This window comes from Pacificoceanicola niger (assembly GCF_048553275.1).
Taxonomy (GTDB): domain Bacteria; phylum Pseudomonadota; class Alphaproteobacteria; order Rhodobacterales; family Rhodobacteraceae; genus Pacificoceanicola.
Genome location: NZ_JBLZMW010000002.1, coordinates 31,085 through 87,523 on the forward strand (window position 1 = coordinate 31,085; position 56,439 = coordinate 87,523).

51 protein-coding genes (1 of these 51 running past the window's edge) are annotated in these 56,439 nt (G+C 63.5%); 29 read left to right on the forward strand and 22 right to left on the reverse strand.

What is annotated here, in order from left to right; genetic code table 11:
• Together ACN2XU_RS02775 and ACN2XU_RS02780 are read left to right on the forward strand one after the other, a co-directional pair.
• A partial coding sequence (locus tag ACN2XU_RS02775) for a hypothetical protein (RefSeq protein ID WP_419408873.1) occupies positions 1-643 on the forward strand: 643 nt, incomplete at its 5' end.
• A gap of 110 nt (positions 644-753) precedes the next feature.
• Positions 754-1,314, forward strand: a complete 561-nt coding sequence (locus ACN2XU_RS02780) for a WcaF family extracellular polysaccharide biosynthesis acetyltransferase (RefSeq protein ID WP_419408874.1) — start codon at positions 754-756, stop codon at positions 1,312-1,314.
• Between the two features lies 1 nt (position 1,315).
• On the opposite strand, the gene ACN2XU_RS02785 is transcribed toward ACN2XU_RS02780, so the two are convergent.
• The 10 genes from ACN2XU_RS02785 to ACN2XU_RS02830 all read right to left on the reverse strand — a co-directional run bounded on the left by ACN2XU_RS02785 (position 1,316) and on the right by ACN2XU_RS02830 (position 14,393).
• Entirely contained in the window at positions 1,316-2,488 is a 1,173-nt protein-coding gene (locus ACN2XU_RS02785; RefSeq protein ID WP_419408875.1) for a glycosyltransferase family 4 protein, read from the reverse strand.
• Positions 2,485-3,975 carry an oligosaccharide flippase family protein gene (locus ACN2XU_RS02790; RefSeq protein WP_419408876.1) on the reverse strand — a complete coding sequence of 497 codons (1,491 nt, stop codon included), beginning with the start codon at positions 3,973-3,975 and terminating at the stop codon, positions 2,485-2,487. Before ACN2XU_RS02790 ends, ACN2XU_RS02785 begins: the two co-directional genes overlap by 4 nt.
• 5 nt (positions 3,976-3,980) lie before the next feature.
• Positions 3,981-5,189 carry a polysaccharide pyruvyl transferase family protein gene (locus ACN2XU_RS02795; RefSeq protein WP_419408877.1) on the reverse strand — a complete coding sequence of 403 codons (1,209 nt, stop codon included), beginning with the start codon at positions 5,187-5,189 and terminating at the stop codon, positions 3,981-3,983.
• A 16-nt stretch (positions 5,190-5,205) separates the two neighbouring features.
• On the reverse strand, positions 5,206-6,600 hold the full coding sequence (locus ACN2XU_RS02800; protein ID WP_419408878.1) for a Coenzyme F420 hydrogenase/dehydrogenase, beta subunit C-terminal domain: 1,395 nt from the start codon (positions 6,598-6,600) through the stop codon (positions 5,206-5,208).
• 144 nt (positions 6,601-6,744) lie between these two features.
• Positions 6,745-8,151, reverse strand: coding sequence for a hypothetical protein (locus ACN2XU_RS02805; RefSeq protein ID WP_419408879.1), 1,407 nt, complete (start codon positions 8,149-8,151; stop codon positions 6,745-6,747).
• Positions 8,152-8,212: 61 nt separating this feature from the next.
• Complete coding sequence (gene fcl / locus ACN2XU_RS02810) at positions 8,213-9,208, reverse strand: GDP-L-fucose synthase (protein ID WP_419408880.1); 996 nt, start codon at positions 9,206-9,208, stop codon at positions 8,213-8,215.
• A complete protein-coding gene (locus tag ACN2XU_RS02815) occupies positions 9,205-10,146 on the reverse strand; it encodes a hypothetical protein (RefSeq protein ID WP_419408881.1) in 942 nt (313 codons plus the stop codon). Before ACN2XU_RS02815 ends, fcl begins: the two co-directional genes overlap by 4 nt.
• A 34-nt stretch (positions 10,147-10,180) precedes the next feature.
• Positions 10,181-11,299, reverse strand: coding sequence for a GDP-mannose 4,6-dehydratase (gene gmd, locus ACN2XU_RS02820; protein ID WP_419408882.1), 1,119 nt, complete (start codon positions 11,297-11,299; stop codon positions 10,181-10,183).
• A gap of 1,187 nt (positions 11,300-12,486) precedes the next feature.
• Positions 12,487-13,104, reverse strand: a complete 618-nt coding sequence (locus tag ACN2XU_RS02825) for a hypothetical protein (protein WP_419408883.1) — start codon at positions 13,102-13,104, stop codon at positions 12,487-12,489.
• Positions 13,105-13,136: 32 nt separating this feature from the next.
• Complete coding sequence (locus ACN2XU_RS02830) at positions 13,137-14,393, reverse strand: WcaI family glycosyltransferase (RefSeq protein WP_419408884.1); 1,257 nt, start codon at positions 14,391-14,393, stop codon at positions 13,137-13,139.
• Positions 14,394-14,681: 288 nt separating this feature from the next.
• On the opposite strand from ACN2XU_RS02830, the gene ACN2XU_RS02835 reads away from it, so the two are divergent.
• From ACN2XU_RS02835 to ACN2XU_RS02870, 8 genes are all read left to right on the forward strand, one after another.
• Positions 14,682-15,695, forward strand: coding sequence for a glycosyltransferase family 2 protein (locus ACN2XU_RS02835; RefSeq protein WP_419408885.1), 1,014 nt, complete (start codon positions 14,682-14,684; stop codon positions 15,693-15,695).
• Positions 15,692-16,288: an acyltransferase gene (locus ACN2XU_RS02840; RefSeq protein ID WP_419408886.1), complete on the forward strand. Its 597-nt coding sequence runs from the start codon at positions 15,692-15,694 to the stop codon at positions 16,286-16,288. The genes ACN2XU_RS02835 and ACN2XU_RS02840 overlap by 4 nt, the downstream gene beginning before the upstream one ends.
• Positions 16,289-16,380: 92 nt before the next feature.
• Entirely contained in the window at positions 16,381-17,688 is a 1,308-nt protein-coding gene (locus tag ACN2XU_RS02845; protein ID WP_419408887.1) for a right-handed parallel beta-helix repeat-containing protein, read from the forward strand.
• A gap of 7 nt (positions 17,689-17,695) precedes the next feature.
• A complete protein-coding gene (locus ACN2XU_RS02850; RefSeq protein ID WP_419408888.1) occupies positions 17,696-19,180 on the forward strand; it encodes an O-antigen ligase family protein in 1,485 nt (494 codons plus the stop codon).
• 181 nt (positions 19,181-19,361) lie between these two features.
• On the forward strand, positions 19,362-20,447 hold the full coding sequence (locus tag ACN2XU_RS02855; protein WP_419408889.1) for a glycosyltransferase family 2 protein: 1,086 nt from the start codon (positions 19,362-19,364) through the stop codon (positions 20,445-20,447).
• A gap of 21 nt (positions 20,448-20,468) precedes the next feature.
• The gene (locus tag ACN2XU_RS02860) at positions 20,469-21,428 is read left to right on the forward strand and encodes a NodZ family protein (protein WP_419408890.1); all 960 of its coding nucleotides are present in this window, start codon (positions 20,469-20,471) and stop codon (positions 21,426-21,428) included.
• Positions 21,429-21,483: 55 nt separating this feature from the next.
• Positions 21,484-22,362: a glycosyltransferase family 2 protein gene (locus tag ACN2XU_RS02865; protein WP_419408891.1), complete on the forward strand. Its 879-nt coding sequence runs from the start codon at positions 21,484-21,486 to the stop codon at positions 22,360-22,362.
• 206 nt (positions 22,363-22,568) lie between these two features.
• Positions 22,569-23,186 carry a VPLPA-CTERM sorting domain-containing protein gene (locus tag ACN2XU_RS02870; RefSeq protein WP_419408892.1) on the forward strand — a complete coding sequence of 206 codons (618 nt, stop codon included), beginning with the start codon at positions 22,569-22,571 and terminating at the stop codon, positions 23,184-23,186.
• Positions 23,187-23,283: 97 nt separating this feature from the next.
• Here the strand turns inward: ACN2XU_RS02870 and ACN2XU_RS02875 are convergent, their stop codons facing one another.
• The 3 genes from ACN2XU_RS02875 to ACN2XU_RS02885 are packed head-to-tail and all read right to left on the reverse strand — an operon-like array spanning position 23,284 to position 26,597.
• A complete protein-coding gene (locus ACN2XU_RS02875; protein ID WP_419408893.1) occupies positions 23,284-24,099 on the reverse strand; it encodes a CpsD/CapB family tyrosine-protein kinase in 816 nt (271 codons plus the stop codon).
• Between the two features lie 30 nt (positions 24,100-24,129).
• A complete protein-coding gene (locus tag ACN2XU_RS02880; RefSeq protein WP_419408894.1) occupies positions 24,130-25,704 on the reverse strand; it encodes a GumC family protein in 1,575 nt (524 codons plus the stop codon).
• Positions 25,704-26,597, reverse strand: coding sequence for an ExeA family protein (locus ACN2XU_RS02885; protein ID WP_419408895.1), 894 nt, complete (start codon positions 26,595-26,597; stop codon positions 25,704-25,706). The genes ACN2XU_RS02880 and ACN2XU_RS02885 overlap by 1 nt, the downstream gene beginning before the upstream one ends.
• A 376-nt stretch (positions 26,598-26,973) precedes the next feature.
• Here ACN2XU_RS02885 and ACN2XU_RS02890 point away from each other — a divergent pair, with 376 nt between their 5' ends.
• From ACN2XU_RS02890 to ACN2XU_RS02920, 7 genes are all read left to right on the forward strand, one after another.
• A complete protein-coding gene (locus ACN2XU_RS02890) occupies positions 26,974-29,400 on the forward strand; it encodes a tetratricopeptide repeat protein (protein ID WP_419408896.1) in 2,427 nt (808 codons plus the stop codon).
• 120 nt (positions 29,401-29,520) lie between these two features.
• Positions 29,521-30,129 carry a polysaccharide biosynthesis/export family protein gene (locus ACN2XU_RS02895; protein ID WP_419408897.1) on the forward strand — a complete coding sequence of 203 codons (609 nt, stop codon included), beginning with the start codon at positions 29,521-29,523 and terminating at the stop codon, positions 30,127-30,129.
• Positions 30,130-30,144: 15 nt separating this feature from the next.
• The gene (locus ACN2XU_RS02900; protein ID WP_419408898.1) at positions 30,145-31,449 is read left to right on the forward strand and encodes a hypothetical protein; all 1,305 of its coding nucleotides are present in this window, start codon (positions 30,145-30,147) and stop codon (positions 31,447-31,449) included.
• A gap of 213 nt (positions 31,450-31,662) precedes the next feature.
• A complete protein-coding gene (locus ACN2XU_RS02905; RefSeq protein WP_419408899.1) occupies positions 31,663-32,970 on the forward strand; it encodes a hypothetical protein in 1,308 nt (435 codons plus the stop codon).
• Positions 32,971-33,100: 130 nt separating this feature from the next.
• Positions 33,101-34,141 carry a hypothetical protein gene (locus ACN2XU_RS02910; protein ID WP_419408900.1) on the forward strand — a complete coding sequence of 347 codons (1,041 nt, stop codon included), beginning with the start codon at positions 33,101-33,103 and terminating at the stop codon, positions 34,139-34,141.
• A gap of 158 nt (positions 34,142-34,299) precedes the next feature.
• Positions 34,300-35,904 (forward strand): VPLPA-CTERM-specific exosortase XrtD, encoded by a 1,605-nt coding sequence (xrtD, locus tag ACN2XU_RS02915; protein ID WP_419408901.1) that lies wholly within the window; start codon positions 34,300-34,302, stop codon positions 35,902-35,904.
• A 41-nt stretch (positions 35,905-35,945) separates the two neighbouring features.
• Positions 35,946-36,611 (forward strand): rhomboid family intramembrane serine protease, encoded by a 666-nt coding sequence (locus tag ACN2XU_RS02920; protein WP_419408902.1) that lies wholly within the window; start codon positions 35,946-35,948, stop codon positions 36,609-36,611.
• Positions 36,612-36,623: 12 nt separating this feature from the next.
• Here the strand turns inward: ACN2XU_RS02920 and ACN2XU_RS02925 are convergent, their stop codons facing one another.
• From ACN2XU_RS02925 to ACN2XU_RS02945, 5 genes are all read right to left on the reverse strand, one after another.
• A complete protein-coding gene (locus tag ACN2XU_RS02925; RefSeq protein ID WP_419408903.1) occupies positions 36,624-37,322 on the reverse strand; it encodes a sugar transferase in 699 nt (232 codons plus the stop codon).
• A gap of 227 nt (positions 37,323-37,549) precedes the next feature.
• Entirely contained in the window at positions 37,550-37,765 is a 216-nt protein-coding gene (locus ACN2XU_RS02930) for a hypothetical protein (RefSeq protein ID WP_419408904.1), read from the reverse strand.
• Positions 37,766-37,920: 155 nt separating this feature from the next.
• Positions 37,921-38,949, reverse strand: a complete 1,029-nt coding sequence (locus tag ACN2XU_RS02935) for a replication initiator protein A (protein ID WP_419408905.1) — start codon at positions 38,947-38,949, stop codon at positions 37,921-37,923.
• A gap of 406 nt (positions 38,950-39,355) precedes the next feature.
• Positions 39,356-39,742, reverse strand: coding sequence for a hypothetical protein (locus ACN2XU_RS02940; RefSeq protein WP_419408906.1), 387 nt, complete (start codon positions 39,740-39,742; stop codon positions 39,356-39,358).
• Positions 39,742-40,425, reverse strand: a complete 684-nt coding sequence (locus tag ACN2XU_RS02945; RefSeq protein ID WP_419408907.1) for a ParA family protein — start codon at positions 40,423-40,425, stop codon at positions 39,742-39,744. Before ACN2XU_RS02945 ends, ACN2XU_RS02940 begins: the two co-directional genes overlap by 1 nt.
• Positions 40,426-40,781: 356 nt before the next feature.
• Here ACN2XU_RS02945 and ACN2XU_RS02950 point away from each other — a divergent pair, with 356 nt between their 5' ends.
• Complete coding sequence (locus tag ACN2XU_RS02950; RefSeq protein WP_419408908.1) at positions 40,782-41,579, forward strand: sulfotransferase family protein; 798 nt, start codon at positions 40,782-40,784, stop codon at positions 41,577-41,579.
• A gap of 9 nt (positions 41,580-41,588) precedes the next feature.
• Here ACN2XU_RS02950 and ACN2XU_RS02955 read toward each other — a convergent pair whose 3' ends face one another.
• Complete coding sequence (locus ACN2XU_RS02955) at positions 41,589-42,458, reverse strand: capsular polysaccharide synthesis protein (RefSeq protein WP_419408909.1); 870 nt, start codon at positions 42,456-42,458, stop codon at positions 41,589-41,591.
• Positions 42,459-42,754: 296 nt separating this feature from the next.
• On the opposite strand from ACN2XU_RS02955, the gene ACN2XU_RS02960 reads away from it, so the two are divergent.
• The 3 genes from ACN2XU_RS02960 to ACN2XU_RS02970 are packed head-to-tail and all read left to right on the forward strand — an operon-like array spanning position 42,755 to position 45,345.
• On the forward strand, positions 42,755-43,921 hold the full coding sequence (locus ACN2XU_RS02960) for a nucleotide sugar dehydrogenase (RefSeq protein ID WP_419408910.1): 1,167 nt from the start codon (positions 42,755-42,757) through the stop codon (positions 43,919-43,921).
• Positions 43,921-44,937: an NAD-dependent epimerase/dehydratase family protein gene (locus tag ACN2XU_RS02965; RefSeq protein WP_419408911.1), complete on the forward strand. Its 1,017-nt coding sequence runs from the start codon at positions 43,921-43,923 to the stop codon at positions 44,935-44,937. The genes ACN2XU_RS02960 and ACN2XU_RS02965 overlap by 1 nt, the downstream gene beginning before the upstream one ends.
• 54 nt (positions 44,938-44,991) lie before the next feature.
• Entirely contained in the window at positions 44,992-45,345 is a 354-nt protein-coding gene (locus ACN2XU_RS02970) for a hypothetical protein (RefSeq protein ID WP_419408912.1), read from the forward strand.
• A 52-nt stretch (positions 45,346-45,397) separates the two neighbouring features.
• Here ACN2XU_RS02970 and ACN2XU_RS02975 read toward each other — a convergent pair whose 3' ends face one another.
• Positions 45,398-46,654 (reverse strand): glycosyltransferase family 4 protein, encoded by a 1,257-nt coding sequence (locus ACN2XU_RS02975; protein WP_419408913.1) that lies wholly within the window; start codon positions 46,652-46,654, stop codon positions 45,398-45,400.
• A gap of 470 nt (positions 46,655-47,124) precedes the next feature.
• Here ACN2XU_RS02975 and ACN2XU_RS02980 point away from each other — a divergent pair, with 470 nt between their 5' ends.
• Positions 47,125-49,281: a polysaccharide biosynthesis tyrosine autokinase gene (locus ACN2XU_RS02980; protein ID WP_419408914.1), complete on the forward strand. Its 2,157-nt coding sequence runs from the start codon at positions 47,125-47,127 to the stop codon at positions 49,279-49,281.
• Positions 49,282-49,287: 6 nt separating this feature from the next.
• On the opposite strand, the gene ACN2XU_RS02985 is transcribed toward ACN2XU_RS02980, so the two are convergent.
• Together ACN2XU_RS02985 and ACN2XU_RS02990 are read right to left on the reverse strand one after the other, a co-directional pair.
• The gene (locus ACN2XU_RS02985) at positions 49,288-50,457 is read right to left on the reverse strand and encodes a glycosyltransferase (RefSeq protein ID WP_419408915.1); all 1,170 of its coding nucleotides are present in this window, start codon (positions 50,455-50,457) and stop codon (positions 49,288-49,290) included.
• Complete coding sequence (locus ACN2XU_RS02990) at positions 50,454-51,578, reverse strand: glycosyltransferase (protein WP_419408916.1); 1,125 nt, start codon at positions 51,576-51,578, stop codon at positions 50,454-50,456. Before ACN2XU_RS02990 ends, ACN2XU_RS02985 begins: the two co-directional genes overlap by 4 nt.
• A gap of 228 nt (positions 51,579-51,806) precedes the next feature.
• On the opposite strand from ACN2XU_RS02990, the gene ACN2XU_RS02995 reads away from it, so the two are divergent.
• From ACN2XU_RS02995 to ACN2XU_RS03025, 7 genes are all read left to right on the forward strand, one after another.
• Positions 51,807-52,067 carry a spike base protein, RCAP_Rcc01079 family gene (locus ACN2XU_RS02995; protein ID WP_419408917.1) on the forward strand — a complete coding sequence of 87 codons (261 nt, stop codon included), beginning with the start codon at positions 51,807-51,809 and terminating at the stop codon, positions 52,065-52,067.
• Positions 52,067-52,195, forward strand: a complete 129-nt coding sequence (locus ACN2XU_RS03000) for a hypothetical protein (RefSeq protein ID WP_419408918.1) — start codon at positions 52,067-52,069, stop codon at positions 52,193-52,195. Before ACN2XU_RS02995 ends, ACN2XU_RS03000 begins: the two co-directional genes overlap by 1 nt.
• 120 nt (positions 52,196-52,315) lie before the next feature.
• Entirely contained in the window at positions 52,316-54,289 is a 1,974-nt protein-coding gene (locus ACN2XU_RS03005) for a glycosyl hydrolase family 28-related protein (RefSeq protein ID WP_419408919.1), read from the forward strand.
• Between the two features lie 337 nt (positions 54,290-54,626).
• The gene (locus tag ACN2XU_RS03010) at positions 54,627-55,496 is read left to right on the forward strand and encodes a hypothetical protein (RefSeq protein ID WP_419408920.1); all 870 of its coding nucleotides are present in this window, start codon (positions 54,627-54,629) and stop codon (positions 55,494-55,496) included.
• Positions 55,489-55,812: a hypothetical protein gene (locus ACN2XU_RS03015; protein ID WP_419408921.1), complete on the forward strand. Its 324-nt coding sequence runs from the start codon at positions 55,489-55,491 to the stop codon at positions 55,810-55,812. Before ACN2XU_RS03010 ends, ACN2XU_RS03015 begins: the two co-directional genes overlap by 8 nt.
• Before the next feature lie 14 nt (positions 55,813-55,826).
• Positions 55,827-56,087 carry a hypothetical protein gene (locus tag ACN2XU_RS03020; protein WP_419408922.1) on the forward strand — a complete coding sequence of 87 codons (261 nt, stop codon included), beginning with the start codon at positions 55,827-55,829 and terminating at the stop codon, positions 56,085-56,087.
• A 62-nt stretch (positions 56,088-56,149) separates the two neighbouring features.
• On the forward strand, positions 56,150-56,439 hold the beginning of the coding sequence (locus ACN2XU_RS03025) for a glycoside hydrolase family 108 protein (RefSeq protein WP_419408923.1). 475 nt of this gene lie beyond the right edge of the window; 290 of the gene's 765 nt are visible here — the first part of the coding sequence; the start codon lies at positions 56,150-56,152; the stop codon falls past the right edge of the window.

Consider the following 56,439-nt stretch of genomic DNA (forward strand, 5'->3'; position numbering starts at 1 on the left):
GGGAATGGCGGGGCCGATGGTTCTGTTCGACAACTGCTTCGTGATCGGCCAGCATAAATATTTCAACGCCAGCGGCTCGCAGGATTACGAACACAATGCACGCTATGCCCAATGTCAGATGGATCATGCGGCGCCGGATGATTTCCTGATCTTCGATCGTGCGAGTGGCGTTCTGGGCGGCACATGGCTGGTGGAGCTGGATCGCTGCCGCTCGACCGGTGCGAACAGCAACAATGGCGAGATTGTCGTTTGGGACGCGGTCTTTGGCGCGCGCTATGCGATGAACAGCCATTTCGGCAAGCGCTCGTTTGTCTTCCGCGATACCGGGGGGCGGGGCACGCCGCTGGCGACCGGCACCTTCGCCGCGACGCTGCCTGCGGGCGCGCTGGTGACGCGTGTCACCTTCCGAAACGCCGGTCTGCTGTCTTCGACACAAAGCGCCGACTTTGTCGTGGAGGACGGGGCCGGAACGGTGATCGCCGGAACCAGCGGCGTGCCGCCGCTCAACGTGGCCTGGTCGATCGATTTGCCGACCTGCTATGTGGTCCCGGCGGGCAACGAGCGCCTGGTGTTGCGCAACAGGCAGGGGGATGTGGTCCAGCAGGGCTCCACGCTCTTCGTCGAGGTTGAATTCATCGCCTGACGCTGGCCCCGGTTCGGGAATGTGCTAAGAGAAGCACGGGTTGCCCGATGCCAGGAATTGTTAAGGTTGCGAGGCCGCCCAAAGCTTGGAAAAAGCGGGGCGGCTTCGTCATGGCAAAGTATCAGGATCTGTCCCGATTTCGTGTGCCCGCAGGGTTTCGCGGGCGATCGGGGCTGTATGTGCAGCTGTGGTGGATCGTGCAGGCGGTGCTGATCGGCCTGTCGCCACAGCCGCTGCATGGCTGGCGGGTCTGGCTGTGGCGGCGGTTCGGCGCGACGGTGGGGCAGGGGGTGAAGATCCGCCCTTCGGCCCGTGTCACCTATCCGTGGAAGGTGACGGTGGGCGACAATGTGTGGATCGGCGACCGGGCCGAACTCTATTCGCTCGAAACCATCGAGATCGGCGCAAACGCCTGTGTCTCGCAGGATTGCTACCTCTGCACCGGATCGCACGATCACAGTCAGCTTGATTTTCGCTACGCATGCGCGCCTGTGCGGATCGGGGCCGAGGCCTGGATCGCGGCGGGCTGTTTCGTTGGACCGGGGGTGACGGTCGGTGAGGGCACGGTGGTCGGGGCGCGGTCCCTGGTGCTGAAGGATGTGGGGCCCGGGCGGCTGTGTGCGGGCAATCCGCTGCGGGATCTCGGCGCGCGGGAGCCGTGCGAGGACTGACTCAGGGGCGGTCTTCGAGGATCGCCATCAGCCCGTCCAGCATGGCGTCTTCGGAGAAATGCGCGCGGACATGCGCGGTGGCGGCGCGGCCCATAGTGGGCCAGCGGGCCCGGTCGTCCAGCGCCCGGCGCAGCCCGGCGGCGAAGGCCTCCACGGTCGGCGCCTGCATCAGCCAGCCGGTTTCGCCATCCAGGATGGTTTCCGACGGGCCGCCCGCGCCATGCGCCAGAACCGGCTTGCCCATGGCCAGGGCTTCGATCACCGACAGGCCGAAAGGCTCCGGGTCCAGCCGGGTGTTCAGCGCCACATCGCACAGCGCCAGCCAGGGGATGACATCGGATTGCGGGCCGGGCAGGTGGACACGGTCCGACAGGTTCAGTTCGGCGATGCGCGCCTGAACCTGCTGGCCAAAGTCGCCGTCCAGCGGGCCGCCGCAGATCAGTAGATGCGCGCCCGGCACCAGCGCCAGCGCGTCGATCAGCACCATCTGCCCCTTGTTCGGGGTCATCCGGGCGAACAGGCCAAAAAGCGGTGCGCCAGGGGGGATGCCGAGGGCGGCGCGGTCCAATGTCCCGGTGCCTTGCCCCGGCGCGAAGGTGGCAGTGTCGATGCCGAGATGCAGCACGTGGCGGGGGTAGGTTCCGGGGCCGAGCGAGCCATCGGTGTGATGCGAATTGGCCACCGGGATCAGCGGGCCGAGGTGAAAGAGCGCGCGATAGATGCGCCGGTTCAGATCGAGCGGATAGCCGCTGCCGATGGTGTTGGGCATCATCCAGAAGGCCCGGGTGCCGGACCGCCGTGCCGCCATTGCGGCGAGCAGCGTGGCCAGTGGGCTTTGCAGAATGATCCCGGAGATGCCGCGCGCCCGGATCTCGCGGGCGAGACGCCGGGCGAGGCGCAGTTGCGAGGCGCCCCGCGCCGCCAGCGCCCGCGCCTTGCCCAGGGCGCCATCGCCGGGCACCGGTGTCGGGGCGGGCAGCGCGAAGACGGTAATCCCGCGCGCCTCCCAGCGGCGGCACAGCGCGGGGTTGTCGCTCAGCAGCACGACGCTCAGCCGGTAGCCGTGCGGGGGCAGGCCGCGCACCAGCGCCTCCCAGACGCGCATCACGCCATAGCCCTCGCCGCCCTCGACCAGCAGCAGCAGGTGTTTGGGATCAGGGGCGGCGGCGCTCATGCGGGTTTGCGCCGCCGGATCAGAGAGATCATGGCGGTGACCAGTTCGCGGTTGATCATCCAGTTCGCGGCAAGGAAGACGAGAGCCGCCACGATAGTCTCTGTCAGGGATAGCAGGATCGCGGCGTCCTCGTGCATGGTGACATGCCGCCACGGGTCGATCATCAGCAGGACCGCGACGATGGCGAGATAGATGGTGAAGCAGCGGGCAAAGAAGCCGCCGACCCGGGGCATGGAGAGGCCGATCAGCCGCGCCGCCAGCGGGAAGGCCAGCAGGCCGCTGAACAGCCGCTGTCCGGCGACCGCCGCGGCGGCGCCGTTCATGCCGCCGAGGGTCGCCCCGATCCAGGCGCAGAACACGACAAAGCTGGCATCCCAGAGCAGCACCGTCAGGCGCCAGCCCCACGCCCCCTGGGATTCGAAGACAACCCCGGCAAGGTTCGACATGAGCCGGATCGGCAACGCCACGGCGACGGTGACGATGACCATGATGCTGGGGTCCCATTTGCCGCCCCAGACGAGGTGGATCATCGTGGGCCCGAAGCCGATCACGGCAATGCACAGCAGGCTCATCAGCAACGTGGTCGCACCACCGATGCGCAGGTACTGACGGCGCAGCTGTGGCATGTCATGCTTGAGCTTGGAGAACAGCGGCAGCAGGGTCTGGTTGAGCCCGACCGAGATCATCGTGGTCAGGTTCACCAGAACGACAAAGCCGAAATAGTAATAGCCCAGTTCCTCGGGGCTCAGCATGTCGCCGAGCACCAGGTAGTCGCCGTTCATGCCGAGCGCCATGAGGAAGGCGGAGATCAGCACCCAGCGCAGCTCGACCAGCATCCGCAGGAAGGTGCGCGGCGCGAGGCGCCAGCTGATCTTGGTTTTCGGCGCGCTGCGTTTCATGAGCCAGACGGCAAAGCCCCCCGCAGCCGCCATCGCCACCGCCATGGTGTAGCCTTCGCTGCCGAGGGCCGCGGCCCCGACGAGCACCGCGTAGTAGAAGAACGAGCGTTTGACCTCGATGAGGCTGATGTCGCGGAAGCGGTAGTCGATGCTCATCGTGGCGATGTAGATCGTCGAAATCGCCTTGAGCGGCAGGCTGAGACCGGCCAGCGCGATCATCCAGAACAGTGGCCGGATCTCGTAGATCTGCTCGAACACCAGCCCCACCACGAGGAAGATCGCCATGCCGATCAGCCCGAGCCAGAGCGCAAAGGCGGAATAGGTCGGCAGCAGCTCTTCGAGTTCGTCGTGTTTCGAGATCAACACCTTGCCGACCCCGGAGTTCTGGAAGCCGTTGACGAAGATCAGTGCCGTGGTGAGCAGGGCAAAGACCGCGTAGGTCTCCACCGCCAGCAGATAGCCAAGCGCGATCTGGCTGACGAAGGACAGCCCCTTGGAGATGATCAGGGACAGCGCGGTCCAGGCCATGCCATGCGCGGCGGTGCGTCCCGAGCTTTGCGCCTGGGGTTTTTGGGGTTCTTCGGTCATGGTGCTCAGAGGTCCACCGCGCGCGCCACGTGGTTCCAGACCGGCAGGCCCTGCAGGTATCCGTCGGTGTCGATCTCCACCGGGGTCTGCGACGCTCCGGCCCAGGCGTCATGCGCTGTGATCAGCTGTTGCACGCTGGCCATGTCGGTCTTGTCGCCGTCCACGACGCAGAAGCTTTGTTCGACGTCGGCAAAGGGGGTTTCGGCCTTGAGCCAGTTCACCATGGTGTGGGCCTTGCGGCTGTAGGCGACGAAATACACCGCCTTGCCCAGCGTCAGCGCATTGAGGCAGCCATGCATGCGCGCCCCGACGAAGAGGTCGACCTTGTCGATGACGTCGGCAATCCGGGCAAAGGACATCTCGCCCCGGTAGACGCTGACCTTTGCGGCGACCTCCGGCGGCAGCGCCGCGTAAAGCGCCTCCAGCGCGGCCGGATCGTCCTGTGTCGAGACCCCGGCCTGCGAGCGCACATGCGGGATGAAATCCACGGCATAGCCCGCGGCGACCAGATCGGCGGTCAGCGTGGCAAAGCGGCTGACCATCGCCTCGCCGAATTCCTTGACCAGGAAGGGGGTGAAGTTGATGCCGACGCGTTTGATCGTCTGCCGCCGGGTGGTGGTGTGCGGACGCAGGGAGAAGATCGGATCGGGGAAGACTTCGGTGTTCTCCTCGATGCCATGACCGGCGATGTAGTCGGCGGTGCCCTTGTCGCGCACCACCAGCAGTTTGAAGCGCTTCAGATGATCCAGCAGGGTCTTGCGATCGGCCTCCGAAAGCACCTCGAAGCGCTCCATGTTGGCACCAAACATCATGATCGGGATGCCGCGCCGCGTGGCGTAGCTCTCGAAGCCGAGCCAATCCTCGGGCAGGGCATCGCCGAACATGGTGTAGATATCGCCGCCGACCGAAACGAACAGATCCGCATCGCGGGCGTGTTTCGAGGCAAAGCGCGGCGTCCAGTGCGAGATGAACAGCCCGGTCTTGCGCAGCACCCCGCGCAGGTAGCGTTTGCGCTCCAGCATCGGCACCACCGTCACATTCGTCAGGTCCGACAGCAGCGCGCGGTCGTCCTCCGGATGATAGCTGGAGACGACAAAGCGCAGATCGTGCCGGGGGAAGGCGCGGGTCAGGAAGGCGATGGAGCCGCGGATGATGATCTCGCAGCCGATGTTGCTGAGCAGTTGGTAGGAGAAGACGATTTTCTTGGAAGCCATGGGCGGGGAAATTCTCTCAGGACTTTGATTTCGGGGGGAATATCCGGCTGATGCGCTGTTCGGCCATGCCAAGCAGGACCTGAAACTTGTGCCAGGCGGTCATCTCGATCCGGTAGGGGGCAATGGTGCCGAGCGCCTTGCTCAGGCGCAGGCTGGCAAAGCTGCGCTGGCGCACGATCTGCCGGACCCGGTACATGAGCCGCCGCATGCCGCCGATATGCGCCACGCCGGGTTTGACGCGCTTGTCCGGGTACCACTGCCCGGTTTTCTCCGCGCGCCAGAGCCGGTAGGCCAGCGCGTCGCGTCGGTCGCGAAAACCGCCCGATTGCGAGGCGGCGGCGGTGTCATTGGTCAGATCGTCCAGCGCAAGGCGGCCCTCGGCGCGGGCCTGCTCGATCAGGCGCTCGACGCGGGCATCGCGCACCATGACCACGTTGGTGCCGCCGGGGTCGCTGTCGTATTGCGGCAGCCAGGCATCGCCGCATGAGACATCCGCAGTCTCGCCGACCACGTCATCACAAAAATCACAGGCCTTGAGCCGGAAATACCCGCCGTCCCAGCGCCGCCCGGCAAGCTGGCCCATGGGTTTCATGTGGGTCTCGCCGCTGGCCTTCGAGGTGGCGGAAAAGCCGTAGAGCTTGGCCGAATGGCCCGGGCGCTTGACCCGGAAATCCACTGCCGCGATGTCATCGGGTTCTACCCCGACCTGCCAGGCAAGGCTTTGCGCGAACCCGGTGCTTTTCATGTGGCCACAGATGATGGCCAACGTCAGGGCGATCTTTTTGGCAATCGCCGGATCACGGGCGGCGAGGCTGCGCACCGCCTTGACGAAGCAGGGCACGCCGACAAAGGCGATCTTTTCGCTGGTCTGCAGCGCCTCGCGCAGGGCGGTATCGAAGCTGACCGAGTAATAGCGTGTCTTGGCGCCGCCCCGGACCTCGGCCGCGCTGCGGGCGATGGCAAACTCAAAGAGATCCTCGCCGGAGCCGGGGTGCACATGCACCACCGCATCGATCATCCCCTGCCGCAGCGCTTCGGTGGCCAGCCAGGTCGCCATGCCGCCGGAGCTGCCCTTGTCGCGAAAATCCCCTTCGGCGGCAAAGCCGGCATAGTTGCGCCGGACCCGCCCGAGCCGGGGATCGGCAGGGGTCTCGGTGCCGAAAACCTGCGCTCCGAGGGTGTCTTCGTCGGGGGCGGCGCCGGAGAAGGGGCATATCCCGCCGGGGATTTCCCTCAGCCGGTCCGCGTCGGTGATCACGGCCTGCATCACGCCATGGTTGTCGCGGCGCATGGTGATGGCATCCGGGGCCCGGACGGCACAGCCGCCACAGCCGACGCAAAGGCCCGCGCCAAGGACGCGGTGGATCTCGCTGTTCAGGGGTTCTGGCGCTGGCGCCGTTGCAGGGACCAATGGCTTTTCCGGGGACGGTTGGCGTCGTGAATGAATGTCTGTCCTATGCCCTAGTGTGGCCCGGACGGCTTGCGCAAGGGAAAAGGTGCTGCACCTGCGAAGAAGACGGAAGAGGCTGCGGCGTGGTCAGGGAACAGGCGGATTTCATCGCAACGGGCGGTGTTCTGACAGGGCGCTGCGCGACCGCGCGTGCCGGTGTCCGAAGCGCAGCCGGGAGAGCCCGTACCACAGCCCGAGCAGGAACAGCGCCGAGGCGGGGGCGGCGATGATGCCAAGCAGCGGCCCGCGCCCGATGATCGGAGCAAAGCCCGCGATGAGGATGGCCGTCATGGCGATCAGCGGCATCCGCGCCTCTTCGTAGATGTCATCGAGCGCCCGGACCGCCCAGCCGACGAGACCCATGCCGAGGATCGCGCCGGGGTAGTGGAAATCGGCGAAGAACTCGGTCGGCAACGGGGCGCTGATGTTGAGAAAGCTGAAACCGGCGACATCGGCGGCATCGGAGCCGGTGGGCGGGTATTTCCCGCTCCAGATCGAGCGTGGCACGAAGAAAAGAATGGAGGAGAGCAGCCGCCCGCCGAAGCTCAGCCCGCTTTCTCCGATCATGCCGACGACGTTCACTGTCGCCTGCACCCCGTCGTAATCGCCGTGCAGCATGGTCTCCAGCGGCGAGTTCAGCGAGAACTCGAAGTTCAGTGTTTCGGATCTGCGGTTGTAGCTCTGCATGAGTGGAAAGAAGAAGAAGAGCAGCACGGGGGCGATGGCAAAGAGCAGGGTCTTCCAGCGCAGGAACCAGCCGGACGCGGCACTCATCAGCACCGCCAATACCGTCGCGATCAGCCAGTAGCGCGCCAGCGCGGGCGGGAAGTTGGCGATGGCGATGGTCATGCAGGCCAGACCGAAAGCGGCATAGGTCCAGCGATTGCGGATGTGCATGTGGAACAGCACGAAGCCGGAGATCACGATCGAGGCGATGGCAAGCCCGCGGGTCAGGGTGAAGGCGAGGCCGATGCCCGAAATGCTCCCGGCGCTCATACGCTGGGCGAGGCTGGTGGTGTAGCGCGTGCCGATGAAGGCAAAGAGGCCGTAGCCGCGCACGTTGAGAGCCAGGTAAAGCGCGGCGATGAGGCAGACCGCAAAGGTCGCCGCAGCGATGCGCCGCGCCTGGGCAGGGCTCGGTCCGGACAGCTCTTTTGCGGTTGCGGGCCGGTGGCTTGCGGCCTGGACGAAATAGCCGATGGCGAAGGCCAGGGTGGTCACGAAGACCACCAACGCGGCATCGGGGATCAACTCGCGCCGGACGGAGTTGTTGATCCAGTAGAAGCGGTCGCTGCGCACCTGCATCAGCCCGGCCAGGATAAAGCCATAGGTCGTATAGAGCAGGTAGGTGAAACTGGCCGCCGAGAGACTGCGGGCAAAGACCGCGTGGCAGAAACAGGCCAGCGAGACGAGGAAGCTGATTGCCAGCAGAATGGACGCAAACGTGTGCGCGCCTCCGGAGGTGTAGACCACCACGAGGCCCAGGCAGTTGAGCAGGTAGAAGGGGATCATAGTCGCACCTTGCGTCCGCGCGGTGCGCGGCGTCCGGGTCGGCCTCGTGATCCCGCTTCTCTCATTTCTGCCGCAACTCTGCCAGATCGCGGGCGAGGAACCAGTCGTAGGTTTCCGCGATGCCGTCCTCGAGACCGATGCGCGCCTGCCAGCCCATGGCCTTGAGGCGGCTCACATCCATGAGTTTGCGCGGGGTGCCGTCGGGTTTGGACGGGTCTGTCGCGATCCGGCCTTCGTATCCCACCACGCGCGCCACGGTCCGGGCGAGGTCGAGGATCGTCACATCCGTGCCGCTGCCGACGTTGATGTGCGAGAGCATTTCCTCGGTGTTGGCGTCGTACTCCGGTTTCGGCAGGTCGAGGACAAAGAGCGAGGCCTCGGCCATGTCATCGACGTGCAGGAACTCGCGCATCGGCGTGCCGGTGCCCCAGATCACCACCTCGTCCAGACCGGCCTCTTTCGCCTCGTGGAAGCGGCGGATCATCGCGGGCAGAACGTGGCTGTTCTCCGGGTGGAAGTTGTCGCCGGGGCCATAGAGGTTCGTCGGCATCACGGAGCGGTAATCGCGGCCATACTGGCGGTTGTAGCTTTCGCAAATCTTGATCCCGGCGATCTTGGCGACGGCATAGGGCTCGTTCGTCGGCTCCAGCGTGCCGGTCAGCAGCGCATCCTCGCGCATCGGCTGCTCGGCGAATTTGGGGTAGATGCAGGAGGAGCCGAGCTGCAGCAGGCGCTGCACGCCGTTCGCATGGGCTTGGTGGATCACGTTGCACTCGATCATCAGGTTTTCATAGATGAACTGGCCCGGATAGCTGTTGTTGGCGATGATCCCGCCGACCTTCGCGGCGGCGAGGATCACCACGTCCGGTTTCTCGGTCGCCATGAAATCGGCCACCTGCGCCTGACTGGTCAGATCCAGCTCCGCATGGGTGCGGGTGATCAGGGTCAGGTTTTCGCCCGCGTCCCGGCGCGCCTCCAGCTGCCGCAGGATCGCGCCGCCCACCATGCCGCGATGGCCTGCGATGTAGATGCGGGTGCTGCTCGGGTCTTGTGTCATGGCGATCTGTCCAAAGGTTGGGCCGTTCCGGGCCGGGGTGGGGGGCCTTCGCGGGTTTCCGCTTCGAGGATTTCAAGCTCCGGATAGGGGGTGTTCCGGGTCAGGGATTTGTTGACGGTCAGCGTCCGGTGCGCGGGGTTCAGGATACGCGACAGGGACGACATGTAAGAGGAGGTGCGCAGGCACAGGGGCGTGCGGGCAATGCAGACCATGTTGACCAACGCTTCCTGCGCCTTGAGCTCTGCTGGCAGGTCGGAGAAATGGCGGGGCACCCCTGCGGCCACCTCGCCGAGGTCGTAGGAGACAAAACGCACCCCCGGCCAGTCGGCGCGAATGCGGGCCGCGAAAGGCGCATCATCGGTGGCGAGAAAGACGCTTTGCGCGCCTTCGAGATAGGGGGCGGCGGCGGTCAGAAGCTCTTCGAACGGGGCGACGCCGGTCTCCAGCACCTTGTCGGTGCCGCGATAGTGGATCGCCATGTCGAAATCCTGCCCGCCGCGCGCTTCGGAAATGGCGGCCTCCAGCCGCGCGTTCGGGCGCAGAAGGTCGGCGGCAATGGCAATGCTTTGATCCAGCGGGATGTGCCGGGGCATTTCGTTGCGCAGGACCCAGCGCGAGGCCTGCGGCCCGAGCGGCGGCGCGTCCGGCGCGCCCTGCTGCGGGGCAAAGAACTGTTCGAAGAGATCGGCGCCATCACTGTAGAGCGGACAGGTCGAGCGGATGCGCAGCCCGTAGCCGCGGGTCTCGGCCCAGGCCCGCAGGCGGATGGCATGGGCAAGGATCGCGCCCATGCCCATGGGGACGGCGATATCGACCGAGAGCGCCCGCTTGTCGGCCAGCCGGTACGGCACCAATCCGGGCAAGGTCTTGGCGCGTTGCACGGCCGGTTGGCTGTGCAGCCGCGTCGCGAGCTGTCTCAGTTTCGATGCCTTGAACATCAAGCGGCCCCTCGTCGCGCGTGTCCCTCCGGCGTCACCCTTCGAGGCTGACCGGCAGCTCATAGCCGTGCTCTTTGAGCAGGGCGTGGCGCTTGGCCGTCCGCAGATCGTCCGCGACCATCTCGGCGCACATCTCGCGCGCGGTGATCTCCGGTTCCCAGCCGAGCACGGTCTTGGCCTTGGCCGGATCGCCCAGAAGCGTCTCGACTTCGGCGGGACGGAAATAGCGCGGGTCGATGCGCAGGACGACATCGCCGGGTTTGATCGCCGGAGCCTTGTCGCCGGTCACGGCGGTGACGGTGGCGATCTCGTCCACACCCTCCCCGCTGAATTCCAGTTCCAGGCCCAGATCGCTCGCGGACCAGGTGATGAACTCGCGCACGCTGTACTGCTGGCCGGTGGCGATGACGAAATCCTCGGGGTTGTCCTGCTGCAGCATCATCCACTGCATGCGCACGTAATCCTTGGCGTGGCCCCAGTCGCGCAGCGCGTCGATGTTGCCCATGTAGAGGCACTGTTCCAGCCCCTGCGCGATATTGGCCAGGCCCCGGGTGATCTTGCGCGTGACGAAGGTCTCGCCCCGGCGCGGGCTCTCGTGGTTGAACAGCACGCCGTTGCAGGCATACATGCCATAGCTCTCGCGGTAGTTCACCGTGATCCAGTAGGCATAGAGCTTGGCCACCGCATAGGGGCTGCGCGGGTGGAAGGGCGTGGTTTCGCGCTGCGGGATCTCCTGCACGAGACCATACAGCTCGGACGTGGAGGCCTGATAGAAGCGCGTGGTCTTCTCCAGCCCCAGAAAGCGGATCGCCTCCAGCAGGCGCAGCGCCCCGAGGCCATCGACATCGGCGGTATATTCGGGCGCCTCGAAGCTGACGGCCACATGGCTCTGCGCGCCAAGGTTGTAGACCTCGTCCGGCTTTACCTCGGAAATGATGCGGGTGAGGTTGGATGTGTCGGTCAGATCGCCGTAATGCAGCTGGAAATTCTGGTTGGTGGTGTGCGGGTCCTGATAGATGTGATCGACCCGCTGGGTGTTGAACAGCGAGGCGCGGCGCTTGATGCCGTGCACCTCATAACCCTTTTCGAGGAGGAATTCCGCAAGGTAGGAGCCATCTTGCCCGGTGATACCTGTAATCAAAGCCTTTTTCATCAAGTCGTCCTGTCTCTCTGGGCTGTCCGCGGCCGCACGACCCGGCCTTGCGTTCAAATGAAATCAGAACGCTTGTACGAAGCGCGGCGGGGCAGGGGCAAGGGGGCGTGTGCAGATGCAGCGTAAGGCCGGGGAGGCTTGGTTAAAGGCTGGGCGGTTTTGCGGGGCGGGTGAGCCGCCGGAGGCCCGGTCGCGATGATCTGCAAGGGGCATCATGCCGACTTGAGACAGCCGCAAACGGTGGTTTGCTCCGATGGCAGAAACATACGAGTTTTGGCCACAGAGGAAGTGCCGTGTGCGGTTTGTGGCATCAGCAGACCCTGCTCTCCGAACAAAAACGAAATTACGTTTCGCGGCGCTATTCCGGGTTGCCAGTTCTCATGCGCCCCGGCCGCCCGGGGAGTGCCCCTTTATGGGCCTGCGAGAAATAGTCGTTGGTCAGGCCATCGGTCGATACAGTTATGTGAAAGACGACATCGTCATACGCAACTCCGGACCGACCTGAACCTATGTCATTCACAATCGACCCAGGTTGGGCAATGACCACCGCGATGTAATCCTCGACTTCTGATGTGCCCCTGATCCAGGCATCGTAAACCTCGCCCTCCTCCGCAGGGTAGCCGCCAGCGATATGATCAGCCCAGTAACACCCAACAGATCCAGTCGCGATCGATGGCAGTGTCAGTTGAAAGAGGGTTCTGTTGCCTGGCCGATCATTTCCCGGAATGGGCGAATACCATTCACCTCGTAGATCAAATGTGTCCGTCGGGCAGCTATCCATTGCCAGCCCTGGTTGCGTACCAAGTACAAGCAGAACGCCTGCGCCCAGTTGCTTTGCTAGGTTTATGCCCATCGGAATACCTCTTGGCGCGAATACATGTCATCCAACCACAGTCTATGAACTGTTTACAGTTGGTTCTCGTCGCGTTGTTCATCAGATGCTATCGACGGGCAGAAGCCACCTGTCAGAACAAGTGTGCCAAAAACACTGTCCTGGACCGCGATTACAGCGGTTTGAAGAGGCGTGCCACCACCCAAGACACAACATGTAGCAGGTCGCGTTTTTCACCTGAATCGGTCGTCTTGTCCCTGCGCTTCACGCCAAACAAAACCAAGGGCTTGTAGAGGTCAAAAGCCCGTAGCGAAATGCGTGTGCGGTTTTGGCGCTTTTGCCCGGAGGGACAGGCTTAGCCCCGGCGCAGCAGCCTCATGATCCAGCTCCCTTGTTTTCTTGGCGGGGGCGATGGCTTGGCCATCCGTTCAGAAGTGACCGCCAGTTCCGCGAAGTAGCGGTCCATGAAGGCCGTATCGCGCACCAGCCCGCCCATGTTCATCCAGTAATCCGCAAGCACCAGTGGGGTTGCTGCGTCCAGGCGTTCGAGACCCGCCCGCAGGGCGCAGCGCTCGTCCTTGGTGGTGCGCGTTACATCGAACCAGATCGCGTCGAGTGCGCCCTCCGTTACCTCCAGCTTGATGTATAGGTGCGCCCCGAAGCCATAACACTGCGCGTCTGGCGCGCTCGCAAGGGAGAGGTCCCCGCCATAGCCGCTGCTGAAGGTCCGGATACGCGGCAGCAGGCAGAGTGCCCTGCTCGCGTCCTTCAGGGTCAGGCCGCTGTTCCGGAAGGATTCTTCCGGTTCCTTGATGCTATGGACGTCGGACCAGAACCCGGAGGGCAGGCGGTTTGCTTCCGCCTCGGCCTGTGCCTGCGCCAGATCGTTCAGAACAGCGGGCGCTGCGGCGGCGGGGTAGAGGACCCGCATGCCCACGTCGTCTTCGTGAATTTGAATGTGGGTCTGAGCCATGGGGCCATGCCGGCACGGTTGAGGCTGCGTAGCTACCCCCGCCGCAGCCCTTCCAACTGCTCTTTTACCCGTCCCAGGATCGCTTCCATGTCCCAGCGTTCGAGCGCGCGGGCGCGGGCTGTCTGGCCAAGGGTCTGCCGCTGTTCGGGATCGTCCAGCAGGGCCTCGACCGCGCGGGCCATGGCCTCGGCATCGCCCGGCGGGGTCATGTGGCCGCAGCCTTCGGCCTCGCGGGCGAGGGCCGTCTCCGGCTCTGCCGTGGCCACCACCGGCCGCCCCGACGCCAGCATGTTGGTCAGTTTCGACGGCAGCACCACATCCGCCACGCCGGCGATCTGCGGCAGAAGGTGCACGTCCGCCATGCCCAGAAGATCGCCCAGCCGGTCGATCGGCTGCAGCGGGAAGAAGCGCATCATCGGCAGGTCCGCCGCCATCTCTTGCAGCTGCGCGCGCATCGGGCCGTCGCCGCAGATGGCAATGGTCAGATCGGTGCGGTGGCTCAGGTGGCGGGCCATTTCGGGCAGGATCGACAGGCCCTGCTTGTTGGCGAGGTTGCCGGAGTAGAGCGCCACATAGGGCGTTTCGATCCCCAGTTCGGCCTTCAGCGGCGAGGGGCCCTCCAGCGGGCGCACACGGCCCAGATCGGCCCAGTTGCGGAATTCGGTGATGCGCGCGTCGGGCAGGCCCTTTTCGCGCAGCTTGGCCAGCATCCGCCCGGAAATCGAGCTGACCCGGTCAAAGCGGCGCAGCATGTTGGCCTCGAAGCGCTGCGCGATGCGCCCGGCGCGGCTGTCGGGTTCCAGAAGACCGGTGGCAAATGCCGCCTCGACCTCGAAATCCTGCACGTGCAGCCAGGAAGAGGACCCGCCGAGCTTGGCGGCGGTCAGCACGCCGGGGGCGGAGATCAGCGTGGGCGCGACCATCAGCATCACGTCCGGGCGGCGGGTCAGCGCCTTCCACAGCAGGATCGGCAGGGCGCTGGCAGCGAAGCTGATGTAATGCAGGCTGCGGCGGGCCCCAGTCGGATTTTTGGGCACATAGATCGGACAGTGCACAATTTTCACGCCGCTGTCCGAGGTGCGGGCCTTCCACCACGGGCTGCGCCACCCGTCGAAGGTGCGCCATGCGGGGTAATAGGGCCGTGCCGTGATCACATGTGTCTCGATCCCGTGCCGGGCCATGTATTCGGCCATGCCGGTGCTGTAGAGGCCGGTCGAAATGATCTCGGGAGCATAGTTGAGACTGAGGATAACAAGGCGCATTTTCGGGGTAATTCCCGAATTTGTCATGGCTCGCTCTCCTGCATTGGTCCTTGGGCCTTGAAGATGCCCCTTTGCCTGCGGTTTAGGCGGTTTCGCCGAAGACCACCAGATAGCGCGTTGGCGGTTTGGGTGATCCATAAGCGTATGTGACTGTTTTTTGGGCAGGACTGAAGAGGGTGCGGATCGGATGTGCCGCCCTGAGGCCTTTGTCAGGATCGTATTACCATAATTCTCATTATGCCGGTTTTCCGCAGGTCTTGACCTCACGCGGCTCAGATGCGTTGAAGGCATGACTCTTTCTGGACGGATCCTGTTTTGCCCCAATCCTTTTGCGATAAAACCGCTCCCCCGCCCGCGCTGACCGGCACGCCCGGGGCGCCGGCGGATCTGACCGTGATCATCGTCAGCTACAACACCCGCGATCTGACGCTGAGATGTCTCGAAACCTTGTTCGAAAACACCCATGTGGCGCGGGCCCATGTGGTGGTTCTGGACAACGCCTCCAAGGATGGCTCGGCGCAGGCCGTGGCCGAACAGTTTCCCCAGGTCGAGCTGATCGCCAGCACCGACAACCACGGCTTTGCCAAGGCCAACAACATCGTGGCGGCACAGGCGCGGACCGACTGGCTGCTTTTGCTGAACCCCGATACCGAGGTGCACGCGGATGCAATCGACAATCTCCTGGCCTTTGCCCGGGCCAACCCGCAGGCCGGGATCACCGGGGGGCGCACGGTCTTTCCCGATGGGTCTTTGAATGCGGCGTCCTGCTGGATGCGCATCACGCCGTGGTCGATCTTCTGCATCGCCACCGGGCTGACGGCGGCGTTTCGCGACACCACCCTGTTCAACCCCGAAGGCATGGGCGGCTGGAAGCGCGACACGGTGCGCGAGGTCGACATCGTCGTGGGCTGCTTCCTGATGATCCCGCGCGCGCTTTGGGAGGAACTCGGGGGCTTTGATCTGAAGTATTTCATGTACGGTGAAGAGGCGGACCTGTGCCTGCGGGCGAAGGCGAAAGGCTATCGTCCGACGATCACGCCGGACGCGGAGATCATGCATCTGGTGGGCGCGGCCTCGGGCAAGGTGGCGCGCAAGGTGCTCATGGTGGCCAAGGCCCGGGCAACGCTGATCCGCGATCACTGGCCTGCCGCGCTGGTGCCTTTCGGGTTGGCAATGCTCTGGCTCTGGGCCGGGTTGCGGCGCTTGGCGAGCGGGATTCGGGCCCGTTCGGGCAAGGCGCGGCACTGCGAAAGCGCCGCGAAATGGCGCGAGATCTGGGCCACGCGGTGGGATTGGCTGGCGGGTTATAAAGGAGGCACAGCGCAATGAATGAGGTGCAGGACGCCCCGGCGCATAAATTGCGCCTGACCCGGCGGCAAAGGCTCTGGCGGCTGATCAAGGGGCTCCTCGATCCGCGAGCCTGGGCGCATCTGGTCAAGTTGGTGAACTACTATAACCACACCCACGTAACGCCGCTGCGCAAGGTGCGCTTTGGTCCGAACCCGTCGATCAGCCCGACGGCGGGGTTCTCCTATCCAGAACGTATCGAAATCGGCGCCCGCGTACGCATTGGGACGCGCTGCATCATCTGGGCAGGGCCGGGAACCGGGCGCGTCGTGATCGGAGACGACGTGCTGTTTGGTCCCGAGGTGATGATCACGGCAGCCGGGTATCGCTACAACGACGGCCAGCCGGTGACCGATCAGGCCAGCGATGAGGCCGACGTGGTGATCGGCAACGACGTCTGGCTCGGTACGCGGGTGACGGTATTGCCGGGTGCGCGCATCGGAGACGGCGCGATCATCGGGGCGCATTCCGTGGTGCGCGGTGAAATCCCGGCGATGGCCGTGGCGGTGGGATCGCCGGCGCGGGTGGTCTCGCAGCGCGAGATTTCGCTGATCCCGGGTGGCGGCGCCGCCTGAATGCAGCCCGGTCCGGCAAGCCCATTCTGGCGGTTGTGCGCGAAATCCCGTAGGCTTCGGGCATGATTTTCCGAACCGGACGCTTGGGCGCAATGTATTCCTTTGATTCCCTTCCCCACCGCATGACACCGACACGGCGGGCTTTCCTTGGCCTCGGGGCGGCTTTTGTCTGCCTGCCTCCGACCGGGCCATGGGCCGATACCCCGGCCCGCACGGTGATTGACGTCGACGGTGCCGATGCGCTGAAGAGCGCCTTGCAGAGGGCTGCAGTAGGCGTGACCCTGCGCCTTGCCCCGGGGCGCTATCCCCGTGTTGCAATGCGCGGCCGGCACGGCGCACCGGGCGCGCCGATCCTCCTGACCTCGGCAGACCCGGAAAAACCGGCCCGAATCGGGCGCTTGCGGGTGCGGAACTGCGCCCATGTCGCGTTCGAGAAACTCGTCTTCGATTATAGCTACGACAAGACGCATGATTACAATTTCAAGGCCTTCAGCCTGTTCGACACGTCGGACGCGGTGATCTCCGACTGCCTGTTCGAGGGAGATTTCACACGCGGCACCGGCAAGCCGGCGGACGGTTACGGCTGGGGCTTTGCGCTGGGACTCACCCGCTGTCACAGGGCGGTGCTGCATCGCAACCTGTTCCACACTTTCGGTACCGGCCTGATTTGCGTCGATTGCCGACAGCTACAGGTTCTGGCCAACCGCATGCATTCCCTGCGCATCGACGGGATGAATTTTGCCCAAGTTCAGGACCTGCGCGTCGAGGGCAACCATATCTCCGACTTCCGGCGCAACCCGGAGGACCGGGGACATCCGGACATGATCCAGTTCTGGACGACGCGCACCAAGCGCCCCACCGAGCGCGTGGTGATCCGCAACAACCTCCTGAACTCCGGTCGCGGCCCCTTTACCCAGTCCATCTTCATACGCAACGAAGAGGTGGACACCGGTCGCGCCGGGCGGGAGCTGTTCTATCGCGAGATGCTCATCGAGGAGAATGTCATCATCAACGCCCACCTGCACGGAATCTCGGTGGGCGAGACCCTTGGCCTGACAATCCGGAACAACACCCTGATCCGCAATCCGCGCTCGGAAGGACCACTGGACAATCCACCGTTGTACAACCCGCAGATCACCGTGAATGAGCGATCCGAGAACGTCGAGATCCTGCGCAATGTCGCGCCCAAGGTGCCGGGTGCGCGCCGGCTCGGCGGTTGGGACGTGCGCGACAATGCCCTGATCCAGGACAAGCGGCGCGGGGTGTCGAACTACTACGATGCGCTGTTCGTGAACGCCCTGAAGGGCGATCCGGACGATCTCGACAATTTCCGCTATATCAAGGGCGGCGCCCTCGATGGCGCGGGCCTTGGCGCCAGCTGGCTGCAGCCAAAGGGATGAGTCAGGCATGGCAGTGACCGAAATCCGATCGAGGACGGCTTTTGCGCCGGGTGAGGCGGTGCACCACAACCCCCTGTCGCTCGTTGTGGTGGCCTATCTGATGTGCATCCTGCTGCCGCTGTATTTCCGGCTGGGTCCTCTTGCCATGGGCAATCTCAAGCTTCTGGCCTTGATCATGACGGTGCCGTTGCTGATCCGGACGTACATGGGGCATTTCGGACGGATCCGTCTGCCCGATATCCTGTTTCCGGGGTTTATCTTCTGGAGCATGCTGGCGTTGGTCAAGAACAACCCCTCCATGGCGGTCGAGAACACGGGATCGACTGCCTTGGAAATGCTGGGCGGCTATTTGATCGGGCGGGCGTATATCCGCACGCCTGAGCAGTTCCTGCAACTGTGCCGCTACCTGATGTTCATGGTCTTTTTCCTGATGCCCTTTGCCTTCATCGAGGCCCTGACCGGACGGCTGCTGCTCGGTGATATCCTGTCGGCGGTGCCCGGCATGAATTCGATCACAACGAACGTCAGCAATGCGCGCATGGGGCTGGACCGGGTGCAGGCCGTTTTTGCTCACCCGATCCACTTCGGCCTTTTTTGTTCGGTTGCGCTATCCATGTCCTTCGTGGCTCTGAAAGGGCATATGCCGACGGGTCGGCGATATATCATTTCGGTCCTGATGCTGATCACGGGCTGCCTTGCCCTGTCGAGCGGGGCGCTGCTGGCCATGCTGCTGCTGCTTGGCTTGATTATGTGGCGCACGGTGCTGAACCAGGTGCCGCAGCGATGGTGGGTCCTGCTGGGGCTGATGGTGCTGGCCTATATCGCGATCGATCTTTTGTCCAACCGTACTCCGATCCGCGTATTTATGAGCTATGCGACCTTCTCCGCGAACACCGCGTACTGGCGCGGCCTGATCTTCGAGCACGGTCTGAACAACGTCTGGGCGAACCCACTGTTCGGACTTGGCTTCAACGACTGGGTGCGTCCGGAGTTCATGTACAGCGCCAGCGTCGACAACTTCTGGCTTCTGATGGCCATGCGCTACGGCATTCCGGCCTTTCTCATGCTGACGGCGGGGATCTTCATCCCGCTCCTGCGGATCATGTTCCGTGATTTCAACGGCGATGCGCGGCTCACCAACATCCGACTGGCCTGGGTGTTCACCTTCGTCGGCCTCAGCTTCACGCTGGCCACGGTGCACGTCTGGGGCAACATCTTCTCGCTTGTCTTCTTCATGTTCGGGGCCGGGATCTGGCTGATCTCGGTCGAGGCCAAGCCGTCGGAGCAGGCGTCAAGCGCGGCGGAGCGGCGGCGGGGGGCTGGCCCCCTGCCCTCCGATCGCCAGCAGGTCGCGGCCGAGGAGACCGCCATGGACAGGCCGCGCGCAGGTGGCACACGGTTTTCCCGGTTCGCGCCGGAGCCGGGGCGGAACGGGCCCGCCGCTCGCGGTTCTGACCGGAATGACAGCACTCCCGGTCGCAAGCGGCGCTGATCGGCCCCTTTGGAGGGATTCCGGGTTGAGCCGGAGAGGGCCGCGCGCTATCGACCTTTCCAAGGGCCGCTGGCCACGGTCGGCGCTTTGCATTGAATGACGTAATGGAGACTTTCTCCGGCGCGTGGACGCGAGAGGGCATGCGCCCTCTCTTCCCGGACCGCGCCCCGGATTTCCGAGCATGACCAGCACCAAAGCCCCCGACCGCCTGACCTTCGACGTCGTGATCGCGACCCGAAACCGCCCCGATGCGCTGGCCCTGACCATTCCGCTCTTGCTGGAACAGTCGCGGCGGCCTGAACAGTTGATCGTGATCGACAGCTCCGACGATCACGCCCCGGTGGCGCAGGTCGTTGCCGAGACGACCGCCGGCCATTCCGATGTCGCGGTGACCGTGGTGCATTCGGAAAAGGGTCTGACCCGGCAGCGCAATATCGGGCTGACCCATGTCACCGCCGATATCGTCTTCCTGCCCGATGACGACACGCTGTTCTTTCCCGGCACCAGCGCCGCCATCATGGAGGTCTACGAACGCGACACCGAGGGCAAGGTCGCCGCAGTCAATCCCGCCATTTCGCTGACCCCGCCGGACGGTGCCTTGCAGGGGGCGGCCTACGAGATGTCACAGGCCCATGTCCGCGAGGCCAGGACGGTGCCGTGGCGCACGCAGATCGGCCGCCTCATGCCGGACATCAATCCGCGCATGGTGATCGGCAAGGCGCTGGTCGATCGCGCCCCGGCGTTGCCGTGGATGGAAGAGATCGATGCCATCCACGTCGAGTGGATGACGGGTTTTCGCATGACCTTCCGCACCGCGGCGATCAAGGCAGAGGGCTTTGAGCCGGTGTTTGGCGGCTATTCGCTGTTTGAGGATACCGATGCCTCCTGGGCGGTGACCGATCACGGCTGTGTCGTGGGCGCGCGCAAGGGAAAGGTGTATCACCACCGGTTTCCCGGCGGGCGCGCCGACCGTTATGGGCTCGGCGCCATGGGAGTGGCCAATCTCGCCTATCTCATGGCCAAGCATGTCACCGACCGCAAGTTGACGGATGCGCAGCGCGCCGAGGCGATCCGCAAGACCAAGAGCTATACCCGCCTGCGCATGCTGACGGCCTGGGTGAAGTCCCTGCGCGGCGACACGGGCGCGGCGGAGGATCTGCGCGGGATGCGGGCGGCACGGCCCGCCATCGACCGGCTGTTCGGGGCCCCGCGCGAGGCCCTGGCCGAGACCTACCTCGACATCAAGCGCAGCCTTGGCATCGACTGAGGCAGAGGGATGAGCGAGAGCATGGACAAGACACTGATCATCAAGGCCAAGGGCGGCCTTGGCAACCGGATGCTCTCGGCGGTTTGCGGGCTGATCTTCGCCGATCTGACCGGCCGCGCACCCATCATCGACTGGCGCGACGGCAGCTATGCGCCGGAAGGTGTCAACGCCTACCCTCTGCTGTTCGACACCCCCATCGACACACCAATCGAAGCGTTTGACGACCATCCAGGGCCGGTCAATCCGCCGGTCTGGCAAGGCGATCTGGACAAAAGCCCGACCGATCTGATCGACCGCCTCGATCCGGCGCTGCATTCCGGCGCCCGGGTCTATCGCCGCTTCTGCACCGATTTGACGCGGCTCCACGCGCCGGAGGATCTCGCGGTCTTCTGGTGCTACCTGCCCAAGTTCGGCCGTCTCGCCTCACACCTGCGCCGCGACGCGCGCTTTCGCGGGCGTTCCGAAGACAGCCTGTTGCAGGAGTATCTCGCACGCTACTTCACCCCCAATCGGCGTGTGCGCGAGGCGGTCGAGGCGTATCGGGCGCGTTTCGGGAGGCCGCTGATCGGTGTGCACGTGCGCTATACCGACCGCAAGATCCCGGTGGAGCCGCTTGAGGCGGCGCTCGATAAGGCGCTTGCGAAGAAGCCGGGCGCGCGGATTTTCCTGGCCACCGACAATATCGAGATCCAGAAACGCTTTGCCGAGCGCTATGGCGACATCCATTTCACCGACAAGTACCTGCCGGAAGACGGGGCCCGCCTGCACTTGCCGCAGGCGGAGATCGAGAAACAGCGCGAGGCGGAGAATGCCCTGATCGACATTCACCTTCTCGCGGGCTGCGATCATCTGATCTGTTCGCGTCATTCGACCTTTGCCGAAACCGCGATTCTGATCGGCAGCCTGCGGGACCGGATGCAGGACGTGGACCGCTTCAATCCGGCGGTGGTCTCCAAGCGCATCGTGCAGAGATATATATGATGTCCCGGGTGGAGCGCCGCACGGAGACCGGGGCCGCGCGAAGGAGCCTGCTGCCGTGACCCCCACCACAGCCGTCATCATTCCGCATTACAACGACCAGACGCGGCTGGCGCGCTGTCTCGATGCGTTGGTCCCACAGCTGGATGATGCGCAGGTGGCGGTTGAGGTCGTGGTGGTCGACAATATGTCCGATCCCGCCCTGTCCCCGCAGTTCATCGCCCGCTGGCCGCAGGTGCGTTTTGTGACCGAAGCCGACAAGGGCGCCGCCCCGGCGCGCAATCGCGGGGTCGCGGAAACCCGGGCGGACAGGCTGTTTTTCCTGGATTGCGATTGCCTGCCGGAGGCGGACTGGCTGGAGTGCGCCTTCGCCGCCTGCGATCGCGCGGCACTGGTCGGCGGATGCCTGACCGTCTTTGACGAAACCCCGCCCCCGCGCTCCGGAGCGGAGGCCTTCGAGGCGGTCTTTGCCTTCGACAACCGGCGCTACATCGAGGAAAAGGGCTTTTCCGTCACTGCCAACCTGCTGACCCGCCGCGCGGTGTTCGATGAGATCGGCGGGTTCCGTGCCGGCCTGTCGGAAGATCTCGACTGGTGCCAGCGCGCCACCGCCGCCGGATTCGCGCTGGTCTATGCGGAAGATCTGCGCGTCTCGCATCCGTCGCGGTCGGATTGGGCGGCGCTGCGACGCAAATGGCTGCGCCTGACCGAAGAAAGCTGGGGTCTGCAAGGCGATGATCCGGCCGGGCGGCTGCGCTGGGGCGTGCGGGCGCTGGCCATGCCGCTGTCGGCCCTGGCACATGCACCAAAGATCCTGCGCTCGGATCGGCTGGGTTCGGGGCGGGAACGGCTGGCGGGATTCGGCACGTTGCTCCGGCTGCGGTTTTTGCGCGGCGTATGGATGCTGCAACAGGCCGCCAGGGGGCGGCGGTCTTGAACAAGACGACCAAACAACGGCCTTTAACGCCCCTTTTGCAAAAAAATGCAGCACCCAGGGCACATCTCGATGCGGAACCTCCCAAAAAGTATCGGAAAATCAAAAAAACCGGGTGCGCATCCCGTGGGGAAATGCTATCAATTTATTAATGTTTGTCCCGTCGCCCTCTGCGGCGGGCCGTCTGCCCGTTAGAAGGGATTGAGAAAATGACTGTTGGTTTTACTAAATTTCTTGGGGTTTTGGCCCTTTCCGCGTTTGCCGCAGGAAGCGCTCAGGCCCTGACCACGATTGATTCGGCCGCAGCTAATGGCGGTGGAACAGTCACCGCGACGAGCTATGGCACATTCTCCAATGTTGAGTTTGACTGGTCTTCGGCTCCGAGCTCGGCCTACGCGAAATTCACCGTCGACACGACGTCGAATGTTTTCATCACCGCATATTCGGGCCCCACGGGCAGCGACTATACCGGTTTTGTACTGCTGCGTGAGGGTGGCACTCGTCAGACGATCCAGACCTCCGCATGTAACAACAGCAACGTGCTGATCGAGATCCGCGGAAGCTGTAACCTGGTGACCAACCAGACCAGCCCGGCGTTCGCCTCGTACAACCCCGATACCGGCACAGCCTATACCACCATCGGTGCTGGCACGTACTACATCGGCATGTATGAAGGTTCTTCGCCGACCTCTGGCTCCCTGGACTTCCAAATCTCCGAAGGTGCGTTCCAGAACATCGCTCCGGTTCCGCTTCCGGCCGGTGGCCTGCTGCTGGTCGGCGCTCTGGGTGGCCTCGCAGCCCTGCGTCGTCGCAAGAAAGCCGCCTGAATTCAGGACTTTCCTGACAGAATTTGAAAAGGCGCCCAAGCGGGCGCCTTTTTTCATGTCCGAAGGGTGGTTTCAGGGCCGATACAGGCCCCCCCCTTCAGTAATAGTCGTAGCCGTAATTGCCGCTGTTGAATTTGCATTTGTTCAACACCACGCCCAGCATGTTGGTCTGAGAGGCGATTTCGCGCTCGCATTCGTCGATCTCCTTGATCGAGGTATGCTCGGCCGCCGCCACCAGCATCGCGCAATCCACATGCCGCAAAAACGCGATGGTGTCGTCGTTGACCATCAGCGGCGGCATATCGAAAATCATCAGGGTTGGGGCATACTCCGCTTCGATCCGGTCAAGAATATCGCTGACCAGCGGTGCCTGCAGCAGATCAGACGAGTTCGGCACGGTGCGGTCGTTCGTCGAGACCGCAAAGCGTTCCGAAATGCGGCAGGCGTTGGCCGAGAAATCCGCCGCGCCGCGCAGCACATCCGCCGCGAGGTAATTGCGCCGGATGCCCAGTTTATCCGCGAGGCTGGGGCGACGCATGTCCGCATCCATCAGGATCGCCGAGACGTCATCGCGGCGAGTCAGGCTGAGGCCGAGATTGATCGCCACCGTGCTCTTGCCACAGCCCGCCGTCGGCGAGGTGATGGCGAGGCGCTTCCAGCCGTTTTCCTGCATCATCTTCAACGTGCGGGTGCGCATCAGATCGAAGGCCGCGCTCTCGGCGCCATGGTTGCTGCTGACGATGCGATTGCGTTCAGAGAGCTTGGGGTCGAGCGGATGGGTCGGCAAGGCCTTCCACATCTCCCGGATATCATGAGCGCCGGTGTTGCCCGGAACCCGGTTCGGGGAGGCAATCTCCCTGTTTCCCTGGCGCTCGGCCCGGGCTTTGGCGATGGCTGCCTGAATACGTTCCATCTGCGCCTCTTGTCTGGGTTATAGCGAGTGTCAGGAAAACACTGCGAGTTTCAGATTATTGATCTGGCTCAGGATGCGCCGCAGAAGATCATTGCCAAACGGCAGCCCCTGCCCTGCAACAAACCACGCACCGCCCAGCCCGACCAACAGCACCACGGCCACGGCCGAGACCCGGACCACGCGGCGGCGCCGGATCTGTTGCCGGGTTTCGATGTAGGGCACCGTCGCCAGGGCGGCGATCCCCAGCTTGTCCCCCAGTTCGGAGGGACGCCGGATGGCGCTGTTCATGAATTCCAGAAGCGCGATCAGCGCGATGGCAAGGAACAGCCCCCCGCCAAGACCACCAGCGAGCAGCAGGGGCCGGTTCGGGCTGATCGGATTTTGCGGCGCGATGGCCTGTTCCACGAGGCTGATCCGCTGCCCCTTGGACAGGGCTTCGATCATGTCACCGGTCTCGGCGCGAGCCTTGTTGGCCACGGCCTGATTATACTGAACCTGCAGGTTCTGGTAATCGCGCTGCATCGCGTCGAGCGTGATGGTGTTGCCGGGCGTGGCCTGAATGGTTTCGACCAGATCGGACATCTGGTTTTCAAGCTCGGCGCGCTGGCGCTCAGTTGCCGCGATCTGCGCATCGATATCCGCCAGTTGCAGCTCGAACGCTGTTGGCGGGGGCGCCATGGGCTCGGCCCCGGTGTCGCCGTTCTGGCTGGCTTCGCTCTGCTGCTCCGCCACAACCCGTTCAAGCGCTTCGATCCGCGCCCGCAGCACGGCAATCTTCGGGTTGTCGAGCGACAGGACGGCAACGGAATTGGCGTATTCGCGCTTCAGCGTCAGCAGTTGCCGCGCTTCGACCGTGAGCTGCGGCCCGTCTTCTGCAACAGGCACAGATCCGGTGTTCTCGAACAGCTCGACAAGCCGGTTCCGCCGGTCCTTGAGGGCGTCTTCATTGCGGTCGAGCGCCGCCAGCCGTTCCTGAACCGAGGCCTGCTGCGAGCGGCGGAAATCGAGGCTGTCGGGCAGGGAATCGAGATTTTCCTCCTGGAAGGACAACATCCGCGCCGACAGGCGCGACATTTCCTGCCCAAGACGGTCGACCTCCTGGGTGAAGAAATCCAGCGTCTGCCCGGACACCGTGGTCCGCATGGCCACGTTTTCCTTCAGAATCAGCGTCACCACCTCGTTGGTGACGGTTGCGGCCTGTTGCGCCTTGTCAGCCCGGAAGCCGACAGTGACGAGCGTGGCCTGATTGCGCCCACCCTGCAGCGAGATCTTGATCCGGTCCCGCAGGTCCGCGACCTTGTCACTGGCTGGCATCTGCCGCTCGTCGGCATAGATATCCAGCCGGTTGGCCATCTCCAGCAGCACCTCGCGCGTCAGGATGCGCTGTTCGATGATCTGGATCTGTTCGGTGGCGACGGTCTGCACCGTCGAGGCGGCAAGCTCATCGGGGATCTGCTCGGATTCGACCAGAAGCCGCGCGTTGGCTTCGTAAACCGGCGGCAGGGTCATGGCAAAGTAGAGCCCTGCCCCGCCACCAATCCCAACGAGGATGATCAGCCAGGGAAGCCTGCGCAGCAGAATGCGCACATAATACCCAAGATCCATTACTCGGCCCTCTTACCGATACCCGCGTCCCGCTCTTCCGCGGTGGAAACCAGCCGGGGCGAAGAACCTGCGCCAAAGAACACACCATCGTCCAGAACCGACTGGACACTGTTTTCACTCACCTGCTCCTCGGCGCCCCCGAAGGCGTAGAGCAGCGACAATTCGGCCAGCTGATTGACCAGCCTCGGCACCCCGTCGGTCATCCGGTAGATCAGCGCGACAGCCGCGTCGCTGAACAGGTCCGGCTTGCCACCCGCCACGCAGACGCGGTGGGCGATATAGGCGCGGATTTCCTCGGCGGACATCGGGCCGAGATGGAAGGAAACCGCCACGCGCTGTGCGAATTGCGCCATGTCGGGGCGGCGCACGATGTCGCGCAATTCCGGCTGACCGGCCAGCACCAGCTGCATCAGCTCATCGGAGCCGGAGTTGATGTTGGTCAGCATGCGCAGCTCTTCGAGCGACTCGCGGGTCAGGTTCTGTGCCTCGTCAAAGACCAGGACCACGCGGCGCCCGGCGGCATATTCGGAGATCAGGAATTGCTGCAGCCGGTCGAACTGGGCGACGTAGCCCTCGCCCGGATCGATCTCCAGTCCCAGTGCCTGCAGCACCCATTGCATGAGCTCGCCGCGGGTGCCGTGGGCATTGGCCACAAGACCAATCCTGAGCAGCGGATCGGCGGAGTTGAGAAAATGGCGCAGCAGTGTTGTCTTGCCCGCCCCGACCTCGCCGGTCAGCAATGTGATCGGCGCGCAGGTCAGAAGACCGTATTCCATCAGGGTCCAGGCGCGGGTATGTGCCGGCGTCCAGTAAAGATAATCAGGGTCCGGGGTAAGAGAGAAAGGTCGCGACTGAAGGCCGAAATGGTTGAGATAAAGCTCTAGGTTATTCATGAAATATTTGGTTCCGGGCTACGCGAAAAGATGCGGCTCATCGAAGACGGCGCCCACGCAGTCAACATTTTGCCACCCTCGTATGACATACATTCTGCACCGGGTACAGACAATGCGCCACCGGCCTCATGGGGGCGTGACACTTGGCCTGAGACCTTGCCCTGGCCTGTGCCCAAAAAACCGTCATTTTACAGTCCATGGTCAGCGCCTTGCGGAGGCCCCATACCCTCCGCTGCCCTGTCAGATCGCGGTGGAGCCCTGGCAAAACAGATATTTGATGGCACAATGGGCCGGTTCCTGTCGACATCTGCGGGCAATTCCCCATAGTACGGGCCCAGATCTCCTATCCCATTTCCTCATTTGACAGACTGTAAAAATGCTCCGAATTTCTCGCCTGATCCCTGTGCTTCTTGTTGCTGTGACCCTGCTTTCCGGATGCGAAAGCGATGAAGAAAAGGCCGAGCGCTTCTACCAATCGGCCTTGACCTATATTGAGGAAGGCGATGTTGACCGCGCCCTCGTCGAGTTGCGCAACGTCTTCATCAACGACGGGTTCCACAAGGAAGCGCGGCTGCTCTATGCGGGCCTGCAGTATGATCGCGGCAATCTGTCCGAAGCCTACGGTCAGTATCTGCGCCTCGTTGAGCAGTATCCCGACACCGCGGAGGCGCGGGAGCGGCTGGCGCTGATGGCGCTGGCGCGGCGCAATTGGGACGAAGCCATTCGCCATGGCGAGCAGGCCATCGCCCTGGCGCCCGAGCACATCGGATCGCGCGCCATTGCCGCCGCCCTGCACTACCGGACGGCGGTTCTGGCCCGCAATGAGGATGGTCAGAGTGACGCCGCCGAGGAAGCCCGCGGCGTGCTGGAGGACGATCCGACAGCCAGCGCCGCGCGGCGCGTGGTGATCGACGACCTGCTGCGCCGCGAGGAGCAGGATGCGGCGCTGGAGCAGGTGGAGCTCGCGCTTGAATCCGACCCGGCTTCGCTCGAATTCAACACGCTGCGTGCCCAGCTTCTGGCCAATCTCGGTCAGATCGAGGCGCTCGGCCCGCATTTGCAGGCCATGTACGAGCTGTTTCCGGGAAACGAGGAAATCCGCTCTTCCCTGATCCGCTGGTACATGAGCCAAGAGGATTTCGAAGGCGCCGAGGCCTTTCTGCGGGCCGAGGCCGGCGATCCGGCCGAGGACACCGATGGCAATATGACCATTGTCGAGCTGATGCAGCGCACCCAAGGGTCGGATGCGGCACTGGCCGAGCTTGACCGGCTGATCGCGGCCGCGGGCGACGGGCCGGCGGGCGCGCTTTACAGGGCGGCCCGCGCCTCGGCGGAATTCGCCGCAGGCAAACGCGACGAGGCTATTGCCGCCATGCAGGCGGTGCTGGAAAGCGCGGATCCCTCCGATCAGACCCGCCGCATCCGTGTCATGCTGGCCCAGATGCTGACCTCGACCGGCAATATGGTCGGCGCCCGCGAGCAGGTGGAGCGGGTGCTGGAAGAAGATCCGACCAATGTCGGCGGGTTGAAGCTGCGCGCCGCCTGGATGATTCAGGACGACAAGCCAGGTGCGGCCATCGCCGACCTGCGCAATGCTCTGGACCAAAGCCCGCGCGACACGTCGCTGCTGGCGCTGATGGCCGAGGCGCATCTGCGCGACGGCAGCCCTGAACTGGCGCAGGAGCGTCTGTCGATGGCGGTGCAGATTTCCAACGGCGGCGCGGTGGAATCCGTGCGCTATGCCCGCTTCCTGATTGGCCGCAACCGGCTGCAGCAGGCGGAAACCGTTCTGATCAACGCCCGGAACGCCGCGCCTGGAAATGTGGAAATCCTTGGCCTGCTTGGAGAAATTTATCTGCGCCAGCAGAAATGGCCGCAGGCCCAGGCGATCATCGACACCCTGCGCGAGATCGACACACCACAGTCTTTGCAGCTTGCCCGGGTCTACCAGAGCAGCATCCTGCTCGGCCAGAACCGCATCGAGGAGAGCCTCGATTACCTGCGCGCGCAAATCGACGCCGAGGATGGAGGCGATCTGTCGGCGGTGATCCAGCTGGTGCGCACACAGGTGCTGACCGGCCGTCTCGACGAGGCGCGGGCCTATGTCGACGAGCAGATCGCGGAAAATCCGGGCAGCATCCCACTGGAGCTGCTGAGCGCCAACGTGCACGCGCTGCAGGGCCAGTTGAAGGAAGCCGAGGACATCTACCGTGACCTGCTCTCGCGGCAACCGGACATCGAGCCGGCGATCCTGCAGCTGCAGGTGCTTCTGCGCGCCACTGATCGCGAGGAAGAGGCCGAGGCGCTGGTCAGCCGGAGTCTCGAGCTGCTGCCCAAGTCCCGACGCCTGCGGCTTCTGGAGGCCTATCGCCTTGAGAAGAAAGGCCGTTTCGAAGAGGCAATCGCGATTTACGAGATCCTCTACGAAGAGCAGAGCTCGGACGTGGTGGTGGCCAACAACCTCGCCTCGATGCTGTCGAACCACCGCGACAGCCCCGAGGACCTGAACCGCGCCTTTGCCATCGCCCGGCGTCTGACCGGCACCGAGGTTCCCGCCTTCCAGGACACGCTGGGCTGGATCCTGTTCCAGCGCGGCGATGTGGAGGCGGCGATCGAACAGCTTGAACCCGCGGCCAGGGCCCTGCCCGAAGAGGCCAGCGTTGCCGCGCATCTTGGCCTTGCCTATGCCAAGGCTGGCCGCACCGAGGAGGCGAAAGCCGAATTGCAGCGCAGCCTGGATATCGCCGGAGACACCCAGGCGCCCTGGCGTACGCAAGCCGAAGAGGCCCTGAACGCGCTCTGACGCCGTTCGAAGGCTCTTGGAGATTGTATGCCGGGCAGCTTCCCGGCATACACGTTAAGACGGCTTTGCATCCTGCCCAGGCCAATCGAAGATTGATTAGAAATACCCGGGGGACCCACCATGACGATCATCCGCGCCTGTTTCGCGCTTTGTCTTGCCTTGCTGGCGATGACCGATGTCGCGCACGCCCAGAGCAGTTATCGCATTCAGAACGGCGACGTGCTGCGGATCGAGGTTCTGGAGGATGAGAGCCTGAACCGCGAGCTTCTGGTTCTGCCCGACGGCCGGATTTCGATGCCGCTGGCCGGCAACGTGCAGGCCGCCGGGCGCACCATCAGCCAGGTCCAGCGCGCCATCACCACGGGGCTGGCCAACAACTTCTCGCTGACCCCCACGGTCTATGTCGGGGTTAACAGGCTGGCGGAGCGCGAAGCCCCCACCGAGGAGGAGCCTGTCCGGTTCAGCATCTATGTGCTGGGCGAAGCGGCCAAGACCGGGCTGATCGAGGTGGAACCGGGCACCACCGTGTTGCAGCTCTTTGCGCAGATGGGCGGCTTTACCAACTTTGCTGCGAAGAAACGCATCCAGTTGCGCCGCCGCACGGAAACCGGAGAGCGGATCTTCACGCTGAACTACAAGGATATCGAGCGCGGCAAGAGCGGCGCCGGGCTGGCCGTGGTGCACGATGGCGACGTCTTCGTCGTCCCGCAACGCCGCCTGTTCGAATGACACGCTGAGCGCGCCATGTTTGCACCGCGTCCGCTCCTCGCTGCTGGCCTCGCGCTGCTTGGCACCGCCCTGCCCCTTGCGGCGCAGGAACGCGGTGAGGCGGGCGGCGTCTGGCTGCGCTTTGGCATCACCCAGCGCATCGAGGCCACACAGAATGCCGATCTTTCGCTGAAGTCGGACGGCCCGACCTTTGGCGCGGAAACCGGGCTGGCCTTTTCGCTGTCGAGCGAGACCCGCAGCGATTACCTCGGGCTGACCATCGGCACCGCGTTGCGCCATGTCTCGGCGCCCGATCCGGACGACGACGTGTCTTTCGGGATCAAAGCGCCCCGGGTCGAGCTGAGCTATCGCCGCAATGGCGCCGGGTCCCAGTTCCAGAGCCGCCTGAGCGCCCAGGTCGAGGATATCGCCTACCTGCGCGGTATCGCGGAATTCCTGAACGAGGACGGCACGCTGCCGGAGGGCATCGAGACCGTCGAGGATCTCATCAATCTTGACGACCGCCGCGCCACCGGACAGCGGCGCACACTCGCCGCGAACAGCGCCCTGCGCGTCGGGGAAGGCGGCCCGGTCGAGGCCGGGCTGCGCCTGACCGCCCGGCATGTGGATTACTTCGACACCGATCCGACCCTGTACTTCGACAGCCAACGCTATGCGCTGCGTGGCGATGTGAAGCTGCGGCTGGCCGACAATCTGACGATGACCAGCCAGCTGGGCTATGCCGAATACCACGAAGAGGGCAGTGCCCTGCGCGAGACGTGGGATCTGGGGTTCGGGCTGTCGCATGAGCGGCCGCGCGGCAGCCTGTCGTTCTCCGTCTCGGCGAGCCAGGTCGAGGAAGGCACCAGCTATTCGCTGAGCAGCGGCTGGGCGCCGAAGCTGGCGAACGGCTCTTTGAGTTTCTCTCTGGGAGCCAGCCGGAGTGCCAATGGCACCGACGCGGTGACGGGCGGCGTCAGCTATTCGCGCAAACTGCCGCGCGGCACGCTCTCGGCGCAGCTCCGCCGCGGCCTGACCAGCGGCACCGAGGACACCGAGGAGCTCTTTACGCTCACCTCGGCGAGCTATCGCCATGCGTTCAGCCCCCTGACCGGGATGCAGTTCAGCCTGTCTTACCTCGACACCAAGGATCTTGCTGCAGGCGCGCGGACCAACCGGGGCGAGTTGGGCCTCGGCATTCAGCACAGGCTGTCGAAGGAGTGGGCCGTGAACCTCGGCTACCGCCGCGTGATGCTGCGCGAGACTGCGGTGGGCAGCGGCTGGGCCGAGAGCGACAGCGTGTATGTGAGCATGGGCAGAACGTTTTCCCATCGGTTCTGAGGCCGGCCACACCCTGGTACATAAACACGCATAGCATGAGCCGTGGGCGCCATTGTTCTCGCGTTACTGGCAATGCGCCGCATCGACATTGACAAGGGGCGCGCCAAACGCCTCTGATCGGCAGGAATTAACCGCCATTCATTCGGCGGTATCCCATGCCCGATTTCATCCCCGGATTTTTCGCGCATCGTTCAAATAAAAATGGAGAATTTCATGTCCCGCATTTCCAGGCTCACCTGCACCCTGTCGCTTGTCCTCCCACTGGCCGCGCCCGCAGGCGCCGAGGTGCTGTCGACCACCGATCCCACCATCAGAGACAACCTCTGCGTCGGCGGGGGTTGCCTTGCCACTGAAACCTTCAATGGCAATTACAGTGCGCTCAAACTCAAGTCCAACAACACGCGGATCCTCTTTGAAGACGACTCCGCCACCGCCGGTTTTCCCGCGAACGACTGGGCTATTCAGGCCAATGACCGGCTGAACGGCGGCGAAGATCAGCTGATGTTCATCGATGACACCACCGGTGCCGAAATCCTGACGATCAAGGCCGGGGCGCCGTCTTCGACGCTGGTTCTGGACGGTGATGGGCAGGTTGGGATCGGCACCGAGCTGCCGCAATCCCCGCTGCATGTGGAGGCGACCGCCACCGAGGGTATCAGGCTGAACCGCTCCAACGCGGCCGGCGGGGGCCAGGCCTGGGAGACGGTCATCTTCGGCAACGGCGATTTCGGCCTGTCGGACATCACCAACACAACGACCCCCTTCGCGATGCGGCCCGGCACCCCGAACAACGCGATCTTCCTCGAATTCGACACCGCGCAAATCAATTCTGGCAACCGGGATTACAATTTCGAGGTGCGCTGGGACGAGGGCAGCGCCTTCTGGGCGGATGGCGGCACCGGCGATATCGGCATGGGCACCACCACCCCCAGCGCGCCCTTGCATATCGTCAGCAACGACCCCGCAGCCGCAGACGATCAGGGGGTCCTTGTGGAAAACACCAGTTTTACCCCCGGCGTGCGCGGCCTGTTCACCATGCGCAACAGAGGCGGCTCCTACTTCACGCTCGACAACACCGATAGCGGCACAGTGTGGTATTTCGTCCACGAGAACGCATCCCCGAACCGGTTCATTATCACCGATGGTGTCAACGACGGGCCAGAGATGGTCGTCTCTGCCGAAGGCAACCTGACCATCCAGGGCGAGCTTTTCACGGCCGGGTCCTGCGCGGCCGGGTGTGACCGGGTGTTCGACGAGGATTATCCCCTGCCAAGCATCGCCGAACAGGCCGCCATGATGAAGGCGAACAAGCACCTGCCCAATGTCGGCCAAACGCCCGAGGACGGCCCCTTCAACATCACCGCCATGACCGGCGGCATGCTGAACGAGCTGGAAAAGGCGCATCTGTATATCGCCGAGCTGCACGATACGGTCGAGACCGAACGCGCCCGCAACGCCGCGCAGGAGGCCCGTATTGCCCGGCTCGAGGCGCAGTTGGCAACGCTGACAGCAGGTCGCTAGAAACATTGCATTGACAGGGCCCGAGACGCACTTAACCTTTTCCGGCGGCCTGCTGGGACGGCAGGGCGTCATTTTAGAAAACATTTTTTGGCGTCAGGTCCCTGAAGGGCTGACGCGTGGGAGACCTGTTATGTTGTCAGTTTTTCGCACCACTGCCGTGCTGATTGCCGCGGCCTGCGCCACTCCGGCCTTGGCTCAGACCACCAACCACCCCGCCGATGTCAACATCGCAGGCACCCTTGCTGTCGGGGTCGAACCTAACGGGGACCTATGGGTCGCCGATGATGCTACCATCGATGGCAGTATCTGCATTGGGAACAGCTGTTCCAATGCGCCCGGTGGAGAAGTCTTCGCCAACGATGAAACAATGCGGTTCCAGTACACTCAGCTTTCGATCCAGTTCAACGACACCTCCAGCTCCACCTCGCCCAACAACGACTGGACGTTGCGTGTCAATGATCCCAACTCTCGGGCCTCCGGGGGGATTGATCGGTTTTCGATCGAGGATGACACGTCGGGAACAACACCGTTTACCATCGCTGCGGGCGTGCCGGACAACGCCTTCTGGCTCGCCAGTTCGGGCCTCGGGCTTGGCACGTCACTGCCCGCGGCCAGTATGCACATTGTCGGAAATGATCCGCGCATCCTGATCGAACAAAGCGGCACAACGGCTGTTCGTGAAATGTTCAACATGACGAACAACGGCGGCTCCTACTTTACCTTGGACAACACCGATAGCGGGACAACTTGGTACTTCGTGCACGAGAATGCGTCGCCCAACCGGTTCATTATCACCGATGGTGTCGCGGATGGCCCCGAGATGACCCTGACCGCCGGTGGCGACATCACCATTCCCGGAAATTTCATTTCTGGCGCCACCACGCTTAACGTGCCTGACTATGTCTTTGCCGACGCATATCGCCTGCGCCCGCTGTCCGAAGTCGCAGAGTTCGTGAGCGCCAACCGCCATCTGCCCGATGTTCCCTCGGCCGCGGATGTGGCGCGGGACGGGCTCGATCTGACGCAGATGCAGCTGGCGCAGCTGAAAAAGATCGAGGAGCTGACGCTTTATACGCTGGAGCAGCAGGCGGTGATCGAAGCGCAAGCCCGTGAAAATGCCGATCTGGCCGCAAGACTCGCCCGGATCGAGGCGCTTCTGGCGCAGGACTAGGGCCTGTACGGCCTTGGCGTGCTCGCGGGTTTGTCAGGAGCTGCCTTGCGAAAAGCAGTTCCATGACGGGCCTTTGCCCTTTAGTATCCAACCGATCTTGAAAAATTCCGGCGCCGCCGGACTGCCGCTATTACGGCTCGCCAAGTTCCGAGGTGCCAATGTCTTTTTCCCAAAGCCTGTCCCGGCTGCCGCTTACCCCCGCCCAAGGGCTGAACCTGCAGGGATTTTTGTGGTTCGTGCTGCTGTGCATGGTGTCCCTGCCCGTCTTCTGGCTGGGGTTTGTCTCGCTTGGCAATGCCTGGATGACGCCCGAGTACAGCCACGGCCCGCTGATCCCGCTGATTTCGCTCTACCTGTTCCTGCGCGAATTGCGCAACGCGCCGCCGCACGATCCCGCCGCCCCGGTGAGCCGTATGCCCGGGGTGATCGTTGTCGGGCTCGCGCTGGTCTTTGGCATCTTTGGCAACCTCGTGCGGATTCCGGACGTGGTGACCTATGCCTTCATCCTCTGGACCGGGGGTGTGGTGCTGACCTGCATGGGCTGGCAGCGCGGCAAGCATCATCAGTTGCCGGTGCTGCACCTGGTGTTCATGCTGCCCCTGCCCCAGTTCCTCTATTGGAAGCTGACCATCGCGCTGCAGCTTGTCTCCTCCGAGCTGGGCGTGTGGTTCATCCGCATGGTCGACATTCCGGTCTTCCTCGAAGGCAACGTGATCGACCTTGGCGTCTACAAGCTGCAGGTGGCCGAAGCCTGTTCGGGGCTGCGCTATCTCTTCCCGATCCTGTCGTTCAGCTACCTGACCGCGATCCTCTATCGCGGGCCGTTCTGGCACAAGGCGCTGCTGTTCCTGACGGCCGCGCCGCTGACCATTTTCATGAACTCCTTCCGCATCGGCATGATCGGCATTCTGGTGAACTATTTCGGGATCGAGCAGGCCGAGGGCTTCCTGCACGTCTTTGAAGGCTGGGTGATCTTTGGCGCCTGCGTCGGCATCCTGTTCCTGCTGGCGGTGGTCTTGCAGCGCACGACGCGCAATCCCAAGACACTGGCCGATACCATCGACCTCGACTTTCAGGGGTTGGGCGGTCAGGCGGCCAAGGTGCTGGCGCTGGCGCCGAGCCGGGGATTGATCGCCGCCGCCGCCGTGTCCACCCTCGTCGTCGGGGCCTGGTATGCCGCGCCGGCCCCGCAGGGCGAGCGCGTGGTGCGCGAGAACTTCCTGTTCTTCCCCAAGCAGATCGACGGCTGGCGCGGGGTCAGCCTGCCGCTGGAGCAGGCGACACAGGACGTGCTCAAGGCCACCGATTACGTCAACACCACCTACACCTCGCCGAACGAGGTGCAGCCGGTGAACTTCTTCTCCGCCTTCTACCAGAAACAGACCGAAGGCGCGGGCATCCACTCGCCCGAGGTCTGCCTGCCGGTGGGTGGCTGGGAGATGTTCTCGCTGCAATCGGTGCCGGTCTCCTTCCCGGGCACGGTCTATGGCGATTTCGCCGTCAACCGCGCGGTGATCCAGAAGGGGCTGTCGAAACAGATGGTCTATTACTGGTTCGAGCAGCGCGGCACGCGCATGACCAATGATTTCGCGGTGAAGGCGGGCGTGGTCTGGGACGGGCTGACGCGGCAACGCTCGGACGGGGCGCTGGTGCGCTTTGTGACCCCGATGGGCCGCAACGAGAGCGAGGCGGACGCCGAAGCGCGGCTGCAGCGCTTCATGGCCGAGGTCCTGCCCAAGCTGCCGCGCTTCATTCCGGAGTAAGGCTCTGCTAAGGCTGGCGTGACCTCGGGAAAGGACACGGCGTGGACGGCAGCACGACGGTACGCGACAGCCGGGCCGCGCAGGCGCGATATGTCTGGCTTGGGCTGGCGCTGGTGTTCTGTGCCATCGAGGCGCTTTTGATCCTTGCGGACCGGGGGCTTGTGGGATCGCCGCTCTGGCGCCCCCTTGCCTACCAGTATGGCGGCTTCTGGGCCGGTCTGCTGCACAGCTGGACCCCGAACTACGGGCTGCAGCCGGTCGCCATGTTCTTCAGCTACATGATTTTGCACGCGGGCTGGCAGCATCTGCTTGGCAACGTGCTGGCGCTCGGCTGGCTTGGGGCGCAATTGGAACGCAGCCTGAGCGCGGGGCGTCTTGCGGCGCTGTTTGTGATCTCGGGGGTTGGCGGCGGGATCGGCTTTGGCCTGCTCTCCGCAAGCCCGCGGCCGATGGTTGGCGCCTCCGGGGCGATCATGGGGCTGATTGCGGTCTGGATCGCAGCGGATGCGCAGGCGCTGCGTGCGGAGGGCGCCTCGAAGCGCCGGGTCTATGGCATGGTGCTGTGGCGCACGACACTGATTGCCGCGTTGAATGCGCTGGCCTGGGTGCTCGAAGCGGGGGCGCTGGCCTGGGAGACGCATTTGGGCGGCTTTGTTGCCGCCGCCCTGGCCATGGCGCTGGTCCCGGCGCTCAGGCCAGGAGCCTGAGCCACCGGCGCTTCAGTGACCCGTGGCTTTGACGACCACGCCCACGGTCGCCACGAGGATCTTCAGATCCTGCTTCAGAGAAAACCGGCGGTTGTATTCGGTATCAAAACGGGCCCGGTCGGCAAAACCGCTCTCGTTGCGGGCGCTGACCTGCCAGAGGCCGGTGATGCCGGGCCGCAGGTCATAGTAGTCCCGCGCCGGGTAGAAGGCGCGCTGATCTTCGAGCATGGGACGCGGCCCCACGAGGCTCATGTCGCCGCGCAGCACGTTCCACAGCTGCGGCAACTCGTCGAGCGAGGATTTGCGCAGGATGCGGCCAACGCGGGTGATCCGCGGGTCGTTCTTGAGTTTCTGATGGTGGTCCCATTCCGCCCGCGCCCTGGAGTCGCTGTCGAGATGGGCCTGCAGCTTCTGATCAGCCTGGGGGACCATGCTGCGCAGCTTCCACATGCGGTAGCTCCGACCGTTCCGTCCGACGCGCATCTGCGTATAGAGGGGATTGCTGCCATCGCAGGCCACGAGGAGCAGCATCGGGAGCAAAATCAGCAGCACCACGGGAGCGGCGATCAGCACGGCGGCAATATCGAAAAGACGCTTGCCGATTGCCCGGTAAAACCCGGAGGGTTTGCCTGCGGTTGCTTCATAGCCGGAAACCAGCCCGGGCTTGCCCGCGGCAAGAGACTCAGGGTCATTGTAAGCGTATAGCGACATGAAATCGTCTTCCCCCGAAAATTGGCGCTTCAGGTCCGGCAGCAGGATGAGACAACGGTCTGTCTCGTGCGCCGGGCCGCACCTGAACTTGCATAATTCAATTCTTTAACGTTCTATTAACCTTGATTGCTGCAGTGCGGCAAGGCTCGTCGCCCCAGTTTGTCGCTTGCCCGCCCCCTGTGCCAAAAAAAACAGCATACCGGGTCGTCGGCGGGCAGCAGATGAATTCAGTCCTGGCTTGCGGTCCAGGATGCGGCGCGTCCGGGGCGGTAAAGCACCACCATGACGGTCGCAACCGCAGGCCAGACCATGCAAAGCATGTAACCGATCAGCATGTAGACCGGCGTACTTTGCGCACGTCTCTTCTGTTCTTGATACGTCAGCGAAATCGCCATGATCGTGGTCAGGCAGTAGGCTGCCATAACGATTGTCCAGAAATCCATACTCTCAACCCGTCCTGTCGTGCTGAAAAATTCGCCTTAAAGGCGATCATTACCTTAACAGTATCTAATGCAATTGTGACCAAAATGGCCATCCATTTATGTCTTTTTGTTAGCGCTTGCTTAATTAGATTGCAACAAGCACGCCCTGTGACGGCTCAGGGCTTGCCCCGCCGCTCGTTCCACTTCCGGCAGAATCCAAGGAACGCCATTTCCGGATTGCGTGGCACCTCGGAGGCCCAGCGGCGCCATTCCTGTTCGATCATCCGCACGTCCCACCCGGGCGCCGCACCGCGCGCCATGTCATAGACATCCGGATCGAGCTCCGGGATTCGAACCATGTCCGAGATGTCGGGGCCCACGGTCCCGCGTGAGCGTGCGATCAGATGATCCTTGGTCTCGTCGATGCGGATTTCATAGTCTGGCATGTGGCCGTATTCCGCGTCTTCCTTGGCGATGGCAGAGACGAGACGGCGGAATTCGCGTAAGGTGGAGCCGGAGCCGCATTTCTTCTGAAGCACCTCCATCGACACCCGCCATTCGCGCTGACGCCCGCAATGTTTGCGCGCCAGCTCGTAGATGCGCCGTTCCAGCGGCTTGCGCAGGCGGAAATATTCGCGACTGAGGGTCAGCACCTCCTGCGCGCGGATGGCGTTGAACACCCAGTCCGAGAGCTTGACCTCCACCTCCTGCATCCGCCCGTCGCGCGTTTCGCGCACGATCCGGGCGCGTTCGATCAGGCCGAAGGTTTCGAAGATCTCCTGCCCGCCCGTTGTGATGTTGGTCGAGATGCGCGTCCCCGCGAGGCGCTCCATGGCAGCCTTCAGAAGGTTGTAGCCGCGCCCGGTCGTCATGCGGTTGGTCGCCTTGAGCAGGTCGGCGGCGTGGAAGCGGATCACCTGCTGCGGCTCTTTCCCGTCGTTCATCCCCTTGATGAGCGCTGAGATGCAGTAGATCAGCACGTCCCGGTCGTGCACCGTGGCCAGCCCGTCGGTCGAGGGTTTGATTTCGACGGTCATGCCGTTGTGCTCGTACTTGCGCGGGCGCGTGTCCGGCTTGGTCGAGAGCGAGAAGATCGGGTGCTCCATCGACCCCACGTCGCCCTTCGGCGCGGCGTCAAGAATGTCGCAGACGAAGAAATCCCCCTGCGGGTGGCGGTCCGGCAGCAGTGGATAGTCGGTGGTCATGGCAGCTTCCCCCTTCGACACTTCACACACGGGCCACCTTAGAACGACACTTCACACACGCCAAGAGGAAAACGACACTTCGCCCACGCCCGAACGACACATCACCCACGCCCTGCGGGCAAAAAACGACTCCGGATCAATGGCTTGTTCCCTGTGTTTCAGGGGCTTTGATTCGCGGGCCGGGGAATCACCACTCTACACACGGGGAATCACCACTTTGCACACGCAGAATCACCACTTTACACACGGGGGGGTGTCTGGAAGGGTTTGAATTGTCTTGGAAAAAAGCCGATTCGAGAGGGCGTAACACTATATTTAACACATATATAACACCCAAGGACGCACAGCCCCGGGGAAAGGCCCGGTTTTCAGACCGGGACAAGCATTGAAAGGAATGCATGGCCGATCAGGATTTGGTCAGATCAGCCTGCAGAAGCGTGACCGCATGTTCGAACGTCTCGCCCAGACCCCAGCCGTTGGCATCGGCGATGGCGCAGAAGGCCTCGATGGTTTCGGGCTTTGTCTTGATGTTGAACTGGGCGTTGCGGCCTGTTCGGCGGCGTCTGACCGGTTTGGCCGCGGTCTTGGCCGCCTTCCCCGCCTTTTTGGGCTTGTCTTCCGGCGCGGGCTTGACCGGCTCGCGGGACCGGAAGCCCGTGGCTTCGGCAAGCTCGCGGCTCGCGGTGCGGCTTTCGGGCGGGGTCTTCTTGCGGGCGGCGGGTTTCGGGGTCCAGTCGGCAGGGTCGAAGCCGGTCAGTTCGTCCTCGAAGCCCAGGTTTGCGCGCTCCTTCATCAGCTCACCTCCGCCATGCGGCCAGCCTTCAGCCAGCTGAGAACCTCGCCCGCGAAGCTCTGGGCGTTGATGCGGGCCTTTTCGATGTTGCTGACCAGTGCGGGGTCGAGTGTTGAGAGTGTTCCGCCATAGTCGAACAGGTCGCGAAAGGCGGCGCGCTCGACGATCGGTGTGCGAAAGACCTCGATCCCGGCACGGGCAAGCTGGGCCTGCACGTTCTTCATGGCGCGTGACGTGACGGCGGCGCTGGTGCGGGTCAGGGCGACACCGTGCGGGATCTTGCGCCGGGCAAGACGCTCCTGATTGCGGATCAGGCGGATGGTTTTGGCGCCCCCTTTCGCATCCATGGACGAGCCCTGAAGCGGGATGACGACCAGATCGGACATGCCGATGGCGTTGGCGACCATCAGGCTGGCGGTGCCTTCGAGATCGACGATGACGAACTGGCTCTCCTGCGCCGCCTCGTCGATACGGTCGACGATGCTTTCCTCCGTGACATCGCCCTGAATGGTGATGTTGTCTGGCTTGCCCGGCAACCCCGCCCATTGCGAGATCCAGCGTTCCGGATCGGCGTCGATAACGGTGACCCCTGCCCCGCGCTCGGCGAGCTCCATGGCCAGAAGCAAGGCGGTCGTGGTCTTGCCCGCCCCGCCCTTGGGGTTGGCGAATGAAATGATCGGCATGAGAACTGCTCCCTCATGGATGTGTTTGTATTTTGTTATGCAGCGAAGGGTAGCTGGTAGCTAACCGGTACTCAACTGTTAACTGATAGCTATCCAGTATCTGAAAGATATCTGGTAGCTATCCGATAGCTTTTGGGTATGCTTTAGTTACCATTGAGGTACTTGATTGGTAGCTGTTTAGTAGCTTGTTGATATCGTCTCCGGATCGCACAGGAAATGCGCTCCGAGCGGCTCCGGCGCGCCCCGGCCTGCAAGGCCGCTTGAGTGTTCCCGGCCTGCGGGATAGGTCGGAGAAGGCTTCGGGACTGGTTGCAACAGGTCGCGTCAGCCGCAGATTTCCAGTGGAGCAGACCTCCGTGATCATTTCACACAAGCACCGATTTGTTTTCTTCCACAATCCCAAGGCCGGCGGCACCTCGGTCCGCAGCGCCATGGAGCCGTTCAACGACATCGGTTTCGGCCTGTGGCACGCAGCCCCGGAACAGACCGCCGGAAAGACGGTTGACCGGGCGCATCTCGGGGTCGCGGAGTTCGCCGGGTTCTATCCCGATCTGTGGGAGACGGTGCGGGCGTATGATCTGTTCTGCCTGGTGCGCGATCCGCGTAAACGGTTTTTGTCTTCGGTCTCGGAATACTGCCGGACGTTTACCGATACGGACCTGCGCCTTGTCAGCCCGGAAGAGGGCCGGGATATGGTGATGCGGGTGATGGGCGATCTGGCTCGGAAGGGAAACGCGGAGGCGGTGACCGAGGATTTCTCTTTGACCCACTTCAAGCCGCAGCATCTTTATTGGCAGGCGCCCGGCACCGTTGTGAAGGCCTATGCGACGGAAGACATCGCGGCGCTGTTCGCAGAGCTTTCGGAGCGGACGGGAACCGTCCTTGAGGCCCGCCACGAGCGCACCGCCGAAACCTATGATTTGCCGAAATGGGTGCAGCGGGCGCGCGGGCTGCAGGACAGGCTCAAGCAGATTCCGGGGGCCTCCGCCGTACTGGACAAGGGCAAGGCCCTGGCCAAGGCGCGCTATGCGACGGGGCAGGGGCGCCGCCTGAGCCTGTCGGAGGCTGACGAGCAGGCCATCACCGAGTTCGTTCGGACGTTCTATGCGCAGGATTATGCCCAGTGGCCCGACGGCGTGCCGCTGACGCGGTAGCCTGCGGGGTCAGTCCGCGCCCCAGGCGCCGGTGATGCCGAACTCGGCGAGTTTCGCCGCGACCCCCTCGATGCTCTCCACCTCCTGCTTCCAGGCGAGTTTGAAAACCGGCACAGCTGCCAGCTCTTGCGGGGTGGGGCGCTTTTGCGGATCGTCCACCCCGTGCAGCAGCCATTTGAGATAATGCGGACCATCGGCGCTCAGGGCCGGGACGCGCCGCCAGGCCTGCGCCGCCTGTGATTGGCCCCACATCGCGGCCATGAAACAAAAGTGTACGGCGAAATAGGCGATCGGATGCGGGCGGCGGGCGATGTAGCTGCCGAACAGATCGAGCCAGCGTGTGACGACCGGCGTGCCGGGCAGCCCTGCCAGAAACCAGGAGGACACGCGGCGATAGGGGATGTCCTGCCGGAAGGCAAAGAAGCCTTCCTCCATCAGCGCCCCGAGCCAGTCGTCCAGAGGGCGCATCGGCAGGAGGGTGGAATCGGCCCAGATGCCGCCGTGTTTCGCGATCAGGCGCAGGCGGATCACGTCGCTGCGCGTGGCGATGGGCAGGTCCGGGTGGATGTCGGACATGTCGATCCAGTCCCCTTCGGTCGTTTCGGTGATCTCCACCACCTCCCAGTCGGGGTTCAGCGTTTGCCAGCGGCGGCGGATCGCCTTCACGATGGGCGGCGCGTCGTCGAAGCCCTGCCGCCAGTAGATGAAGATCCGCCTTGGCAGCGCGTCTGGCACCGGGCGATGCGGGGGCAGCTGTGCGGCGTCGCGGGTAAAATCGGCCATGTCGAAGGGCGGCTTTTGATGGTGGCGGCGATGCAGGAACCCGCAGGCCAGCATGTAAAACGGCATCACGCCCCGGGAGATCAGCCGTGCGGTCATGGGGCGGGGCTCCGGAAGGCAGTGTCTTGCATGGGGGCTCCAAGGTCTTGAAAGAATACGGGAAGGCTTGACCGGGCAATTGACCGGGGCGCAAGGATGCGGGGTCAAAAAACATCACCCCCCTGGCTTTCACAATAGAAAAGCGCGGCTTTTTTGATCGCGGGGGAGCGCTCTGCCCGGCCAGTCAGCGCTCAGGGCAGGGGCATGCGCGCGCCGCGCCTTGTCCGCGAAGGGCATTGCCCGTATGCACAAAATCCGGAAACCGTTGGATTGCAGCCGCAAAAAAGGGACATGTCATGAAGATCGCCATTGCCGGACTTGGCTACGTGGGGCTGTCGAATGCTGTGCTGCTGGCGCAGAACCACGATGTGACCGCGGTCGATATTTCCGAGAGCCGCGTCGAGATGGTCAACGATCGGCAGTGCCCGATTGTCGATGCGGAGCTTGAGCAGTTCCTGTCCGAGCGTGCCCTGTCCCTGACCGCGACCACGGATCCGGCCAGCGCCTATGCCGATGCGGACTTCGTGATCGTCGCCACACCGACGAATTACGATCCCAAGAGCAACTACTTCGACACCTCCAGTGTCGAGACGGTGATTTCTCAGGTGATCGCGGTGAACCCGCGCGCCACCATCGTCATCAAATCGACCATCCCGGTGGGCTATGTGCGCCAGGTGCGGCGCGAGATGGAGACCGACCAGGTGATCTTCAGCCCCGAGTTCCTGCGCGAGGGCAGGGCGCTCTATGACAACCTGCACCCCAGCCGGATCATCGTCGGGGAGCGCTCGGAGCGGGCGGAGACCTTTGCGGGCCTGCTGCTCGAAGGGGCGCAGACGAAGGACGTGCAGATCCTCTTTACCGATCCCGACGAGGCCGAGGCGATCAAGCTGTTCGCCAACACCTATCTTGCCATGCGGGTTGCCTTCTTCAACGAACTCGACAGCTATTCCATGGCGGGCGGCATGGACACGCGTCAGATCATCGAAGGCATCAGTCTCGATCCGCGCATCGGCGGGCATTACAACAACCCGTCCTTCGGCTATGGCGGCTACTGCCTGCCCAAGGACACCAAGCAGCTTCTGGCGAACTACAGCCATGTGCCGCAGAACCTCATCCGCGCCATCGTCGATGCCAACCGCACCCGCAAGGATTTCCTGTCCGACCAGATCCTGATGCGCGGGCCGAAGGTGGTGGGTATTTATCGCCTTGTCATGAAGGCCGGGTCGGACAACTTCCGCCAGTCGTCGATTCAGGGCATCATGAAGCGGCTGAAGGCCAAGGGCGTCGAGGTCATCGTCTACGAGCCGGTGCTGGACGAGCCTGATTTTTTCCGCAGCCGGGTGGTGAACGATCTGGACGCCTTCAAGGCAGAGGCCGATCTGATCGTTGCCAACCGCCTGACCGATGACATCCGCGACGTGGCGGACAAGGTCTTTACCCGCGATCTCTTCGGGGCGGATTGATGGGCGGCACGGTTCTCGTCACCGGCTCCTCGGGGTTCATCGGCTATCACCTCTGCGCGCGGCTGCTGGCGGATGGCTTCACCGTGGTGGGGATCGACAACCTGTCGGACTACTACGATGTGAGCTTGAAAGAGCGGCGGCAGGCGATGCTGCTGCAAAGCCCGGGGTTTACCGTGGTGAACGACAGCATTGAGGCGCCGGGGCGGATCATGGCATTGTTCGAGGCGCACAAGCCCGACTATGTCATCCATCTCGCCGCGCAGGCCGGGGTGCGCTATTCGATCGAGAACCCGCGCAGCTATCTTGAGAGCAACATCACCGGCACCTTCGAGATATTGGAAGCGGCGCGGGCGCATCCGCCGAAACACATGCTGCTGGCCTCCACCTCCTCGGCCTTTGGGGCGAACACCGAGATGCCCTACCGGGAGACCGACAAGGCCGATCACCAGATGTCCTTCTATGCGGCGACGAAGAAGGCGATGGAGAACATGGCGCATTCCTATGCGCATCTGTTTGATTTGCCTGTGACGATGTTCCGCTTTTTCACGGTCTATGGCCCATGGGGGCGGCCGGATATGGCGCTGTTCAAGTTCACCAGGGCGATCCTGAACGGCGATCCGATCGACGTGTATAACCACGGCGACATGAAGCGGGACTTCACCTATGTGGAGGATCTGGTGCAGGCGATCCGTCTGCTCATGGACGCGGTGCCGGAACGGCCCGAGGATGGGGTTGTGCCGGAGGGCGACAGCCTCTCGCCTGTGGCGCCGCACCGGGTGGTGAACATCGGCAACTCCGAGCCGGTGCAGCTCACGGACTATATCGCCGCCATAGAGGCCGCCACGGGGCTGGAGGCTGCGCAGAACCTGATGCCGATGCAGGCGGGGGATGTGCCCGCCACATGGGCCGACACGGCGCTGTTGCAGCGGCTGACGGGATATCGACCGCAGACGGACGTCAAGGACGGCGTGGCGGCCTTTGTGGACTGGTATCGGGACTACTACGGGCTCGTGTGAGGGCCGAACGGGCGAAGCCCCGGCAGGGGCCTTGCGAAAAGGAAAATCATTGTCATGAAACAGGTTTCGGTTTTCGCTCTCTTGCTCTTTACCTCTGTCCTGGGGGTAGTGACGGCCTCTCAGGCCGGGGAGACGCTCCAGCTTCTCGAAGACACCGATGATTTGTCGGCCCCCTACAAACAGTGGTGGTATGCGACGCCCTCCGATTTGCCCGCCGCAGGGGAGGGGACACATGAGGTGTTCATCCGCGGCAATGGCAAGCGCGGTGATTTCTTTGGGGTCCTCTATGTCGATTGCCGCAACGCGGCCTATTCCGAGTGGCTCGCGACGGGGGGATTCCTGAGTGCAGAGGATGTGCCGGCGCGGGCGATCGTTGCGCTGCGGGAGGCGCTCTGCATCTCCGGCTGATCAGGCGACACGCCGCTTGGAATCCTGGATCAAGTCCGGGACAGCGGAGCGCTCAGGAGCTCTCCGCTTCCTTGCGCGGGGCGGGTTTGGCGGCGGTGTCCCGCTTCACCATGCCGAAGATGCGGTCATAGGCGGCCAGAAGCTTCGGCGCGGAGGCGTCCCAGGAGAGTGACTTCAGCACCCGCGCGCGGCCCTTGGCCCCGAGGTCTGCGCGCAGGTCCGGCTCTTCGATCAGCTGGGCGAGGCATCGGGCGAAGTCCTGTGCATCGTTGGCCTGGGCATAGAGCGCGGCATCGCCGGCGCTGGCCCGGCCTTCGGTCAGGTCGAACTGCACCAGAGGCTTTTCCAGCGTCATGTATTCCATGACCTTGTTCATGGTGGAGATGTCGTTCATCGGGTTTTTCGGATCGGGGGCAACGCCGATGTCGATCTCGTTGAGCACCTTCAGGAGCTCTTCGTCATAGAGTGCCCCGGTGAAGGTGACGTGATTCTCGAGGCCTTTGTCTGCCATATCCGCCTTGACCACATCCACATGCGGGCCGAAGCCGACGATGGCGAGATGCACATCGGCGTGCCCGAGATCGTGGATCAGGTGGTGCATGGCCTCAAGCAGCAGGTCCATGCCCTCCTGCTGGCCGATGACGCCGACATAGCCAAGCAGGGTCTTCGCCCCCTTGCGGGCGGCGGGATCGCCGGGGCCGGGCAGGAATTTCTCGATGCGCGGCGCGGAGCGCACGACAAAGACGTTCTCGGGCTTCATCTTGCCGCGCCGGATGGCGATTTCGCGGAAGCTTTCATTGGTGGCGAGGGAGACATCTGCAAAGGCAAAGGTGATGCGCTCCCAGAGCAGCATGATCTTGTGCAGCAGGCCCTTGCGATCGAACTTGGCCTCGAAAAGCTCCGGGCAGACGTCGTGGTGGTCAAACAGGTAACGCACGCCCGAGAGGCGGTAGCGCAGGGCCAGAAGGAAGATCAGGTCCGGCGGGTTGCACCCGTGAATGACGTCAAAGCCGCGCTCGCGCTTGACCACGCGGGCCAGGCGGAACCAGTGGCGGATCGCGTGCAGATATTCGCGGGCATAGGCCACGGCCCCGGAGTGAGCCTCGGGCGGGGCGGGGTGGCGGTAGATGTGCACCCCGTCGATGACCTCATAGGCCTCGTTCCAGCCACGCCCCATGGGGCAGATCACCGAAACCTCGTATCCTGCGGCCTGCAGCGTTGTCGCTTCGAGCCACACCCGCCGGTCCAGCGGCACAGGCAGGTTCTCGACCACGATCAGAACGCGGCGCGCTTGTTCACTCTGGGCCATCTGTTCTCCGTGGATCGGTCTGCGAGGGGTGGGCGCAGCCGACAGGCACCGACGCATCCGGTTTCTGGCCGGAAAATGTCTGAAAGGGCCGTCTATGTAAATCTCGATTGGGCCGGATATGCGGAGTTTGGCCGAAATTTGCCTCTGGATAAATTCCCATAACTTTTAAGCTTGCTTCCAGTAGCTTGGCTGTTGTGCCCGGACTAGCGGGCTGAATATGGGTATGAAAGCACGCCTGTCGCATGAGGTCCACCGGTGCCATGCCTCGGTAACGCTTTGCCTGCAGATTGTGCAGCAGCGCGTGCGGCGGTGCCGGAAAAGGCGGAGTTTGGCTGGATGTGAGGTCAGGAAGGGATTATACCTCGCGTGGATTTGTAAGCCTTCTGGACGTGGATCGCAGGCAGAGTTCTGGGGCGCGGCGATCAGAACCCCCTCCATGAAGGTGAATTGAAGATGTTAGACGGATCACAATGAACACGAATTTCCCCGCAGGCCGTCCGGCTGCCGCGCACCGTGACAAGGCGGCGCAATCCGTGAAGTCACAAGACGAAGCCGTCATCGACATCCGGGCGCTGTTGCGGGTGCTCTGGACCGGAAAGCTGATCATCCTTGCGGCGGTTATCGGTGCGATTTTGATCGGTGGATATTACGCTTACGCCGTGGCCACGCCGCTGTACCGCTCCACTGCGGTGGTCATGCTGAACAACCGCGATCAGGAGGTTCTCAACCTCGACAGTGTCATGGGGGGGCTGTCGCGGGACAGCTCTGTCGTGAATACCGAGGTCGAGGTGCTGCGCAGCCGTGATCTGCTGGGCAAGATCGTGGATGATCTGGACCTTGTCGCCGATCCTGAATTCAATGCGCTTCTGCGGCCTCAGAGTCAGCTCGCGCGGGCCAAGGTTCTGATCAAATCCCTGATCGGTCTGAACGTGGCGCCGACGCCGGTTTCGGAGGAGCGGGCTCAGCAATACCGGCGACAGGTGACGATCGACGCGCTGCGCAGGGCGGTTTCGGTGCGGACGGTGCCCGACAGCCTGGTGTTCGAGATCACGGTGCAGACGGAAGACGCCCGCAAGTCGGCGCTAATCGCCGATACGCTGGTCGCATTCTACATCCGCAATCAGCTTGAGGTGAAATTCGACGCGACAGAGCAGGCCACCAGCTGGCTGACCGAACGTGTGACCGAGCTGCAGGCGGAGCTGGAGGTGGCGGAGACCCGCGCCAAGGCGTTCAGCACGAGCACCGATCTGATCAGCCCCGAGGATCTGCAGGCCACCGAACGCCAGCTCAAGGATCTGCGTGACCGGATCGAGGATACAGCCCTTCGGCGCACCGCCGCCGTGGCGCGGCTGGCGCAGATCGAGGCGGCAGAAACGCCCGGCGAAAAGGTCGAAGCCACCGGCGACAGCCAGTTGCAGGCCATGTTGCCCCGGATCGACCAGCCGGCGATCGCGCAGGCTTTTGACGACCGCTTCGAGGCGGTTGCGGCGCGCGCGGCGCAGGATGTCGCCCGGATCGAGAACCAGTTCGGGGCGCTTCAGACATCGCAGGCCGAGTTCGAGGCCCGGATCGAGAAACAGAACGAAGACCTCATTACCCTGCAGCAGTTGAGCCGCGAGGCAGAGGCCAGCCGCCTGCTCTATGAGCATTTTCTGGCACGGCTCAAGGAAACCTCGGCGCAGCAGGGCATTCAGCAGGCCGACAGCCGGACATTGTCACAGGCGGTCATCCCGGTGGTGCCCGCATCGCCGCAGAAATCCCGCATCCTGATGCTGAGCACCTTTCTCGGGCTTCTGGTCGGATCGCTTCTTGTCCTGTTGCGCGAAGCGGTGAACGACAGTTTCCGCAGCGCCCAGGCGCTGGAGCGCTTCACCGGCCACACGGTCATGGGCGAGGTGCCGCGGATTCCGGCGCGTCGGCGCACCGGGGTTCTGAGCTATCTTTCGGACAAACCCTCCTCTGCGGCGGCGGAGGCGATCCGCAATCTGCGCACCTCGGTGCTGCTGTCCAATCTCGACCAACCGCCGCAGACCTTGCTGGTGTGTTCCTCGATCCCGGGGGAGGGCAAGACGACGGTCTCCATGGCGCTGGCGCAGAATCTTGCCGCGATGGGCCGCAAGGTCCTGCTGGTCGAGGGCGATGTGCGGCGGCGGATGCTGTCGGCCTATTTCAACGTCGAAAACCCCAAGGGGTTGATCGGTGTTCTGACCGGTCAGCACACGTTGGAAGAGGCAATTGTCACGGACGAGAAAACCGGGATCGACGTGTTGTTCGGCGAGGAATCCCGCGTCAATGCGGCGGATGTCTTTGCCTCTGAAAAGTTCGCGGGGCTGCTCGAACAGGCCCGCACGCTGTATGATCACATCATCATCGATACGCCGCCGGTTCTGGTGGTGCCCGATGCGCGCATCGTGGCCCAGCAGGTCGACGCTGTGATCTTTGTGATCAAATGGGACAGCACGTCGAAAACGCTGGTCACCGAGGCGCTTGATATGTTCGACAGCGTCAACCGTCCGGTCAACGGCCTTGTGCTCAACAACGTCAACCCGCGCGGCATGAAGCGCTATGGCTATGGCGGGAAATACAGCGCCTATGGTCGTTATGGCGCCGGATATCACAAGAACTGAGGCGGCTCAGCGGGCCGAGATCTCCGCCAGTATGTCCCGCAGGGCCGCCCCGGCCTGCTCGACCGAGAAATGCGCGGCATAGCAGCGTTTCGCGGCCGGGCGCATGGCGGTTTTTTCCGCCTCCGGGAGAGACAGGAAGCGCCTGAGCATGGCGGCGGTGTCCTCGGGCGTGTCCTCGCAGGCCATGCCGGCGGCGGCCTGCTCGATCTCGCGCCAGATGTTGACCTGCCGGGAAATCAGCGTTGGCGTGCCGACGGACAGGGCCTCGGCGACGACGATACCGAAATTTTCCTGATGCGAGGGCAGGGTGAAGGCGAGGGCTTCTGCGAAAGCGGCGGATTTCATCGCGCCGCTGACCATGCCGGGCCAGTGGACGCGCTCTTCTATGCCAAGAGAGCGGCTTTGCGCCTGCAGCTCGGTCTGCCAGCCGACCTGGTCGGGGCCCGCGATCACCAGATCGAGCGTCGGATGCTCGGCGGCGACCGTGGCAAAGGCGTCGATGAGGGTGTCGCAGGCTTTCTTGGGGTGGATGCGGCTGAGGAACAGGAAGTAATCGCGCCCCTGAAGCCGGGGCAGATGTGCCGCCCAGGCGGCATGGCCTGCTTTCATCTCTGCGGGCGGCAGGGCGAGGCTGCTGGCGCAGAAGGCGATGGGCTGGCCTGTGTAGGACTGGTGCCCGGCAAAGGCGTTTCGGGCCAGCAGCTGTTCGTCTTCGCAGGTAAAGAGCACGCGGCTGGCCTCGCTGAGCATGCGCCCCTGCCAGAGCCACCAGTAGACCTGTTTGATGACATGTTTCACGGGTTTGATGCGGCGGAAATAGGGATCGAGCATGCCATGGGGGAACAGGACCCAAGGCAGCCCCGCCTGTTTCAGCGCAGGATAGCCCCCGATGGAGGCGCTGTTCCACAGGCCATGCACCACGGCGGCGGTGCAGCCCGGGGCGAAATCGGTGATGGCCTCCGCCAGTCCCGGAGGATTGGGGCCGGAGCCGCGCGCCGGACCGCAGGCGCGGATTTCGAAGGGAAAGTCTTTCAGATGCGCCCCCTGCGGGTCGTCAAGCGTGACAAAGACGCTCTCGATGCCCATGGCGCGGTGCTGGGCCGCGACGACCTTGGCGTAATTGGCGACGCCGCCTTCCTTGGGGTCGATGGAGTAGAGGATGTGCAGGACTTTCATGCGCGTTCCTCCTGCGCGCTGACCAGCGTCGCCACCGCCTCGGCAAAAGCGGCGACGTCGCCGCGCGGGGCGCTTTGGCGTGCGCCGTCTGACAGGCGCTGCCAGAGGGGTTCGTCCGTGTCGAGCAGTGTCATGTACCCGGCGAGGCTCTCGGGGCAGTCATGGGGGAAGGCGAACCCGTTGACCCAGTCCTGCACCATCAATTCGCGCGCGCCGCAGATTTCCGAGAGCAGGACGGGCCTGTCGAGCGCCTGCGCTTCGATGACCACATTGCCGAATTGCTCTTCCAGGCTGGGCAGGATCAGCGCCAGCCCGCGGGCGAGGGTGCGCGAGATCTCCGTGGTCTGGACGAAGCCGTGGAAGACGACATGCTCCGCGATGGACACTTCCGCCGCGCGGGCCTTCAAGTCGGCCTCAAGCGCTCCGTTTCCGCAGATCTCAAGTGTCCGTGTGCCGCCACTTTCGCGGTAGAGCGCGTAGGCGCGGAGCGCCATGGCGAGGTTCTTTTTCTCAACCAGCCGCGCAACGATGACCCAGGGGCGGTCCGCGAAGGCGGGGGGCGTCACCCCTTCGGCCTGTGCCCGCATCCGCGCGAGGGACAAGGTGTTGTAGGGGCTGCTGACCGGCCGTTTGCGCATTCCGAGAAAGCGGAAATAGTCCGCCGACCGCTGCACCGTGCCGATGGCGCCGTGGTAGGGGCGCAGCACGAGGCTCTTGAGCCATTCGGAGAGGGCATTGCGCGGTTTGTCATCGAATTTTGAGCAGCCCATGGTGAAGACCCGTTGCCCGGTGAGTCGCAGCACCAGCGCCATGGCAAAGACCTCGGGCCGCTCGTAATGGCACAGGAACCACGTCGCGCGGCGCATGGACCACGCGAGGCCGATCAGCGCCCGGGTCCGGGCGAGAAGACCGGGGGCATCGCCCTTGGTAAAGAGCGTGGTTTTCTCGAAGGCGGCGCGGGTATCGCTGTGCCAGTCGTAGGTGATGTCGTGATCGAAAAGCTCGATCCCGTGCACTTCCGCGTCCGGGAAACGGCGGGCCACGGCCTCGACCCGGTCGGCGTGCATCGGGCCGAAATTGTTCCACAAAAAGATCAGTCGGGCAGGGCGGTCAGCGCTCATGGGCGGGTCTTCTCCTGTAGGGCGGACGGCCAGCCCCGGTTCCCTGTTCGTTATGCCGATTGACCGGTGCGGCGCAACCGGCCGGGGCGTGCTGTTGCGTGGCTGCGGTGCCCGGCGTTCGGCGCGGCTTCGGATTGTTAACAAATTAGGCGGAATTTTTCCGCACCAGCTTGGCAGAGGGTTGGGGCTCTGCTGCCGACAAGCACGCGATTTCAAAAGGGGACCGTCATGACGGATCATTTCAGCAAGTTCAGCCGAAGCATTACGTCGCCGCCGTTTGGCGGCTATGCCATTACGCCCGATGACGGGGCCGACCTGCCCACTGTGACCCGGGCGCTGAATGTCGGGGTGCCGGGCACGGTGCGCGCCACGCTTCTCGATGGCAGCGACGTGACGCTTCATATCGGCGCGGGAAGCCTTTTCCCGATGCGCGCCACGCGGATCTGGGCCACCGGCACCACCGCAGGCAATCTTGTGGGGCTGTACTGATGATCGGGCTGAGCACAGGTACGATGATGAGCGCGCCCGTCAATGCGCCTGCCAATGCGCCCGCTGGTGGCGCGCTGTCGGTGTTGCGCGCCAGTGATCTGATCACCGCACAATCCACCATTTCCTAAACCCGCATACCGTCGCGCATCGCGCGGCTTTGACCCCTTGGGGAGGGGCCAGAGCGCTGCGCTGCGCGGACGCGTACCGGCTTTTCCGGGCAACCGGATTTTACACTGGAGTACAGGGCCATGGCCGTTGCAATTCCTTCGCTTCCGATGACCGGAAGCAGCTTGAAAACCTCACTGGACCTGTTGCGGCAATCGGTGCCGTTCAAGGTCGGCTCCGTGGCGGAGCTTCAGGGGCTGAACCATCTGGTCCCCGGGGACCGCTGCCTGCTGCCACAAGGCGCGTTCGAGATCGTGTCCGGGCTGGGCTTGCCGGCCAGCGAGACGGTGATCGACATCGCCAACGGGGATCTGCAGGCCGTTCTGGCCGCGGGCGAGCCTTTGGCCAACGTGGATGCGGTGCTGGCCGATACCCGGTCTGCCGCGTTCTTTGAAAGCGGTTTGTGTCTGTGCACACACGCGGAGGGCTTCGTCTATGATGTGGCCAATGCCTCGGCCACGGATCAGCATGTGCAGACCGCTGGCGGTGTGAAGCTCTATGTGCGTCCCGGTGAGAGCGGTTTCAACGTTCGGGCCTTCGGGGCCAGGGGCGATGGCTCCACGGACGACTCGGCGGCCATTTCCAAGGCGTTCCGGGCCGCCGCTGCGAGCCGGGTCATGCCCACCACGGGGAACAATCCGGTCGTGCTGAACCGCATCTACTTTCCGGGTGGCGAGTACATCGTTGGCACGCCTCGCAGCATGATGGATCGCCTCGCGGCCGGGCGCAGCGTTGGTCTGACCTATGAAGGGGACGCGGCGGGGACAACGATTCACTTCGCCCACGACGGCGATGATTACCTGTTCTTCAATGACAACGAATTCATGCTTGTCCGGTTCAAGAACCTGTTCTTCACCTGCGACAGTGACACATCCAAATTCATGTTCGTCAACGCCAGTGGCGGCGCGCAGGAAGTCCTGTTCGACAACTGCAACTGGGCCGGGGTCTGGCAGAAGCTGTACCGGCTTGAAGGCGGCAACAACAACTCCGAGTGGAAGTGGAGCAACTGCGGTGTCACGGCCTCGATCCGGGATGTCATGCTGGACATCCCGTCGGAGGGCTCCGATCAGTTCCTCAACTACTGGTTCACCAATTGCCGCCTGTGGCTCTATGACGGCCAGTGCATCCGGGCGCGCAAGGGCGGGCACTTCCATTTCGTCAATTGCGATTGGTCGGGGCTTGCTCCGGGCATGACGCTGAACACCTCCACGAACGGCGCCCCGCTGTTCGAGCTTCTCGGCACAACGCACGCACGCGGGGTCTGCAGCCTGACCGTGACCGGCGGCCGTTTCGAGCACAAGAACACCAATTCCAAGCTGATCTATTGCCAGTGGCCCTATGGCACTGTCAGTTTCCGGGATGTGGATTTCGGGGCTGTCATTCCGGCGGGATACGACAGCGTCGTGCATGCGGAATTCCGCGTGGCGGGAATGGCGGGGCCGATGGTTCTGTTCGACAACTGCTTCGTGATAGGCCAGCACAAGTATTTCAACGCCAGCGGCTCGCAAGTATGCGAGCATAACGCGCGGTATTTGCAGTGCCAAATTAATCAGCCCAAGCCTGATGATTTCTTGATTTTTGATCGAGACATAATTGGGGGTACATGGTTGGTGGAGCTGGACCGCTGCCGGTCTTCCACGAACCACAGCAGTGGCAATGTTGTGGTTTGGGACGCAGTGTACGGCTCCCGCTATGCAGTCAACAGCCACTTCGGCAAACGCTCCTTCGTGTTTCGCGACACAGCCGGGCGGGGCACGCCGACCACAACGGCAGAATACACAGCGAAACTACCGGCTGAAGCAATTATCACACGAGTGGTGTTCCGGAATACCGGGGACCTGCCAGCCGGGACATCTACGGAGTTTGAGCTGCGTGACGGAAACGGAACGGTAATCGCCGCCGCTGGAAGCCAAGCACCAGATAGCCGATGGGCGGTCGTGGTGGAAGAGCCGTACTTGATACCGGCTGGTTTCGAAGATGTGGTCATCGTGGACTCTCTAGGGACTGCAGACCAACGAGGCACGACACTGTTTGTGGAGGTTGAATTCATATGCTGACAGATCGACGGAAGTTCATTTCGGCGCTTGCTGCGCTCGCGGTCGCTGGGCCTGCAAGAGCTGTGTCGGGCAACCACTTCACTGAATTTCGGGAAAAAATTTTCCTGGTGGACGTGCCTATGCGGCTTAAGGCATCTACACGTGTGCAGTTTGACCGATGCGTATTTTGTCTGCCTTATTGGGCCGGGTACGATTTTGAAGCTCTGCGTTGGTTGGAGGTCCCAGCCAACTCCGAGCATATCGCATTGGAGTTCCGCGAATGCGACTTCAGAACCGTGCCCGTGCTGCCCCAGAGTGGGGCATTCCACCTGGTCAGTGAACTGAACAGGGCTTTCTGATGGCGCTCTGGACGCCCTCCGATCTGGCCACGGCACCGCGCCTCTGGCTGGACGCCCGCGAGCCGCTGACGCTAAGCGGCACAGACGTTGTGCGCTGGCCGGATCAGGCGGGCGCGCGAGATGCGGTGCAGGGCGACGCGGCTCTAGCACCACGGTTCGGTGAGCGCCAGATCGGCGGGCTGGACGTGGTGACGTTTCAAGGCAACGCTTTGATGGATCTGCCGTCGCTTGGCGTCACGGGCGCTGCGCCCCGCGCGGCCTTTGCGGTGGTCGAGTTGATCGGTGGCGCGGTTGGTCGCGAGGTGATCATAAACATCGGCGGCTATGGCACCGGCGTGCCTTATTCGCGCTGGACGTTCAAATATCACAGCACTGGTGATCTGCGCATCGAGCTGGGCGGGGCAGGCTGGACCGGTCCGGGTCTGACAGGGTCTGCGGTGGTCGGCTGTGTGCTGGACGGAGATACCGTCGCGGATCACGTGATCTATGTGAACGGCGTGGCCTATCATGCGACAGGCTCCGATCCGGTCGAAACGGTCGACCAGGACAACGGGATCGGCGCGGTCGGTACAGCCAGCGCAACGCGTTCCTGCGGGGAGCTGATATTCACGGCCTATGCACCCTCGGCGGATGAGACGGATCAGATCACCGGCTACCTCGCGCATGGCTGGGGGCTGGCTGGCGAGCTGCCCGCCGGTCATCCCTACAAGGCCGAAGCACCAACTGTGGCCGATCCGACCCCGGTGCCCGGTATCCGAGCTTTTGAGGGGCCGGTCGGCAGGCAGACACGTCACACCGCGCAAGGCTTTGCCACTCCGGCGCAGGCCACCGGACGCGCCGCAGCATGGAGGGCCACTGGACATGGCTGAAAACTTCGACATCACGGGATACACGGCAGGCGAGGTCCTGTCCGTCGAGATCCTGATGCTTGACGGCGCGGGGGCCGCGATCACCACCGGCAGCTTCGCCCTGCGCCTCAGCACGAATGGCCGCGGAGCGGCGGACGTCGAGGTCGCCGGAGTGCATGGAAGCGGCGGTCTGTGGACCTTCACGGTCGCCAGCGCGGCCATGGCTCCGTTCGCGGCAGGCCGGGCGGCATTCTACCAGGTCTGGGAGCCGGACGAAGAGCGTGTCTATCTCAAGGGCCGCGTCCTCGTCGCCCCGCAGATCAGCCCGGCGGCGTGAAGGGGGGTAGGGTGATGACGGACAAATCCCTCGAATCCTCCTTTTCGGAGTCGGAACGTGCCGTGCTGCATTCGCTGGCGGAGATGTTCCAGAGCAAGGGCGAGCGCGATCTGCTGCGGCACATCGTGCAGGACGGCACAACGCTGCGCGAGATCATCCTCGCCTACCGGACGCAACGTCGCATGGTCGCCACGCTGAAAGCGCTTGGCGGTCTGATCGTCCTCTTTGGCGCATCCGTGGGGGCGCTCAAGGGTCTGGGTCTCTGGCCGAAGTAACACTCGCCGGATCTGAACACGCAACGGCCCGCCACTGGCGGGCCTTTTCTTTGGAGGCTGACATGACAGCAGCGAACTATCGGGCTTGTCTGGACCATGTGTTTAAATGGGAGGGCGGCTATGTCGATCACCCGCGCGACCCGGGCGGGGCGACAAAGTACGGCATCACCCGCACGACCCTCGCGGCCTGGCGCGGGCGTTCGGTGACCAAGCAGGACGTGAAGACCCTGACCGTCGCGACGGCGGGGGAAATCTACCGCCCGAAATACTGGAACGCGGTCCGAGGCGATGAAATTCCGGACGGCATGGATCTGGTGGCCTTCGACGGCGGCGTGAACTCCGGCCCATTGCG

Excerpts from the sequence above, each read along its gene's own strand:
- ACN2XU_RS02780 (WP_419408874.1), top strand. The coding sequence starts at position 754 with ATGGCAAAGTATCAGGATCTGTCCCGATTTCGTGTGCCCGCAGGGTTT.
- ACN2XU_RS02785 (WP_419408875.1), bottom strand. The coding sequence starts at position 2,488 with ATGAGCGCCGCCGCCCCTGATCCCAAACACCTGCTGCTGCTGGTCGAG.
- ACN2XU_RS02790 (WP_419408876.1), bottom strand. The coding sequence starts at position 3,975 with ATGACCGAAGAACCCCAAAAACCCCAGGCGCAAAGCTCGGGACGCACC.
- ACN2XU_RS02795 (WP_419408877.1), bottom strand. The coding sequence starts at position 5,189 with ATGGCTTCCAAGAAAATCGTCTTCTCCTACCAACTGCTCAGCAACATC.
- ACN2XU_RS02805 (WP_419408879.1), bottom strand. The coding sequence starts at position 8,151 with ATGATCCCCTTCTACCTGCTCAACTGCCTGGGCCTCGTGGTGGTCTAC.
- fcl (WP_419408880.1), bottom strand. The coding sequence starts at position 9,208 with ATGACACAAGACCCGAGCAGCACCCGCATCTACATCGCAGGCCATCGC.
- ACN2XU_RS02815 (WP_419408881.1), bottom strand. The coding sequence starts at position 10,146 with ATGTTCAAGGCATCGAAACTGAGACAGCTCGCGACGCGGCTGCACAGC.
- gmd (WP_419408882.1), bottom strand. The coding sequence starts at position 11,299 with ATGAAAAAGGCTTTGATTACAGGTATCACCGGGCAAGATGGCTCCTAC.
- ACN2XU_RS02825 (WP_419408883.1), bottom strand. The coding sequence starts at position 13,104 with ATGGCTCAGACCCACATTCAAATTCACGAAGACGACGTGGGCATGCGG.
- ACN2XU_RS02830 (WP_419408884.1), bottom strand. The coding sequence starts at position 14,393 with ATGACAAATTCGGGAATTACCCCGAAAATGCGCCTTGTTATCCTCAGT.
- ACN2XU_RS02840 (WP_419408886.1), top strand. The coding sequence starts at position 15,692 with ATGAATGAGGTGCAGGACGCCCCGGCGCATAAATTGCGCCTGACCCGG.
- ACN2XU_RS02845 (WP_419408887.1), top strand. The coding sequence starts at position 16,381 with ATGTATTCCTTTGATTCCCTTCCCCACCGCATGACACCGACACGGCGG.
- ACN2XU_RS02850 (WP_419408888.1), top strand. The coding sequence starts at position 17,696 with ATGGCAGTGACCGAAATCCGATCGAGGACGGCTTTTGCGCCGGGTGAG.
- ACN2XU_RS02855 (WP_419408889.1), top strand. The coding sequence starts at position 19,362 with ATGACCAGCACCAAAGCCCCCGACCGCCTGACCTTCGACGTCGTGATC.
- ACN2XU_RS02860 (WP_419408890.1), top strand. The coding sequence starts at position 20,469 with ATGGACAAGACACTGATCATCAAGGCCAAGGGCGGCCTTGGCAACCGG.
- ACN2XU_RS02870 (WP_419408892.1), top strand. The coding sequence starts at position 22,569 with ATGACTGTTGGTTTTACTAAATTTCTTGGGGTTTTGGCCCTTTCCGCG.
- ACN2XU_RS02875 (WP_419408893.1), bottom strand. The coding sequence starts at position 24,099 with ATGGAACGTATTCAGGCAGCCATCGCCAAAGCCCGGGCCGAGCGCCAG.
- ACN2XU_RS02880 (WP_419408894.1), bottom strand. The coding sequence starts at position 25,704 with ATGGATCTTGGGTATTATGTGCGCATTCTGCTGCGCAGGCTTCCCTGG.
- ACN2XU_RS02885 (WP_419408895.1), bottom strand. The coding sequence starts at position 26,597 with ATGAATAACCTAGAGCTTTATCTCAACCATTTCGGCCTTCAGTCGCGA.
- ACN2XU_RS02890 (WP_419408896.1), top strand. The coding sequence starts at position 26,974 with ATGCTCCGAATTTCTCGCCTGATCCCTGTGCTTCTTGTTGCTGTGACC.
- ACN2XU_RS02895 (WP_419408897.1), top strand. The coding sequence starts at position 29,521 with ATGACGATCATCCGCGCCTGTTTCGCGCTTTGTCTTGCCTTGCTGGCG.
- ACN2XU_RS02900 (WP_419408898.1), top strand. The coding sequence starts at position 30,145 with ATGTTTGCACCGCGTCCGCTCCTCGCTGCTGGCCTCGCGCTGCTTGGC.
- ACN2XU_RS02905 (WP_419408899.1), top strand. The coding sequence starts at position 31,663 with ATGTCCCGCATTTCCAGGCTCACCTGCACCCTGTCGCTTGTCCTCCCA.
- ACN2XU_RS02910 (WP_419408900.1), top strand. The coding sequence starts at position 33,101 with ATGTTGTCAGTTTTTCGCACCACTGCCGTGCTGATTGCCGCGGCCTGC.
- xrtD (WP_419408901.1), top strand. The coding sequence starts at position 34,300 with ATGTCTTTTTCCCAAAGCCTGTCCCGGCTGCCGCTTACCCCCGCCCAA.
- ACN2XU_RS02925 (WP_419408903.1), bottom strand. The coding sequence starts at position 37,322 with ATGTCGCTATACGCTTACAATGACCCTGAGTCTCTTGCCGCGGGCAAG.
- ACN2XU_RS02930 (WP_419408904.1), bottom strand. The coding sequence starts at position 37,765 with ATGGATTTCTGGACAATCGTTATGGCAGCCTACTGCCTGACCACGATC.
- ACN2XU_RS02935 (WP_419408905.1), bottom strand. The coding sequence starts at position 38,949 with ATGACCACCGACTATCCACTGCTGCCGGACCGCCACCCGCAGGGGGAT.
- ACN2XU_RS02940 (WP_419408906.1), bottom strand. The coding sequence starts at position 39,742 with ATGAAGGAGCGCGCAAACCTGGGCTTCGAGGACGAACTGACCGGCTTC.
- ACN2XU_RS02945 (WP_419408907.1), bottom strand. The coding sequence starts at position 40,425 with ATGCCGATCATTTCATTCGCCAACCCCAAGGGCGGGGCGGGCAAGACC.
- ACN2XU_RS02955 (WP_419408909.1), bottom strand. The coding sequence starts at position 42,458 with ATGACCGCACGGCTGATCTCCCGGGGCGTGATGCCGTTTTACATGCTG.
- ACN2XU_RS02960 (WP_419408910.1), top strand. The coding sequence starts at position 42,755 with ATGAAGATCGCCATTGCCGGACTTGGCTACGTGGGGCTGTCGAATGCT.
- ACN2XU_RS02965 (WP_419408911.1), top strand. The coding sequence starts at position 43,921 with ATGGGCGGCACGGTTCTCGTCACCGGCTCCTCGGGGTTCATCGGCTAT.
- ACN2XU_RS02970 (WP_419408912.1), top strand. The coding sequence starts at position 44,992 with ATGAAACAGGTTTCGGTTTTCGCTCTCTTGCTCTTTACCTCTGTCCTG.
- ACN2XU_RS02975 (WP_419408913.1), bottom strand. The coding sequence starts at position 46,654 with ATGGCCCAGAGTGAACAAGCGCGCCGCGTTCTGATCGTGGTCGAGAAC.
- ACN2XU_RS02980 (WP_419408914.1), top strand. The coding sequence starts at position 47,125 with ATGAACACGAATTTCCCCGCAGGCCGTCCGGCTGCCGCGCACCGTGAC.
- ACN2XU_RS02985 (WP_419408915.1), bottom strand. The coding sequence starts at position 50,457 with ATGAAAGTCCTGCACATCCTCTACTCCATCGACCCCAAGGAAGGCGGC.
- ACN2XU_RS02990 (WP_419408916.1), bottom strand. The coding sequence starts at position 51,578 with ATGAGCGCTGACCGCCCTGCCCGACTGATCTTTTTGTGGAACAATTTC.
- ACN2XU_RS02995 (WP_419408917.1), top strand. The coding sequence starts at position 51,807 with ATGACGGATCATTTCAGCAAGTTCAGCCGAAGCATTACGTCGCCGCCG.
- ACN2XU_RS03000 (WP_419408918.1), top strand. The coding sequence starts at position 52,067 with ATGATCGGGCTGAGCACAGGTACGATGATGAGCGCGCCCGTCAATGCG.
- ACN2XU_RS03005 (WP_419408919.1), top strand. The coding sequence starts at position 52,316 with ATGGCCGTTGCAATTCCTTCGCTTCCGATGACCGGAAGCAGCTTGAAA.
- ACN2XU_RS03010 (WP_419408920.1), top strand. The coding sequence starts at position 54,627 with ATGGCGCTCTGGACGCCCTCCGATCTGGCCACGGCACCGCGCCTCTGG.
- ACN2XU_RS03015 (WP_419408921.1), top strand. The coding sequence starts at position 55,489 with ATGGCTGAAAACTTCGACATCACGGGATACACGGCAGGCGAGGTCCTG.
- ACN2XU_RS03020 (WP_419408922.1), top strand. The coding sequence starts at position 55,827 with ATGACGGACAAATCCCTCGAATCCTCCTTTTCGGAGTCGGAACGTGCC.